Origin of the sequence: Gracilimonas sp. (assembly GCF_031581265.1) — a bacterium.
GTDB lineage: Bacteria > Bacteroidota > Rhodothermia > Balneolales > Balneolaceae > Gracilimonas.
This window is the reverse complement of record NZ_JAVLBQ010000002.1, coordinates 1-57671: the sequence shown is the minus strand read 5'-3', so window position 1 is coordinate 57671 and position 57671 is coordinate 1. Positions and strand designations below refer to the sequence as shown.

Annotated in this window: 61 protein-coding genes, 1 tRNA gene and 1 other RNA gene (1 of these 63 running past the window's edge); 21 read left to right on the top strand and 42 right to left on the bottom strand. The window is 41.1% G+C overall.

Going from position 1 to position 57671, the window contains the following annotated elements; all coding sequences use genetic code 11:
• Nucleotides 1–322, bottom strand: partial view of an amidohydrolase family protein gene (locus tag RI561_RS01310; RefSeq protein ID WP_395078407.1) — the beginning only. Its footprint begins 1013 nt before the window's first position; only the first 322 of its 1335 coding nucleotides appear in the window; its start codon is at nucleotides 320–322; its stop codon lies off the left edge, out of view.
• 202 nt (nucleotides 323–524) lie between these two features.
• Here RI561_RS01310 and RI561_RS01305 point away from each other — a divergent pair, with 202 nt between their 5' ends.
• Nucleotides 525–2204, top strand: a complete 1680-nt coding sequence (locus RI561_RS01305) for an amidohydrolase (RefSeq protein WP_395078406.1) — start codon at nucleotides 525–527, stop codon at nucleotides 2202–2204.
• Nucleotides 2205–2206: 2 nt separating this feature from the next.
• On the opposite strand, the gene RI561_RS01300 is transcribed toward RI561_RS01305, so the two are convergent.
• The 7 genes from RI561_RS01300 to ruvB form a co-directional block, all read right to left on the bottom strand.
• Nucleotides 2207–2992, bottom strand: coding sequence for a DUF6962 family protein (locus RI561_RS01300; RefSeq protein WP_395078405.1), 786 nt, complete (start codon nucleotides 2990–2992; stop codon nucleotides 2207–2209).
• A gap of 10 nt (nucleotides 2993–3002) precedes the next feature.
• A complete protein-coding gene (locus RI561_RS01295; protein ID WP_395078404.1) occupies nucleotides 3003–3419 on the bottom strand; it encodes a PIN domain-containing protein in 417 nt (138 codons plus the stop codon).
• Nucleotides 3416–3661: a DUF6364 family protein gene (locus tag RI561_RS01290; RefSeq protein WP_395078403.1), complete on the bottom strand. Its 246-nt coding sequence runs from the start codon at nucleotides 3659–3661 to the stop codon at nucleotides 3416–3418. The genes RI561_RS01295 and RI561_RS01290 overlap by 4 nt, the downstream gene beginning before the upstream one ends.
• 106 nt (nucleotides 3662–3767) lie before the next feature.
• Entirely contained in the window at nucleotides 3768–4892 is a 1125-nt protein-coding gene (gene metK / locus RI561_RS01285; protein ID WP_395078402.1) for a methionine adenosyltransferase, read from the bottom strand.
• Nucleotides 4893–5074: 182 nt separating this feature from the next.
• Nucleotides 5075–5389 (bottom strand): type II toxin-antitoxin system RelE/ParE family toxin, encoded by a 315-nt coding sequence (locus RI561_RS01280; protein ID WP_395078401.1) that lies wholly within the window; start codon nucleotides 5387–5389, stop codon nucleotides 5075–5077.
• A complete protein-coding gene (locus tag RI561_RS01275) occupies nucleotides 5389–5607 on the bottom strand; it encodes a hypothetical protein (RefSeq protein WP_395078400.1) in 219 nt (72 codons plus the stop codon). The genes RI561_RS01280 and RI561_RS01275 overlap by 1 nt, the downstream gene beginning before the upstream one ends.
• A 34-nt stretch (nucleotides 5608–5641) precedes the next feature.
• A complete protein-coding gene (gene ruvB, locus RI561_RS01270; RefSeq protein WP_395078399.1) occupies nucleotides 5642–6658 on the bottom strand; it encodes a Holliday junction branch migration DNA helicase RuvB in 1017 nt (338 codons plus the stop codon).
• Nucleotides 6659–6749: 91 nt separating this feature from the next.
• Here ruvB and ppk1 point away from each other — a divergent pair, with 91 nt between their 5' ends.
• Nucleotides 6750–8990 (top strand): polyphosphate kinase 1, encoded by a 2241-nt coding sequence (gene ppk1, locus RI561_RS01265; protein WP_395078398.1) that lies wholly within the window; start codon nucleotides 6750–6752, stop codon nucleotides 8988–8990.
• Nucleotides 8991–9004: 14 nt separating this feature from the next.
• On the opposite strand, the gene RI561_RS01260 is transcribed toward ppk1, so the two are convergent.
• Both RI561_RS01260 and RI561_RS01255 read right to left on the bottom strand, forming a co-directional pair.
• Complete coding sequence (locus tag RI561_RS01260) at nucleotides 9005–9808, bottom strand: tol-pal system YbgF family protein (RefSeq protein WP_395078397.1); 804 nt, start codon at nucleotides 9806–9808, stop codon at nucleotides 9005–9007.
• Nucleotides 9809–9905: 97 nt separating this feature from the next.
• Nucleotides 9906–10451, bottom strand: coding sequence for an RNA polymerase sigma factor (locus RI561_RS01255; RefSeq protein WP_395078396.1), 546 nt, complete (start codon nucleotides 10449–10451; stop codon nucleotides 9906–9908).
• 96 nt (nucleotides 10452–10547) lie between these two features.
• Here RI561_RS01255 and RI561_RS01250 point away from each other — a divergent pair, with 96 nt between their 5' ends.
• Complete coding sequence (locus RI561_RS01250; protein WP_395078395.1) at nucleotides 10548–11288, top strand: segregation and condensation protein A; 741 nt, start codon at nucleotides 10548–10550, stop codon at nucleotides 11286–11288.
• 21 nt (nucleotides 11289–11309) lie between these two features.
• Nucleotides 11310–12935 carry a M28 family peptidase gene (locus RI561_RS01245; RefSeq protein ID WP_395078394.1) on the top strand — a complete coding sequence of 542 codons (1626 nt, stop codon included), beginning with the start codon at nucleotides 11310–11312 and terminating at the stop codon, nucleotides 12933–12935.
• A gap of 69 nt (nucleotides 12936–13004) precedes the next feature.
• Here the strand turns inward: RI561_RS01245 and RI561_RS01240 are convergent, their stop codons facing one another.
• The 3 genes from RI561_RS01240 to RI561_RS01230 all read right to left on the bottom strand — a co-directional run bounded on the left by RI561_RS01240 (nucleotide 13005) and on the right by RI561_RS01230 (nucleotide 17695).
• Nucleotides 13005–15920 carry a CHAT domain-containing protein gene (locus tag RI561_RS01240; RefSeq protein ID WP_395078393.1) on the bottom strand — a complete coding sequence of 972 codons (2916 nt, stop codon included), beginning with the start codon at nucleotides 15918–15920 and terminating at the stop codon, nucleotides 13005–13007.
• Between the two features lie 216 nt (nucleotides 15921–16136).
• Nucleotides 16137–17090 (bottom strand): signal recognition particle-docking protein FtsY, encoded by a 954-nt coding sequence (gene ftsY / locus RI561_RS01235; protein WP_395078392.1) that lies wholly within the window; start codon nucleotides 17088–17090, stop codon nucleotides 16137–16139.
• 11 nt (nucleotides 17091–17101) lie between these two features.
• Nucleotides 17102–17695 carry a CDP-alcohol phosphatidyltransferase family protein gene (locus RI561_RS01230; RefSeq protein WP_395078391.1) on the bottom strand — a complete coding sequence of 198 codons (594 nt, stop codon included), beginning with the start codon at nucleotides 17693–17695 and terminating at the stop codon, nucleotides 17102–17104.
• A gap of 64 nt (nucleotides 17696–17759) precedes the next feature.
• Here RI561_RS01230 and RI561_RS01225 point away from each other — a divergent pair, with 64 nt between their 5' ends.
• On the top strand, nucleotides 17760–18344 hold the full coding sequence (locus RI561_RS01225) for an NUDIX domain-containing protein (protein ID WP_395078390.1): 585 nt from the start codon (nucleotides 17760–17762) through the stop codon (nucleotides 18342–18344).
• Here RI561_RS01225 and RI561_RS01220 read toward each other — a convergent pair.
• From RI561_RS01220 to RI561_RS01170, 11 genes are all read right to left on the bottom strand, one after another.
• On the bottom strand, nucleotides 18326–18790 hold the full coding sequence (locus RI561_RS01220) for a hypothetical protein (RefSeq protein WP_395078389.1): 465 nt from the start codon (nucleotides 18788–18790) through the stop codon (nucleotides 18326–18328). The two genes, RI561_RS01225 and RI561_RS01220, sit on opposite strands and share 19 nt — an antisense overlap.
• A gap of 16 nt (nucleotides 18791–18806) precedes the next feature.
• A complete protein-coding gene (locus tag RI561_RS01215) occupies nucleotides 18807–21896 on the bottom strand; it encodes an efflux RND transporter permease subunit (RefSeq protein ID WP_395078388.1) in 3090 nt (1029 codons plus the stop codon).
• 18 nt (nucleotides 21897–21914) lie between these two features.
• Nucleotides 21915–22043: a hypothetical protein gene (locus tag RI561_RS01210; RefSeq protein ID WP_395078387.1), complete on the bottom strand. Its 129-nt coding sequence runs from the start codon at nucleotides 22041–22043 to the stop codon at nucleotides 21915–21917.
• 100 nt (nucleotides 22044–22143) lie between these two features.
• On the bottom strand, nucleotides 22144–23157 hold the full coding sequence (locus tag RI561_RS01205) for an efflux RND transporter periplasmic adaptor subunit (protein ID WP_395078386.1): 1014 nt from the start codon (nucleotides 23155–23157) through the stop codon (nucleotides 22144–22146).
• 15 nt (nucleotides 23158–23172) lie between these two features.
• Nucleotides 23173–24144: a TolC family protein gene (locus RI561_RS01200; RefSeq protein ID WP_395078537.1), complete on the bottom strand. Its 972-nt coding sequence runs from the start codon at nucleotides 24142–24144 to the stop codon at nucleotides 23173–23175.
• 8 nt (nucleotides 24145–24152) lie between these two features.
• Nucleotides 24153–24416 carry a hypothetical protein gene (locus RI561_RS01195; protein WP_395078385.1) on the bottom strand — a complete coding sequence of 88 codons (264 nt, stop codon included), beginning with the start codon at nucleotides 24414–24416 and terminating at the stop codon, nucleotides 24153–24155.
• Nucleotides 24417–24481: 65 nt separating this feature from the next.
• Nucleotides 24482–25801, bottom strand: a complete 1320-nt coding sequence (locus RI561_RS01190) for a sensor histidine kinase (protein WP_395078384.1) — start codon at nucleotides 25799–25801, stop codon at nucleotides 24482–24484.
• Nucleotides 25791–26474: a response regulator transcription factor gene (locus RI561_RS01185; RefSeq protein ID WP_395078383.1), complete on the bottom strand. Its 684-nt coding sequence runs from the start codon at nucleotides 26472–26474 to the stop codon at nucleotides 25791–25793. The genes RI561_RS01190 and RI561_RS01185 overlap by 11 nt, the downstream gene beginning before the upstream one ends.
• 62 nt (nucleotides 26475–26536) lie before the next feature.
• Nucleotides 26537–26821 carry a hypothetical protein gene (locus RI561_RS01180; RefSeq protein WP_395078382.1) on the bottom strand — a complete coding sequence of 95 codons (285 nt, stop codon included), beginning with the start codon at nucleotides 26819–26821 and terminating at the stop codon, nucleotides 26537–26539.
• Complete coding sequence (locus tag RI561_RS01175) at nucleotides 26814–27230, bottom strand: helix-turn-helix domain-containing protein (protein ID WP_395078381.1); 417 nt, start codon at nucleotides 27228–27230, stop codon at nucleotides 26814–26816. Before RI561_RS01175 ends, RI561_RS01180 begins: the two co-directional genes overlap by 8 nt.
• A 221-nt stretch (nucleotides 27231–27451) precedes the next feature.
• Entirely contained in the window at nucleotides 27452–27673 is a 222-nt protein-coding gene (locus tag RI561_RS01170; protein WP_395078380.1) for a hypothetical protein, read from the bottom strand.
• A gap of 150 nt (nucleotides 27674–27823) precedes the next feature.
• On the opposite strand from RI561_RS01170, the gene RI561_RS01165 reads away from it, so the two are divergent.
• The 11 genes from RI561_RS01165 (at nucleotide 27824) to RI561_RS01115 (ending at nucleotide 38412) form a co-directional block, all read left to right on the top strand.
• Complete coding sequence (locus RI561_RS01165) at nucleotides 27824–28282, top strand: thioredoxin family protein (protein ID WP_395078379.1); 459 nt, start codon at nucleotides 27824–27826, stop codon at nucleotides 28280–28282.
• A gap of 30 nt (nucleotides 28283–28312) precedes the next feature.
• Nucleotides 28313–29455 (top strand): PQQ-dependent sugar dehydrogenase, encoded by a 1143-nt coding sequence (locus RI561_RS01160; RefSeq protein WP_395078378.1) that lies wholly within the window; start codon nucleotides 28313–28315, stop codon nucleotides 29453–29455.
• Between the two features lie 138 nt (nucleotides 29456–29593).
• On the top strand, nucleotides 29594–31999 hold the full coding sequence (locus RI561_RS01155; protein ID WP_395078377.1) for a DNA internalization-related competence protein ComEC/Rec2: 2406 nt from the start codon (nucleotides 29594–29596) through the stop codon (nucleotides 31997–31999).
• A 133-nt stretch (nucleotides 32000–32132) separates the two neighbouring features.
• Nucleotides 32133–32339: an exodeoxyribonuclease VII small subunit gene (gene xseB / locus RI561_RS01150; protein WP_395078376.1), complete on the top strand. Its 207-nt coding sequence runs from the start codon at nucleotides 32133–32135 to the stop codon at nucleotides 32337–32339.
• Nucleotides 32340–32348: 9 nt separating this feature from the next.
• A complete protein-coding gene (gene dxs, locus RI561_RS01145; protein ID WP_395078375.1) occupies nucleotides 32349–34277 on the top strand; it encodes a 1-deoxy-D-xylulose-5-phosphate synthase in 1929 nt (642 codons plus the stop codon).
• Nucleotides 34274–34924 carry a hypothetical protein gene (locus RI561_RS01140; protein ID WP_395078374.1) on the top strand — a complete coding sequence of 217 codons (651 nt, stop codon included), beginning with the start codon at nucleotides 34274–34276 and terminating at the stop codon, nucleotides 34922–34924. Before dxs ends, RI561_RS01140 begins: the two co-directional genes overlap by 4 nt.
• A 15-nt stretch (nucleotides 34925–34939) precedes the next feature.
• Nucleotides 34940–35941 (top strand): tRNA preQ1(34) S-adenosylmethionine ribosyltransferase-isomerase QueA, encoded by a 1002-nt coding sequence (gene queA / locus RI561_RS01135; protein ID WP_395078373.1) that lies wholly within the window; start codon nucleotides 34940–34942, stop codon nucleotides 35939–35941.
• Between the two features lie 134 nt (nucleotides 35942–36075).
• Nucleotides 36076–36149 (top strand) — tRNA-Arg (locus RI561_RS01130).
• A 294-nt stretch (nucleotides 36150–36443) separates the two neighbouring features.
• Entirely contained in the window at nucleotides 36444–37580 is a 1137-nt protein-coding gene (locus RI561_RS01125; protein ID WP_395078372.1) for a Fic family protein, read from the top strand.
• 322 nt (nucleotides 37581–37902) lie between these two features.
• Complete coding sequence (locus RI561_RS01120; protein ID WP_395078371.1) at nucleotides 37903–38163, top strand: GIY-YIG nuclease family protein; 261 nt, start codon at nucleotides 37903–37905, stop codon at nucleotides 38161–38163.
• A gap of 33 nt (nucleotides 38164–38196) precedes the next feature.
• Nucleotides 38197–38412 (top strand): hypothetical protein, encoded by a 216-nt coding sequence (locus tag RI561_RS01115; protein WP_395078370.1) that lies wholly within the window; start codon nucleotides 38197–38199, stop codon nucleotides 38410–38412.
• Nucleotides 38413–38429: 17 nt separating this feature from the next.
• On the opposite strand, the gene RI561_RS01110 is transcribed toward RI561_RS01115, so the two are convergent.
• Nucleotides 38430–38840 carry a DoxX family protein gene (locus RI561_RS01110; RefSeq protein ID WP_395078369.1) on the bottom strand — a complete coding sequence of 137 codons (411 nt, stop codon included), beginning with the start codon at nucleotides 38838–38840 and terminating at the stop codon, nucleotides 38430–38432.
• Nucleotides 38841–39020: 180 nt separating this feature from the next.
• Between RI561_RS01110 and RI561_RS01105 the strand changes: the two genes are divergently transcribed.
• Entirely contained in the window at nucleotides 39021–39560 is a 540-nt protein-coding gene (locus RI561_RS01105) for a YceI family protein (RefSeq protein ID WP_395078368.1), read from the top strand.
• 56 nt (nucleotides 39561–39616) lie between these two features.
• Here RI561_RS01105 and RI561_RS01100 read toward each other — a convergent pair whose 3' ends face one another.
• From RI561_RS01100 to RI561_RS01090, 3 genes are read right to left on the bottom strand one after another with little or no spacing between them, the layout of a single operon-like run.
• Nucleotides 39617–40294: a LytR/AlgR family response regulator transcription factor gene (locus RI561_RS01100; RefSeq protein WP_395078367.1), complete on the bottom strand. Its 678-nt coding sequence runs from the start codon at nucleotides 40292–40294 to the stop codon at nucleotides 39617–39619.
• Nucleotides 40291–41319, bottom strand: a complete 1029-nt coding sequence (locus RI561_RS01095; protein WP_395078366.1) for a sensor histidine kinase — start codon at nucleotides 41317–41319, stop codon at nucleotides 40291–40293. Before RI561_RS01095 ends, RI561_RS01100 begins: the two co-directional genes overlap by 4 nt.
• A complete protein-coding gene (locus RI561_RS01090; protein ID WP_395078365.1) occupies nucleotides 41312–41893 on the bottom strand; it encodes a hypothetical protein in 582 nt (193 codons plus the stop codon). Before RI561_RS01090 ends, RI561_RS01095 begins: the two co-directional genes overlap by 8 nt.
• 311 nt (nucleotides 41894–42204) lie before the next feature.
• On the opposite strand from RI561_RS01090, the gene RI561_RS01085 reads away from it, so the two are divergent.
• Complete coding sequence (locus tag RI561_RS01085) at nucleotides 42205–43221, top strand: isoaspartyl peptidase/L-asparaginase family protein (RefSeq protein ID WP_395078364.1); 1017 nt, start codon at nucleotides 42205–42207, stop codon at nucleotides 43219–43221.
• Nucleotides 43222–43316: 95 nt separating this feature from the next.
• On the opposite strand, the gene RI561_RS01080 is transcribed toward RI561_RS01085, so the two are convergent.
• The 6 genes from RI561_RS01080 to RI561_RS01055 all read right to left on the bottom strand — a co-directional run bounded on the left by RI561_RS01080 (nucleotide 43317) and on the right by RI561_RS01055 (nucleotide 47248).
• Complete coding sequence (locus tag RI561_RS01080) at nucleotides 43317–44096, bottom strand: hypothetical protein (protein WP_395078363.1); 780 nt, start codon at nucleotides 44094–44096, stop codon at nucleotides 43317–43319.
• Nucleotides 44097–44196: 100 nt separating this feature from the next.
• On the bottom strand, nucleotides 44197–45033 hold the full coding sequence (locus RI561_RS01075) for a purine-nucleoside phosphorylase (RefSeq protein ID WP_395078362.1): 837 nt from the start codon (nucleotides 45031–45033) through the stop codon (nucleotides 44197–44199).
• Between the two features lie 83 nt (nucleotides 45034–45116).
• A complete protein-coding gene (locus RI561_RS01070; RefSeq protein ID WP_395078361.1) occupies nucleotides 45117–45767 on the bottom strand; it encodes a DivIVA domain-containing protein in 651 nt (216 codons plus the stop codon).
• A 44-nt stretch (nucleotides 45768–45811) separates the two neighbouring features.
• Nucleotides 45812–46165, bottom strand: coding sequence for a hypothetical protein (locus RI561_RS01065; RefSeq protein WP_395078360.1), 354 nt, complete (start codon nucleotides 46163–46165; stop codon nucleotides 45812–45814).
• 12 nt (nucleotides 46166–46177) lie between these two features.
• Nucleotides 46178–46489: a hypothetical protein gene (locus RI561_RS01060; protein WP_395078359.1), complete on the bottom strand. Its 312-nt coding sequence runs from the start codon at nucleotides 46487–46489 to the stop codon at nucleotides 46178–46180.
• A 54-nt stretch (nucleotides 46490–46543) separates the two neighbouring features.
• Nucleotides 46544–47248, bottom strand: coding sequence for a YggS family pyridoxal phosphate-dependent enzyme (locus tag RI561_RS01055; protein WP_395078358.1), 705 nt, complete (start codon nucleotides 47246–47248; stop codon nucleotides 46544–46546).
• A 194-nt stretch (nucleotides 47249–47442) separates the two neighbouring features.
• Here RI561_RS01055 and RI561_RS01050 point away from each other — a divergent pair, with 194 nt between their 5' ends.
• From RI561_RS01050 to rnpB, 3 genes are all read left to right on the top strand, one after another.
• On the top strand, nucleotides 47443–48504 hold the full coding sequence (locus RI561_RS01050) for a Nif3-like dinuclear metal center hexameric protein (RefSeq protein WP_395078357.1): 1062 nt from the start codon (nucleotides 47443–47445) through the stop codon (nucleotides 48502–48504).
• Between the two features lie 10 nt (nucleotides 48505–48514).
• A complete protein-coding gene (locus RI561_RS01045; protein WP_395078356.1) occupies nucleotides 48515–49249 on the top strand; it encodes a zinc ribbon domain-containing protein in 735 nt (244 codons plus the stop codon).
• Between the two features lie 122 nt (nucleotides 49250–49371).
• Nucleotides 49372–49980: RNase P RNA component class A (gene rnpB, locus RI561_RS01040), an RNA gene on the top strand.
• A 164-nt stretch (nucleotides 49981–50144) separates the two neighbouring features.
• Here rnpB and RI561_RS01035 read toward each other — a convergent pair.
• The 8 genes from RI561_RS01035 to RI561_RS01000 form a co-directional block, all read right to left on the bottom strand.
• Nucleotides 50145–52901 (bottom strand): hypothetical protein, encoded by a 2757-nt coding sequence (locus tag RI561_RS01035; RefSeq protein WP_395078355.1) that lies wholly within the window; start codon nucleotides 52899–52901, stop codon nucleotides 50145–50147.
• A gap of 278 nt (nucleotides 52902–53179) precedes the next feature.
• Nucleotides 53180–53329, bottom strand: coding sequence for a hypothetical protein (locus RI561_RS01030; protein ID WP_395078354.1), 150 nt, complete (start codon nucleotides 53327–53329; stop codon nucleotides 53180–53182).
• Between the two features lie 75 nt (nucleotides 53330–53404).
• A complete protein-coding gene (locus tag RI561_RS01025) occupies nucleotides 53405–54037 on the bottom strand; it encodes a M23 family metallopeptidase (protein WP_395078353.1) in 633 nt (210 codons plus the stop codon).
• A gap of 20 nt (nucleotides 54038–54057) precedes the next feature.
• Complete coding sequence (locus RI561_RS01020) at nucleotides 54058–54726, bottom strand: hypothetical protein (RefSeq protein ID WP_395078352.1); 669 nt, start codon at nucleotides 54724–54726, stop codon at nucleotides 54058–54060.
• Between the two features lie 146 nt (nucleotides 54727–54872).
• Nucleotides 54873–55205, bottom strand: a complete 333-nt coding sequence (locus tag RI561_RS01015; protein WP_395078351.1) for a type II toxin-antitoxin system PemK/MazF family toxin — start codon at nucleotides 55203–55205, stop codon at nucleotides 54873–54875.
• Nucleotides 55199–55456 carry an AbrB/MazE/SpoVT family DNA-binding domain-containing protein gene (locus tag RI561_RS01010; protein ID WP_395078350.1) on the bottom strand — a complete coding sequence of 86 codons (258 nt, stop codon included), beginning with the start codon at nucleotides 55454–55456 and terminating at the stop codon, nucleotides 55199–55201. The genes RI561_RS01015 and RI561_RS01010 overlap by 7 nt, the downstream gene beginning before the upstream one ends.
• 258 nt (nucleotides 55457–55714) lie before the next feature.
• Complete coding sequence (locus tag RI561_RS01005) at nucleotides 55715–56026, bottom strand: hypothetical protein (protein ID WP_395078349.1); 312 nt, start codon at nucleotides 56024–56026, stop codon at nucleotides 55715–55717.
• Between the two features lie 216 nt (nucleotides 56027–56242).
• Entirely contained in the window at nucleotides 56243–57127 is an 885-nt protein-coding gene (locus RI561_RS01000) for a hypothetical protein (RefSeq protein WP_395078348.1), read from the bottom strand.
• Nucleotides 57128–57671: the final 544 nt, after the last annotated feature.

The following is a 57671-nucleotide window of genomic DNA, read 5'->3' as shown; positions in this document are numbered from 1 at the left end:
CATATTCTTCATCAAAATAATCCGGGGCGTTGGGGCCGGGATTGGTTGGGGGAACATGTCCGTGCATTTCGGCGAGGCCGGGCATCAGGTATTTACCGGTTCCGTCAATAGTAGTGGCATTGGAGGACACCGTTACTTCACCGGCAGGGCCAACCTCCACAATGCGATCTCCTTCAATAACTACGGTTTGATTATGCAGAATTTGTTGGCTGTCCATGGGCAATACATGAACATTAGTGAAAACCGTTTGAGGTTGACTTGGCTGAGCTGAACAAGCAGCCATAAATAGAACTGTGAGAAATAAATATGCAATGTTTTTCATAGTCAGAATGATGATAAAGTTCATGACTAATTAAGCAGAAAAAACCGACAAACTAAAGAAGTTTATTCGGCGGTGTGATAAAGCTATAAGAGCTTGAACAACATCCGCTAATACAGTATTCTCTTTTACCAATTCGAACCAATTTAAAATTATGCGAATTCAACTTCCGATACTCATATTTTTCATTATCTCACCATTAATAATGAGTTGTAATTCCGGCAACGAGGCCGATTTAATTTTAATCAATGGAACCGTCTGGACAGTAGATGATCAGCAGCCTGAAGCAGAAGCGGTGGCAATCGTTGATAATGAAATTGCGGCGGTCGGTTCAACAGAAGAAATCAGTCAGTGGGAAGGCTCAGGCACCCAGGTGGTAGATCTTGAAGGGACGTTTGTAGTTCCGGGCTTCAACGACAATCACGTTCATTTTGCAAATGCGGCCCGGTTTTTAGAATTCAACATCATGAGAACTTCTTCGCAAGAAGAATTTGTGGAAAGAGTGGAAGATGTAGTAGGCCGACTTGAAGATGGCGAGTGGATTTTAGGTGGATTATGGGGCGCTTATGATGATTGGGAATTTGGAAGTCCCGGTGGTGGAACCGGACAGCGGTTCACCCCGGATATGTCTCGGGTTGAAGAAATCACTCAAAACAATCCCGTTTTTATACAGCGGTTTGACCGGTCTGAGTATGCGATAAACCGAAAAGCAATGGAAGAAGCCGGTTTAGATCCTGATAACCCACAGGCAGAGGGACTGGAGTTTGAAAGAGATGGCAACGGAAATCCCACCGGAATTGTAACCGGAGAGGTGTATTCTTTTTTCAGTGAATTTATTCCTTCCGATTTTTCCTATGAGCGTCGTGTTCAGCAAACCAAAAATGCGCTGGCCGAAATGAGGAAGTACGGAGTTACGAATGTCAGCGATATGTCAGATGATACACAGGTTGAAATTTATAAAGATTTAAAGGAGCGGGGAGAGCTGACGGCTCGAATTCATTACCGGTATCACCTGGAAAGATGGGAAGAACTTGCTGAGCAAGGCATGGAAATTGGATCGGGAGATGCATGGATTCGATTTGGTTCCCTGAAAGGACATATTGACGGAATCATGGGGAACAGTTCGGCCCGCTTTTATGAACCATATGATCACAACCCGGATGAACGAGGAAGCTGGCGCCGATTGATGGTAGATGAGGACGGTAACTATGCCCCGGATAAATTTTACAGCTACATGCAAGGCGCCGATGAAGCAGGCTTACAGCTCACGGTTCATGCCATTGGAGATGAAGCCAATCACCTGCTGTTAAATATGCTGGAAGATTTAATTGAAGAAAACGGCGAAAAAGACCGGCGCTTCCGGTTGGTGCATGCACAAGTTATGCAGGATGAAGATATAGCCAGAATGGGTGATTTGGATGTAATAGCGGAGGTACAACCAATCCATGCCAGTGATGATATGCGCTGGATGGAAGAAAGAATTGGAAAAGATCGATCGGAAGGAGCCTATGCTTTCAAAAGCATTAAGGACAGTGGAGCCATGTTGAGTTTTGGGACGGATTGGCCGGGAACCGCTGCTGCAGAATATCATATTAGTCCCATGTATGGATTGTACGCAGCTGTAACACGAAAAACGATGACCGGTGAACCGGAGGGCGGATGGTTTCCTGAAGAACGAATCTCTATGGAAGAAGCCATAAAAGCCTATACCTTAAATACAGCTTATGCTAATTTCGAGGATGACATCAAGGGAAGCATTACGGTTGGGAAACTTGCAGATATCACCGTATTAGACCAAAATTTATTTGAAGTAGATCCCATGAACCTGCCAGATGTTAATGTGCTTTATACTATTGTGGATGGTGAAATTGTATATAAGAGGTAGAACTAATGTAAACGTTCTCCCCTGAAGTTCTTTTTCAACCCATTAAGTGAATCCCGAACGGCATCACCAAAGCTACCTTTATCTTCTTTGATATCCTCCGGCTTTAGCACCTCCAACTTGCGAGCACCGCGATAAAAGAAATACATGCTGATGGCCATCACGGTATGGGCCAGATCAAGGTGGTTGAACCAGGTATGAAGTCCGATTTCACTGGTATAGAAGAAAGCAGCTAAGGTTGCAAATAGCACCGATAAGAAAAAGATACGACTACCTTCATTTCGGGTTCGCCAGTACACCAGGAAGTGCAAAGGAAGTACGACAAGTCCCAGGCCATAGGCTGAGTGAACCTGTATAAAAAAGAAATTCAGAGTGTAAAAAGTGATCACTGCAAAAGTGAGTAGTTCCACCACATTTGCTACTTCCAGAAATTTTCCAAACTTGTCGTTAATAACCGGCTTGGCATGCATGATAGAAGCTCGCTCTACCGCCATCACCGCAAGCATACTGATGAGCCAACCGGGGAGTTTCCATTCCAGTCCTACCGCATATTGAAAAGCGTGCCCCAAAACACCCCCTAAAAAAGTAGCCAGCGCCATAATACCAAAATACCAGCGCATATATTGATGCACTTTCCCCCTTTTGTTTAGCTTCATCAATTTGAAAAGAGCGAATAAGCAAACGCCCGTGATCCAAAGATCGGTGAAGGTAACCATCGGTTCCATGATGGGGATATCGAATATCTCTATCGTGGGCTGGCCGGAATCAGATTGAAAGCGCTCGTTATCCAATGAGTAAGGTTTAAAGTTCTTGAAGGGCAGATATTAATTCTTCCGGAGTATAAACCGAAATCGTCGCATTTTTAAAATCTTTTTTGTTACGAGTTAGAATACCATCCAGACTTGAGTGATAAGCAGCCTGAAAAAGTACGGCGTCTTCATAGTCATTAAAATTTGTTTCAATAGCTGTTTCGAGGACCGTCCTGTTGACGGGACATACATTGAAAATTTTAAACAAAGACTTAGTTATTTGATTAGCTCTCTTTTTGTTTAGTTCCTTTTGCAAAAGGTAATATAAGGTGGTGACTGTAGTAGCTCCTAACCATCCGTTAAGTATTCTTTTTTCTGCTAAGTCAAGTAGGTGAACAGAGTTTTCAAAGAATGTTTCTCTTTCCAGGAACACATCCAATATAATATTGGTGTCAAATAATATATTCACTGTAGATATTTTTCCTCCAGATAAGTTTTATAATCTTCTTTTTTAGAGGAACCTTCTTTCAACACTCCTATTAGTGAAGAAGTAATAGGGGAAAAACCAGCTTTTTTGTCGGTCTTTTGAGCATCAATTGCTTTAAAATAGTCTGCTACTAATTGAGAAACGGAGGTATTCTTCGATTTAGCATACTCTTTTGCTTCTTCAATAAGGTTATCTTCCAGCCTGAGTGTTAGTTTCTTTTTCATGACGTATCAATTTTAAGATTAAATACGTCAATTCAACGAAAAAAAGCAATTCAGATTGTTTATAAAGACTTAAGCTTTTTTCAAGTTCTGTGGAAGTAGGAATGAATTACCCCAATTTATCCACATAATCCAGTTTCTCCCATGGAAACTCTTCTCGCCCAAAGTGCCCATAAGCGGCCGTTTGTTGATAGATAGGAGATTTTAAGTTGAACCGTTCAATAATTCCCTTTGGAGTACAATCAAAAGTTTTGGCAATTTTATCGGCCAGTTCTACATCACTCATTTTTCCGGTGCCATACGTATTTACGTTGATGGAAACCGGCTCGGGAACACCGATAGCATAGGCAAGCTGAACAAGGCATTCATCGGCTAAATCTGCGGCAAGCACATTTTTAGCGATATGTCGAGAAGCATAAGCCGCGCTTCGATCTACTTTAGAAGGATCTTTCCCGGAAAAAGCCCCGCCGCCGTGAGCTCCAAATCCACCATAGGTATCTACGATGATTTTACGTCCGGTAAGACCCGTATCGCCATGGGGACCACCTATTACAAACTTTCCGGTTGGGTTAACATGATATATGGTTTCATCATCAAGTAATTCAGCAGGAAGTACCTTTTCAACCAAATGCTTTTTGATATCTGTCTTTATCTGTTCCTGTTCAACGCCCTCATCATGTTGGGTGGAAAGTACAATGGTATGAATTCGTTTGGGCTGTCCCTTGTCATCATATTCAATAGTAACCTGACTTTTACTGTCGGGAGCGAGGTATGGCATCAGGTCAGTAACTTTGCGAATACGTGCTAATTCCCTTAACAGATCATGAGAATACTGAAGGGGCATGGGCATAAACTCTGGAGTTTGACGGGTAGCATACCCAAACATCATTCCCTGGTCACCGGCGCCATCTTTATCCACCCCCATAGCAATATCGGGACTTTGAGTATGGATGGTTGTTAGCACGCCGCAGCTTTCAGAATCGAAGCGGTAGGAAGCTTTGGTGTAGCCAATTTCACGGATTACATTACGCACAATTTCCTGAACATCTACATAAGCATCGGTCGTGACCTCCCCGGAAACTACGGCAAGCCCTGTTGTTACAAGTGTCTCTACGGCTACGCGGGATTCGGGATCGTCAGACAGGAGGGAATCTAAAATAGCATCTGAAATTTGGTCCGCAACTTTATCCGGGTGTCCTTCGGAAACTGATTCTGAGGTAAATAAATTTTTCATGTAAATAATATAATCTTGAAATAAGGTACTTTTGGTTAGGGAATTGAATTACCAACAAGAGATGATAATCACAAAGGGCGCAAAGTTAAAAAGATTTGATGAGAAAAAAGCTAAAGATTATACACATAAAAAATATGGGGGATAAGATTACAGAAGTAATACCTACCTAAACAAAAATTTGTCTAAGATTTAAAATGATCTCGAATTTCTTTAATAATTCGGTCAGGTTTTTGTCGAGTATCGACTAAAGTAATTATTTCAACTTCATTTTGCCTGATTCTGTAATAAAATGAAGACTGTGAAGTGACTACACACTTTATAACCCCGTCAAATTCATCAATTTTTGGATTACTGGATGGAAAATTTGAAACCTGAATGGTTTTATTTACAAACTGCTCTAAATAATTATCCCGTATTTTTTTGCCCCACTCCTCTTCTAAATATGTTAAGAGTTTCTCCAGTTTATATTCTGCGAGAGGAGATAAATAAACCTTCATTATGAAACTTTTTTAAGAAAATCTTGAATTGAAATCCGTTCTCCACGATTTAATTGTTTAAGTCCCAGTTCTATTTCTTCTTTTTCTGTTGAACTTAGCTTCTGTTTGAATTCATTTTCTTCTGAAACAATTAAGTCATGAATCTTTTTTACCAATTCAGGATTATTCAATTCTAACACCAGTTTGGCAAGTTCAATTTTAGTGGTTTGAATATCCATAGTAACTTTTAATTAAATTGAAGTAGAATAGAATTTACGAATTAAACAAATCCTGTTCCATCTTGCCATCATCGATATCTAAATACTGGTAAGCTTTTTTGGTGCAGATTCGTCCTTTTGGGGTTCGCTGCATAAAGCCCTCTTTGATCAAAAAAGGCTCATATACTTCTTCGATCGTTCCTTTGTCTTCGCCTACAGCCACACCTAAGGTACTCAATCCAACGGGTCCGCCGCTGTAGTTTTCAATGATGGCTTTGAGGATACGAATGTCCATTTCGTCCAGTCCGTTTTGGTCTACATCGAGGGCGTTGAGTGCTTTGTCGGCAATATTTTCATCGATGGTATCCACGTTATCAACCTGGGCGAAATCGCGGGTGCGGCGCAGCAGTTTGTTGACAATTCTGGGCGTGCCCCGGCTTCTTCTGGCAATTTCATGCGCTCCGGCTTCTGTGATTCCCATGCCCATAATATCTGCTGTTCTGAGAGCAATACGTTGCAGGAGTTCTACATCGTAATAATCCAGTCTCATATCAATGCCGAATCGGGCGCGAAGGGGAGCGGTCAATAATCCTTTTCTTGTAGTAGCTCCAACCAGGGTAAAGTGATTCAGTTCAATCTGAATACTGCGTGCATTGGGACCGGAGTCGATAACAATATCCAGCTTATAATCTTCCATCGCTGAATAGAGATACTCCTCAATCACAGGATTGAGCCGGTGAATTTCATCAATGAAAAGAACATCCCCTTCTTCAAGGTTGGTAAGCATTCCGGCAAGGTCTCCGGGTTTTTCAAGAACCGGTCCTGTGGTAGGACGAATTTTCACGCCCATTTCATTCGCAATAATGTAAGACAACGTCGTTTTACCTAAGCCGGGCGGTCCGGATAAAATCACATGGTCAAGGGCATCACCCCGCTGACGTGCAGCTTTTATAAAAACGGAGAGATTGGAAATGGTCTTTTTTTGGCCAATAAATTCTTGCAGCGAACCGGGACGAACCGTTTGTTCAAAAGCGTCTTCTTTTTCTTCGGGATTTAAAAGCGGGTTATTCACGTTATGAGCTTAGATAATTGTTTACGCTAAGTTAATGTAATTATACTTAGTTTTAGTACTAATTGTGATATGATAATCAAGAATGAGTGAAATGAAAAAATCATCGCTTTCACCGGATGAGGTAACCTTTGACCCCTCGATGGAACAAAAAAACAAGTTTGTCAAAAAGATGGCAAACCCCAAGAAAAATGAAATCCTGAAGCAGAAAGGGATGCACAAAGATCTGCGCGAAAGTAATCTAAAAATTTTCGGGAGAGATTATTTCTTTAATTACGAACTGAGCTGGCTAAAATTCAACGAAAGGGTGTTGGCAGAGGCTCACAATGACAGTAATAAATTATTGGAACGGGTTAAGTTTTTGTCCATAGTTTGTTCGAATTTGGATGAGTTTTTTCAGAAAAGAGTAGGCGGTCTTAAACGACAGTTATTGGCCGAGGTAAAAGAACTTTCCGTGGACGGGATGACTCCATCAGATCAGCTGAAGGCTGTTCGGGGTGAAGTTCATAACATGATAGAGTCATACAGAAGTTGCTTTTTTGATGACCTGCTTCCAAAGCTTTCTAAAAAAGGAATAGAGATAAAAGCGTATCAAGATCTGACGGATTATCAGAAAAGCGTAAGCGATCGATATTTTCAAAAACAGGTGTATCCAATTGTAACGCCCCTGGCTGTGGATGAGTCGCACCCGTTTCCTTTCATATCAAATAAAAGCCTCTCTTTTGCTATAGAACTTATCAACCCAAGGACTAAAGAAAAGTCGTTTGCGCGGCTTAAAATCCCGACCAATCGAAACCGGTTTGTTCAGGTACACCGAAAGGGAAACAAGGTGATTTTAATTACCATGGAAGATTTGATCCGTGAAAAGATGGATCAGTTTTTTCCGGGAATGAAGGTGATTTCTGCACATATGTTTCGGGTAACAAGAAACGCTTCTGTTGACCGGAATGAAGAAGAAGCAGAGGATTTAATGGAGACGATTGAGGATGAATTGAGGGAACGGAAATTTGCTGAAATCGTTCGCCTTGAGCTGGATAAAAAAATGCCCAAACACCTGAAAAAATATCTGATCAGGCATTTAAATATAAGCTGGCAAGATGTATATGAGATGAAAGGGACTATTGGTCTTGCAGATTTAATGGAAATAGCGAAGTTGAAGGGATTTAACCGGCTTAAAGAAAGAAACTGGACCCCGGTGCTTCATCCCGCACTCAAACACAATCCCGAAGAAGAGATCCCCAGCATATTTGAGGTTATTAAAAAGGGAGATTTTATGGTGCACCATCCCTATCATAGTTTTGAGCTTTCAACGCAACGGTTTATTGAAGAGGCAGCACGAGATCCCAAAGTGTTGGCGATTAAGCAAACGTTGTATAGAACCTCCAAAGATTCCCCGCTCATGCATTCATTAATGAATGCTGCTGAAGAAGGAAAGCAGGTAGCTGTACTGGTGGAGATTAAAGCCCGCTTCGATGAGGAGCGAAATATAAACTGGGCACAAAAACTTGAAAACTATGGCGTGCATGTGGCCTACGGGATTCCCGGGCTTAAAATTCATACTAAAATGACGATGGTGGTACGAGAGGAAAGCGACGGACTCCGAACCTATTGTCATATAGGTACCGGGAATTATCATCCGGATACGGCCCAGTTGTACGAAGATTTGGCTTTATTCACCTGCGAAGAAAAGCTGTGTTCGGATGTTACTGATGTTTTCAATCTTTTGACAGGTTATGCCCCGGATCAAACATTTGAGAAGCTATTGGTGGCTCCGAACCACATGCGCAAACAAATGAATCGGCTTATTGATTTTGAGATAAACGAGGCCAAAGAGGGTAGGCCTGCCCGGATCATTGCAAAAATGAACAGCCTGGAAGATCCGCTTATTATACAGCGGTTGTATCAAGCCTCCAGTGAGGGTGTTAAAATTGATTTAATTGTACGGGGTGTTTGTCGCTTGATTCCGGGTAAAAAAGAGATGAGTGAAAATATTAGGGTTCACTCTGTCATAGGTCGATATTTGGAACATTCGCGCATTTATTATTTTAACCATAAGGGAGAACACAAGTATTTCATCGGCTCTGCAGACTGGATGCACCGTAACTTAGACGCTCGTGTGGAGGCTATTGCTCCAATCGAAAATGAGAAGCTCAAAAAATACTTACAGTTTGTACTCAATATTTATTTCAACGATAACAAACAGCGCTGGCTGCTTCAGGAAGACGGTAGTTATGAGCGAGCCCAGAAAGAAAAAGGAAGTTCAAAGTTAAGTGCCCACGATTATTTAATGAACCACATGCGAGATTCAGCGGAACCCATACCTAAAGCTAATTAATTTATCGGGATGGATCATTCTAATTCAGGTGTGTCGAATTCCTCATAATCACTGGTGCCAAGATCGTCACTAAGTTTTTTGAGTAATCGGAAAGCAGGGTTTCTGAAAGTGCCATTTAACTGATAGGCTTCAAAAATAGCGTTTTGGGCAGCCTCAAGTTCCCCAACATTGATTAATGCATTCCCCAAATACCAGTACGCTTTTTCAGTGATCATACGACTCTCCTCAGCCCGATTGGCAGCTTCTCTGAATGCTGAAATAGCCCCTTCATAATCAGATTCATTATACAAGATGATGCCTTTGTTCAAGAAAGCTTTAGAACCGTATGGCTCCTGATCGTACTTGTTAATGATCTCGTCAAATAACTGAAGGGCTCGTTCTTCATCTCTAGAAATAACGGCTTCAAAGCCAAGGTTAAGGAGGGAGTCGGCGGTAGTAATTTCCATGTCTTTGTTACGAATGCCGTCAGCGGTTTCAATTTCTGCGGGATTGATCTGCCCGACCACAAATTGTTTCATATTTGTTGGGGTATCAACCCGAAATAATTGAACCAATGCCACGATTATAATGGCTGCAGCGGCAGCGGCATGCCAGGTCCACTTAGGCAAGCGGCTGATTGAAGGTTCGTTTATATTATTTATGTTAAGGGCTTCCTGCTCAATTACTGCTTTTACATTTACTTCCAGTTCAAGCAAATCAAGCAGTTCAGGGTTTTTGGCAAACTCATTCCATAACTCCTGTATTTCATCTTCCCCGAGATTACCTTTGATATAGGCATCTATTTTTTGTCGTAGTTGTAATTCTCTTGCGTTATCCATTTTAACAAAGTTTGTATTATTCAAAAATCAGAATGTATTTCTAATACATTCTGAATTCCTCATATAGTAAGAGCGATCTCAAAGCAATTCCTTACAGTTAAATTTGAAATTTTTTTTCGAGGCACTCTTTCAGCACATTTATAATCCGATGTTTCTTGGTCCAAGCGTTGCCAACAGAAATCCCAAAATGATCTGCTACAACGGCAGTTTCGTAGCCGGGATTTTCAAACCAAAATGAAATATATTTTTTATAATCGCTCTTTAAGGCCTCTATACACTGTTTTAGGAGGCTCATTTTCTCCTTATCGACCAATCTGTTTAGCTGGTCAGGCTTGTTGAATTCATGCTCCGGAAGCTCCTCATAGTTAACTTCACGCTCCTTGGAAAGGACCTTGAAGTACTCATGTTTTGAAGTGGTAAAAAGGTAATTTATGATGGCATCTGGGTTGTTTAATTCATCATTTTTGATTTTTTCTATTGCGATCATGAGCGTATTTTGTGCGCAATCCTGGGCATCTTCAAAGGGAGCATCAATACGAACGGTTAAAAATTTGATAAGAACAGCGGTGATAATTTTAACCAGTCTGTTAATTTCAGCCTTGTCATCTTCCAGTACAGCATCAACAAACTTCGAATAATCCATGTGTTATATATGCTTAGTTAAATCAAACCTTAAAATAACATTCGCTGGCAAAAAGAAAATTAAGAAATTTAGTATATAACAGTGTAGTTTTAGTGTATGTATCGAGTACAATTAAATAATTTTGAAGGTCCGCTCGACCTGCTTCTATTCTTCATTAAAAGGGATGAGTTGGACATTTACGATATTCCCATCTCTTACATCACCAAACAGTTTCTGGAATACATACACTTGCTGGAAGAATTGGATTTGGATGTAGCAAGTGAATTCATATATATGGCCAGCATGTTGATGTCCATCAAAGCGCGTATGATGATTCCACGTGAAGATTCTGATGATGAAGAGTTGGATGAATCAGATCCCCGTTATGAATTGGTGCAAAAGCTGCTGGAGTATAAGCGATATAAAGAGATGTCAGAAAAAATGGCTGACATGGATGAAGAAACCCGGAAAAAATATATGCGGGGTTACCCGGAAGCGGATGTAGTTGAAAAACAAGCCACCGGGGAAGCGCTCAAAGATGTAACGATGTTCGATTTAATAGCGGCCTTCAAAAAGGTACTGCAAGATATTGAGCGCAAAAATATCGTCCATCACGTTGAGAAAGTTAGTACTACCGTAGAAGAACAGGCTGAATTTGTGCTGAACCGCCTGCAAGAAAATGGCCGGCAAACTTTTATGGAAATATGCTCCACGCTCAAAAATAAAATTTATGTAGTAGTGACATTTCTGGCCGTTTTGGAAATGATAAGAGAGCAGCAAATCGATCTTTTCTTACAGGACGATCCCACAAAATTTTACTTAGATCTTAAACCGGTAGATGAAATTATCGGTGCTTAACAACTAAACATTTCAACAAACATGAAAAAAATCACTTTTATTCTCACTGCATTGCTAATTACCTCTTGCAGTGTGTTCAACAAAACTGCCAACAATACAAACCCCGATATTTATTCTTTTGCGGAGGAAATTACAATAGATGGGCTGTATGCTGATTTAGCGGTATTAGCCCACGACTCACTCCAAGGCCGGGAGACAGGAACAATCGGGGAAGAAAAAGCAGCTCGATTTTTAGCAAAGAGATATGCTGAGATGGGACTTACTGCCCCCGGTGATGATAACTCCTATTTCCAACACTATGAATTGCTGCAATCATCAGTTGAACAAATTGAATATAAACTTACTGATGATAATAATGACGTAGTTGATGAGTCAACTCACAGTGCGAATGAGTTTTCCAATTTTGTTACTTTATTTGGAGGAAGTGATCATTTATCAGGTCCGGTAGTATTTGCCGGAGCGGGAATGATGAATGAGGAAGAAGGGGTTAATCACTTCCCTGAAAACCCGGAAGGGAAATGGTTGATGGTTTTATATGATCAGCAAACTACCAATATGCAGTATTTGCAAATGATGCTCTCTTCAGGAAATGCATTGGGGGCCATCCTAATTATGGGAACCGATGTGGATGCTTACCAACAAGAAGTGGAAAACAGGAAACAAACCTTTGGCCGAGGCGGCGGATTGTCACTAAAGTATTTGCAGGGTGGAAGTCAGGGCGCATCTCCGGCTTTTAACAGGGTAAATCCAGAGCTTGGAGCAACGATGTTAGGGGTAAGCAATCTTGAGGAATTAGCGGAGATTCAGGAGCGAATTTCATCCAACCCGGTTTCATTTGAATCAAGAGAAATTGAATATAACCTGGAGCATGTTCCCACAGTAAATGAAGAAACGGTTAATACCAAAAATGTGGTAGCCTTTATTGAAGGAAGCGACCCAACCATGAGGGATGAAGTAGTCGTATTGAGCTCCCACTACGATCATGTTGGAATTGGGCAGCCCGATTCAACCGGAGATCGTATCTACAACGGAGCCGATGATGACGGAAGCGGAACCGTAGCCGCTTTGCAAACAGCACAAGCTATGATGTCAGCCAAAGAAGCCGGAGTTGGGCCAAAAAGAAGTGTGCTTTTCTTGAATGTATCGGGTGAAGAGAAAGGATTGTTGGGGTCTCGTTATTATTCAGACCATCCTCTTTACTCCATTGAAAATACAGTAGCTAACATCAACATGGATATGATTGGGCGGGTTGATGAAGAGCATATAAATGATAGCAGCTACGTCTACATCATCGGTGGAGAAATTATTTCATCCGGCTTAGACAGCTTAACACGAGTTGCCAATGATATGGGGCCAAACCTCACCCTAAGTAAGCGCTATAATGATTTGGACGACCCCAACCAGTTTTACCGACGCAGTGACCACTGGAACTTCGGAAGGTTGGGTGTGCCCTTTGTGTTCTTTTTCAACGGTACCCATGAAGATTATCATCGACCCCAAGATCATATTGAAAAGATAACCTTTGAGCCTTTACTTAAAAGGACACATCTGATTTATAATCTAACATCTATTTTAGCCAATTCGCCTGAAAGACCAATCGTTGATAACCAAGAGTTTATCGAGAAAACGCAAGTTCAGCCGAGATAGAAAGAAAATATTTCCCAGGCTTATAAAAAAGCATAAGCCCGTGAAGTTCTGAAGACTTTACGGGCTTTTTTATTTTCCAATTAATATAAAAGGAGCCCAGTGAACAGGATGGCTGTAGTAGGGGTGATTAATCATGGCCAATTTGGTATCACGCAAAGCTTCCGTCTTATAATCAAAAACGGGATATTGATACATTCCAAACCAGTCTAAAGTTTTCTCCCAGTATCCGTAATTTTCTTCCTGAAGAGAAAGTAAGTTGCGGTAAAAAGTTGACATAAATTCGGAAGTACTGCGGTCAAAAATACTCCATAAGCTAACTACCACAGAAGAGGCTCCTGCGGAGAGAAAAGAACGTTGCAGGCCAAGCAACCCTTCACCCGAAACAACTTTGCCCATTCCGGTGTTGCAGGCGCTTAGAGTTACTAAATCAGCATTTAGGCTAAGGTCTGAGATTTCGCGGCTATTTAAGTGGCCATCTTCACCAAACAATGATTCAACATCCGCTTTTTTTGATAATATAATGCCACTTTGTGAAGGGGTAATTTCATCAACGGTAGCGTGTGTGGCAAAATGAATAAACCGAAAATCGCTAAGGTTATGGGATTTAAAAGTAGCTTCGGTAACATCCTCATTTTTCAGAATTTTGGAAGAAGAAAAATTAACTGCTATTGAATCTACTTCCAGCAAGGTAGAGGGCAATGAAGCTAAAGCTGTTTGAGAGCGGGCTGTGTTTGTAAGACCATCTCCGGATTCAAAGCCCGACCCGGCAAGTGCCAATAATTCAGTATTCGAAGTACGATGAGGATCACTTATATATTCATAAATTGAGGCTGAAGGAAGGTATTTTATATTATAATCCTCAATTAAATAGCGGCCATTTTTTGAAAGTGCTTCGAAAGGCAGAAATGAAGTGGCTCCTTCATTAACAACTACGAGGTTTGAAATTTGCTCGTTGGGGAAGTTCGGTAAAAGGCTTTGATACAGTTGATGGCCCAATCCATGTATTTCAGGAATAGGACTGCCGGAGGTTATGAGCTCTCGAAATAACTTTATTTTTTCGGTAAAGAAATCAATTGCCGGTGTATTTTGAACAGAATCTAAAACAGTTCCTTTGATGGAATCTTGAGTTACCAAAACCCGAACTAATTTTTCATCAGTGAAAGCGTATTCTAAAATAGCTGTTTCCGAATCCAACAGAGCCTGTGCTTGCTCAGCTGATATTGGAGAAGGGTAGGTGAATTTATGAAGTCCTGGCGAATTTGAATGCAGTTCGTTGATAAAGGTCTGGTATTCAAACTCGAGATCTTTAAGTTCATTTCTAATGTCCGTACGCTCTGCGGTAGATTCTGACTTACTAAGTTTATTGTAAAGCAGATCAATTTGCTTCGCCTTTTCTTGTTTTCTAATGAGGGTGGACTCATCAAGCTGATTGTACTTTCTTTCCTGTTTTTGGGCTAACTCATCCATTAAAACACGAGCTTTTGCTGCTTCGATGAGCTCAAAAGCTTTTACTGCATCATTTTTTTGGGTGATATACCAAGAGGCAACTTCATTATAAAACCGGGCATGGTCTCGAAAAAATCCGGAGCGAAATGTGAGTCCTGCAACGTTGGTGCGAATTGAATCAATAAGGGTGAAGGCTTTTTCAGCAAATACAAAAGCACTGTCTGAGCCGACTTTTTGATAAGCTTTGGCTAAGTTACGTGCCGCGGTTATTTGCCCGGAAATACTTTGTGAATTTGAAAGATTATAGGCGCTTCTATAGTAGTTCAAACTTGCATGTACATTCCCTTTCATTAATTCAATTTGGCCCTTTAAATATCGAGAGCTTACCAGGTACTTTTGAAGCTCATGTTCCTGGCTAACAGCATCTAACTTGGAAAGGTAGGATTGAGCGGCCTCCAGGTTTCCTTTCATGATTTCCAATTCGGTAAGCTTAAGGAAGGCGTTCCCCAAAACACGAGGTGCTTCGGCACTTACAAGGTATTTGAGGGCTTCTTTATAAAAAGACTCTGCATTGTCCAGATCATCCTGCTCAGTGGCTGTATCAGCTATGTAAAGAAGGTTTTCAGCAATAGAAACCGGTCGGTTAATTTTTCTGTTTATTTCAAGAGCTTCACCATAGTAAGCAAGTGCATTATTAAAATTACCTGAGTTCTGATAGAGACTTCCGATATTTACCAATGTTTGGGTAATATCGTAAGGGTTATCCAACATTCGGGATAACTTTAACGATTTCTGATAGTATATGATAGAGCTATCCCGTATCCCTCGTTTCTCAAAATTCCAAGCCATGTTATGGTATCCGACGTCAAGCATGTTTGGATTACCAATATTTTCCCGGTACGCCAGGCTTTTACGGATATACGGCTCAGCCTGTTCGTACAATCCAAGATCCATCAGCGTAAGGAAAATAGCATTATATACATAAGCGAGTTGAGAATCATTGTCATTCAGTGCTTGGTAGAACTCAAGAGCTTTTTGCTGATGCTGTAAAGCCTTTTCATACTCCCCGGTTTCTTGGTACGTGTAGGAAATATTGTTATTAAGGCGACCAAGAAGAAGGGTGTCTTGAACCTTTTCTGCCAGAGGTAATCCTTGGAAATAATACCGGCGGGCTAACAGCGGTTTCTGAGAACTTCGATACGCCCATCCCAGATTATTTTTTATCCTGATTTGTAGTTCAAGAGGTAACTGCTCAAAAGTGGAGTTGTTCAATTCTAAAAATAACTCAAGCCCTCTTTTAACCTCCCCTTTTGAAATCAAAGCTTCTCCATATTCAATGGATGCCTCGACCCATTTAGACGTATTTTTTTCTTGCTCATACAACTCCATCGCTTGCTGATAATATGAGACTGCTGTTTCATATTCAGCTTGTGAAGAGTAGGAATGTCCTATAGATAACAAGGAGTCAGCATCCTGAGCTTCCACACCTATGGCAAAGCTTAGAAATAAGGATAATATCAACGTAAAAAATAAACGCATAGACAATGGTAGCTCTAAAATGTTGATTATCTAAAGAAATATTGTTATTTGATAAATCAAAATTAAAATAAATCAAAAAAATGGAATACAAAGAACTAACAATTACTATGAATGCAACACCAGTTGGAGATGATAATGACGGAGATGACGACAAAAAAGGTGGCGACGGTGGCCCTGACCCTGATTAAGGTTTATGGGATATAATAATCACTTTTATTATTCTCCAAATAAAGCATTTACAAAATCTGCCCGGTCAAATACCTGAAGGTCTTCAATCTGTTCGCCTAACCCGATGTATTTGACGGGCACATTCAATTCATGAGAGACTCCAATTACAATACCTCCTTTGGCGGTTCCATCTAATTTGGTGAGAGCTAATCCGGTAATATCTACGGTTTCCGTAAAAGCACGGGCCTGTTGCAAGGCATTTTGTCCGGTAGAAGCATCTAATACGAGAATAACTTCGTGAGGGGCACCTTCAACAACTTTACCCATTACTCGTTTTATTTTTGCAAGCTCTTCCATTAAAGCTTTTTTATTGTGAAGACGACCGGCTGTGTCTATTAAAGCAACATCGGCGCCACGGGCTTTGGCGGCTGCAACGGTGTCGTAAGCAACGGAGGCCGGGTCAGCATTTTGCCCCTGCTGAATGATGGAAGCATCAGCTCGTTCACTCCAAATTTTAAGCTGATTAACAGCTGCTGCACGGAAGGTATCGGCTGCCCCAAGAATTACTTGCTTACCCGCTTTTTTATAGAGATGAGCCAGTTTTCCAATGGTCGTGGTTTTCCCTACACCATTCACTCCAACCACTAAAATAATGTGCGGTTTTACGGGAAATTCAGCTTCAAATTCTGCAGGTTTATCTGGGGCGTTGTCTTCCAGGAGATCAACAATTTCTTCGCGGAGCATTTTTTGAAGTTCATCCTGCGAGACATATTTATCTTTAGCTACCCGTTGTTCAATTTTTTTGATGATCTCAATGGTAGTATTCACTCCTACATCAGAAGTAATCAGGATCTCCTCCAGGTCATCGAGGATGGCATCATCCACTTTATCTTTCCCGACAAAAGCTTTCCCGATTTTATTCAGCAGTCCGTCGCGACTTTTTTCAACACCTTCATCCAGCTTTTCTTTCTTTTTAAGTCCTAATTTTTCAAGAAATCCCATAAATAAATTTATTAGTTAAATTCTGCTCCGCGCATAATTAAGCGGTAGCGGTTAAAATAATCGATCCAAGATATCGCCATTAAAGTTACCGAACAGGCCATCAAAAACATATGAACATTGTGTACATCCGGGAAAAAGAAAACAGCGATCCAGTAAAGTGCCAAAACATTCACCGATATTTTACCCGACATAATGGCCATAGCCACTTTATCGTACTTTTTCTTAATAAAATAAGACCCGCCCATAATGCTGATATCACGTGCCATCGCAAATAACAAAAACCATAGCGGAATCCATCCAATCCAAACGGTGTATATGAAAAGAACCAGCGCACAAAGTTTATCAGCGATCGGGTCTACCATTTTCCCAACTTCCGAAATGGTATTGGTTTTTCGGGCAATAAATCCATCCAGATAATCTGAAATCACTCCATAAACAATGAGTGCGTACATAAATGGAGTAACCTGAAAATTATTTTGGTAGTGAAGATATACAATGGGAAAGGCGACCATAATCCGGGAAAAAGACATCATATTAGACCAGGTAAACACACGTCCGGTTACCCTAACTTTTTTTCCGTCTATATTTTTGATGGTTGGCGCCAAATCGGTTTTTTTATTTACGATATTGAGAGCTCAAATTTACAGTCATTAATGCTCTAAAACCAATATGAAGGATCACAAATTACTGGTAGAAAATAAGCTAAGTTCCAAGGAAGTATTCAAGGGCAAATTACTGCACGTTTTTTATGATGAAGTAAAGCTGCCTGATGGTTCGGAATCTTCGAGGGAGTGGATTAAACACCCCGGTGCCTGTGCGGTGGTTCCGGTTTTTGAAAATGGGGATTTGATGATGTTGCGCCAGTTTCGGTATCCCATGAGCCAGATTTTTTGGGAAGTCCCGGCCGGTAAAATTGATTCCGGAGAACCTGAAGACCAGACAGCATTGCGCGAATTACAGGAGGAAGCCGGAGTTAAAACCGAAGATTATGCGTACGTGGGCCACTTCTATCCCGGTATTGGTTATTCGGACGAAGTCATTCACATTTATGTGGCCTGGAATTTAGAATCGGTTCCTCAGAAAGTAGATGAAGATGAATTTGTAACACGGGAACGAATTCCGTTCTCGGAGGCTGTTGAAATGGTTCACTCAGGTGAAATTAACGATGGAAAGACTGTTATTTGTCTATTAAGGGCTTGGGAGTGGTGGGCGAAAAACTCACCTTTTAAATTAAATCAATCATCAATCGATTGAACGTGCTCGGCATAAGCCTCTTGGTGCATGATCTCACCACCTTCATAAGCTACATACATAAGGATTCCTGCAGTAATCAAAGCCATGATCAGAATCACAATGTGTAAACCTGTTTCGAATCTGAGGTTCAATTTTTTAGATGCCAAAGCACCAATACTTAGAAAGCCCATCACGATGGCAAACCACATGGAAATTTCTGCGGCTTCTTCATGATCGTGAATGGTGTCGTGTGAAACGGTGGCTATCTCTTCTACAATGTCTTCAGCTGATTCACCGGTTTCAACAGCTACATAGCTTCCAACAGCGCCTAAAATAAATAGGACAAAAGCGATATTTCGAACTGAGGCATTACTTTTATACATGCCCCAGATCAGGATGAAGATCCCGATCACAGTTGTAAAGATTGGAATATGGTTAACGATGAGATGTAAATGTGCGGGATTCATAAGATTCTCCAATTGATTAGAATTCCTGAGTTTTATCCTTCAATTCTTTCCCTTTTTCCATCCAGTGATAGATAGTAGGAAGTACCAGCAGTGTAAGTAAGGTAGAGGTAACAAGTCCGCCGATCACAACAGAAGCAAGTGGACGTTGTACTTCTGAGCCGGGCCCTACATTAAAGGCCATCGGTAGGAAGCCAAGACTGGCAACAAGAGCCGTCATCAGTACCGGGCGGAGACGATCAGCCGAACCTTGTATCACAGCATCCTTCAGTCCTTTCCCTTGCATGCGAAGATCATTAAGGTGGGATATGAGCACAATACCATTCAATACCGCTACTCCGAATAGAGCTACAAATCCGATACTTGCGGAAACAGATAAGTACAAGCCCCGCATCCATAGAATGAAGATCCCTCCGGATAGGGCAATTGGAAGGTTGAGGAAGATCAGCATGGTGAACCGGAATTTGCCAAACATCATATACAACAACCCAATTATGATAAGAAGAGAGATAGGTACAACAATATACAGGTGATTCATAGCTCGCTGCTGGTCTTCAAAAGCACCGCCGTACTGAAGGAAATATCCGGCAGGAACATCGATCTGGCTTTCAATGGCTTGCTGTAGGTTTGCAACATAGGTGCCGGTATCTATATCCCGAATATTAATACCAAGTATAGCCCGTCTCCATCCATTTTCACGGGCAATTTCACGGGGACCTTCTTCAGCATAAATGTGTGCCACCTGCTTTAAAGGAATGTATCCTCCATTTGGCAATTGAAGAGGCACCTCCATAATGTCCTGAAAAGTGCTTCGTAGATTTTCAGGTAAACGAACTACAATATCAAATCGGCGTTGGCCTTCGAATATCTCTCCGGATATACTACCGCCGATCCCGGTTTCTATTACTCGCTGAACATCATTAACGTTCAATCCAAAAGAAGCTACAGCTTCGCGGTCGATCTCTATATTGAAATAAGGTTGTCCACTGCTCTGTTCAAGATAATGATTATCAGTTCCTTCAATTTCATTCAGGATAGATGAAATATCACGACCAACGCGATCCAGAACTTCAAGTTCTTCACCGAAAATTTTAACGGCAATATCTGATTTTACGCCACTCGTCAGTTCATCAACGCGCATGGCAATCGGTTGGGTAAAGTTATAAGACAGTCCCGGTTCAGTCTCAAGGTAAGGTCTGATGAGATCTGCGATATCTTCTTTCGAAAGCCCTTCACGCCATTGATCACGAGGTTTAAGGATCACCCAGACATCCGTTTGGTGCACGCCCATCCAATCATTGGCAAGATCAGACCGACCAGTTTTAGGAACGACTGTTTTTATTTCCGGAATGTTCTCTGTGAGCTTACCTGCAAACCAGTTAGCATTTTCTACTGATTCTTCGAGTGTCACAGACGGCATGCGAACCTGTTCTACTAATATAGATCCCTCATCCAGTTCAGGCAAAAACTCAGTTCCTAAAAAAGGAAGAAGAGTCAGCGATGAAAGGAAGATCACAATTGCAGAGCCAATGGTAATGACTTTTTTATTAAGACTAATCTCGAGGAATTTTTTGTACCGGGGACGGAGCCAGTTGATTACGTAATTTTTTCGAAGCTTAACCCCATTTTTAAAGACAATGGCAGACATAGCAGGAATATAAACCAGTGCCAAGATCAGTGAACCGAATACAGCTGTGGCAACAGTGATAGCCATTGGCCTGAATAGAATACCTTCCATTCCGGAAAAAGTCATCACCGGAACATATACCATGAGAATGATCAATACCCCAAAAAAAATGGGGCGGGCTACTTCATGGGCGGCCTCCCTGATAATCATAAGTTTAGATTTCTCTGATTTATTTTCATTAAGACGGTGAACCACGTTTTCTACCATCACCACAGATCCATCTACAACCATACCGAAGTCAATGGCACCAAGGCTCATCAAGTTAGCTGCAAGCCCAATCTGGCCCATACCTATAAAGGCGAATAGCATGGAAAGTGGGATCACCGAGGCTACTATGATGGCTCCGGTGATCTCACCCAATAGAAGCAACAATACGGCAATAACAAAGAAACCACCTTCTATAAGGTTAGTGATAATAGTATCGGTCGTACGATCCACTAAATCAGATTGATCATAAAATTTCTCGATAACGACTCCTTCCGGGAGGCTCTTGTTTACTTCGTCAATCTTTATATCAATATCTTCGATCACCTCACGTCCGTTTCCGCCACGCAGCATCATAACAATACCGGTTACTATCTCACCATCACCATCCTGAGTAACAGCACCCTGCCTGAGTTGTCTGCCTAAAGTTACTTCCGCAATGTCTTTCACATATATAGGTCGGTCTTCCAATTCTTTAACGATAATGTCCTCAATATTCTTAGCAGAACTGATCTGACCAAACCCCCGAATAATGTATTGTTCACGGTTATGTTCAAGATAATTTCCACCTGAAACACTGTTGTTATTTTCTATGGCATCGGCCAGGTCTTTCAGGCCTATTCCAAAATTACGAAGCCTATCGGGGTCAACTTGTACCTCATATTGTTTTACAAAGCCACCAAAAGAATTGATCTCGGTAACACCTTGAACTGTTTTGAGTTGAGGAGCGATCAACCAATCCTGGATAGTACGAAGTTCAGTTAGGGTATGATTTTGTCCACGCACTACATATTGAACGATCTCACCTAAGGCCGTTGAAATTGGTCCAAGTTGAGGTGAGGAAACACCATCGGGTAATTCTCCGGCTATACTTTGAACTCTTTGACTAACCAATTGACGGGCGAAGTATATATCAGTGTCTTCCTCAAATTCTATAGTTACAGCCGACAATCCAAATTGTGAGATAGACCGAACTTCCTTGATATCCGGTAATCCATTCATGGCGGTTTCGATGGGGTAACTTACCAGTCTTTCAACATCATAAGGAGAATAGCGACCGGCTTTGGTGATCACCAAAACCTGCACGGGTGTTACATCGGGTTGAGAGTTAATAGGAATGTCCTGAAGTGAGAAAATGCCACCTACGGCCATCAGAACAACCAGTGACATGGCAACAAATTTTTGGCGAAGACTGAAATCAATGATATTGTTTAGCATAGTTCTGCGTGTAAAATGTTAGTCTGCAAATTGCTCAAACCGCTCGAGGGCCTTCAGGCTAAATACCTGTGTAGTGGCTACTTTTTCTCCCGGTTCGAGTCCGCCACTTAGGATGGCATGTTCATCAGTAATACGTGCAATACTCACGACCCGTTTTTCATATTCAAGTTCCGAAAGTTGAACAAATACCGCAGCGTCAGCCTGTTCATACTGTACCGCTGATATTGGAATACTGATAGTGGATTCTTCAGGCTGAGCCTGATAGCTGAGCCTGATAGGTAAGTCTTACACTTTGACCAACCAGAGGCCAGTTGTTTTCTGTTGAAACGATAGAATTTAAAACCACTGACCGGTTATTTTGATCCAAGGCAGGGTTTATCGTTGTAACTGTGGCACTGATGGAATGCGCTGATACACCTTGCCGATTGCCCCTTTCAGTCACGGTGAGTGAGGTTCCCGGATTTATGAAATAGGCATCTTCAGGTGCAATAAATCCACGAACCAAAACTTCTGTATTGTCGATGATATCAAGTAGTCGCTGATAGGCTGTTACCGATTCACCCATCTCAATGAGGTGTTCGTTCAGAGTTCCATCAATAGATGCATAGATTGTTAAGCGTGCATTGGGGTCGGAGGCAAAGGGATCCCAGCGTTTGGTTTGACTTTCAGTGATTCCCACCGCTTTTAGGCGAGCCAATGCAGCACTTTGACGGGTTTGAGCCAGTCTAAGGTCGGCTTGTGCCCGTTCTAAATTTCTTAGTGGGCTGATCTTATCCTCAGTCAAAACCTGAAGGCGTTCAACCTGTTGCTGCTGATAGGTTATCTCAGCCGTTGCTTCCAAAAAGTCGGCAACCAGGTTTGCAAATTCCAGGCTTTCCAGTTCTAAAAGTGGATCTCCCTTAGAAACTCGTTCACCCTCATGCGCGTAGATGTTTGATACCCGCCCATCAATGGGGGCGCTAACCACAGAGATCCTATCAGGGGCAGGAAAAACTTCTCCCGGTGCCTCAATTGAAAATGATATTGGATTTGAAGTAGCCGTGTATGTTTGAATATTCAAGTTGTCAGCTTGCTCCTGAGTCAGTTTAACACTTTGTGCCGTCTTTTCTGATCTGATTGACGGCGGTGTCCCGGTCTCATCAGTGGCAGGTATATCTGAATTTCCTGAGCATCCAGCGAATAAAAATACTGCAGATACAAAAAATGAAACTGCAGATCTCAAGGGGGTAGGCTTTGTATATGTTGAGGGTTGTGCTTTCATTGCAATGATCTTGTTTTAGTTAAAAATGATGTCAGTTTGCAGATAACGCTCCAGTTCAATAACTGATAAATAATAGTCTCTTAGAGTTTGGTAATAGGTTTGCTGCGTTCTCAGATAGGTTCTCTGAGCTTCTAATAAGGTTAGCAGGTCCAGCTCGCCCATACTGTATCCTTTCTGTGTCATTTGAACGAGCTCCAATGAATTCCTTTGGATATTTTCCCGGAAACGTTCGATGTTATTTCGGGCAGATTCGTAGCTGTGCCATGTTTGTTCGGCTTGTTTTTTGATAAGTAGTAACTGATCCTCATACTTCCATTCTGTAGCATTTTGAATGGCGTTGGCTTGTTGAACTTTTGGTGATTGCCGAGCCGCGAACCACAGAGGGATACTTACCCCAACCTCAAAACCATAAAAGTCATAATTGTTACCAAAGTCCTGCCGGTAATAACTTAGATTCAGGTCTGGTAAGTAGGTGCTTTTTGCCAATTTTTTGCCATAGATGGAAGCATCTATTTCTCGTTCAAGTTGTTGTAATTTGGGGTGACCTTGAAGCTTTTCCATGACCAGATCCTGATTGATATTGACGATCATATAGCTGAGGGTGTCTGTAAAACCGATGTCGTAGGTTTGTTGCTCCGGATCAAGTCCAATGGTCTGAAACAGATCATATCTGGCATTCATGATCTCTTTGAATATGGTTTCCTGATTATTGCGCGCCTCCTGAAGCTGAAGATCAGCCTGCATGGCATCAATTTCCGAGGACTCTCCCATGTCGGCTCGGGCCTGGGCAGCTTCTCTTAAATCCTCAAAAAGCTGAACCCTTTCACCGGCCAGGTTGCCGGACTGAAGAGCATAAGCGAGTTGGGTATAGGCTGATTTAACATCTGCTTTAACCTGGTTTTTAAGATCCTTAAGGTTGAGCTCAAGTGACTGTGTCGTAGACCGTTCTTGCTTTACCCTGTATAGGCCTGTAAGTGGAAATTCTATACTTTGTTTTACAGACCATCTTTGTTCAGAAAAACCACCCCCGCAATGCCCTCTCTCATGTAACTAATTTCAGGGTCAGAAATCCCAAAACTTAGGACCTCCTGTTTTTGTTGTGCTCTGATCTGATATTGAAGGCGTTTAATCTGAGGGTTTTGGCGGTAGGCGATCTCAAGTGCTTCTTTTACGCTAAGGGTCGAAAGGTCTGTTGTATCAGTTAAAGTAGGCGTGACTTGAAATAAGGTAAGAACCACAAGTAATACAGATTGGGACATGATGATCTGCTTAGAGTATTGAATTTCTACTCAAGCTAAAAACAGAATCTGTAGAGAAAATGGATTTAAAAAATAAGAGTGAAAGTTACTCCCCGATCAGCGTTATTTTTTGCAAAATAGCCCAAATTGTGCAGCTCACAGATGCTCTTCACAATAGACAGGCCAAGCCCGGGACTACTGTTATTGTGATCTGATATATTTTCGCCTTTTTTGAATCGGTCAAATATTTTTTGGATCAGATCTTCTGGGATGCCCGGTCCTTCATCACTCACAGAAAGGATGGTTCGACCACTGTCATTTGTCTTTAAATAGATTCGAACACTTCCTCCATTAGGAGAAAATTTTATAGCGTTCTGAATAATATTATATAAAGCAGAATGAATCAGTTCTTTGTTACCGGAAAGTCGAATATTTTGATTTAAATCTTTATCCACTTGCAAATCCTTAATCTGAATAAAATCCTTAAGCTCACTGAGTACCTGGTTCGTTACTTGAGCAACATCGATCTCGTTATCCATCTCAAATTGTCTATTTTCAACCCTACTGATAAGTAACAAAGCATTACTTAGCCGGGTTAACCTTACAGCTGTTTGCTGAATTTCATGGAGTCTTTCAATGCTGTTAGGAGCAAGGTTATCAGCATCAGAGATCATTTTTTCAGCTTTCTGCCGGATAATGGAAAGCGGAGTAAGCAGTTCGTGAGAGGCATTTTGAATGAACTTTCTTTGGTCATCAAAAGATGACTTGATCTGAGTCAGCATGGTATTCAGGGCAGTATTCAATACCCTTATCTCATAGGTGTTGGGTTCAGGAAAAGGTTCACCTACCTGGGAGGGTGAAGAAATGTGCTCCAACCTGTCGACTGTATCATAGAAGGGGGCGAGCACCTTGCCAAAAACGAATTGATTGACAATATATAAGAGAACCACCCAGATGAAAAGTGCTGCAAGTACACTGAGTATTACCGTCATGCTGATCTTATCCCATGCAGCCACTTCCTCATAGATCTCAAGCAAGTAAATATCATTCCCAACAGATAGGGTGGTGGTTAATTTGCGGTACGATTCAGCCAAAGTAGAAACATCAGGATTTCGAACAGTGTCAACAGTTGAGATATTATTCAACCCTATAGAAATACTCTGATCAAAATTATGTATCTCAACCCATTCGTAGGATCCAAGCCCACCGAGTTTTCTAATCTCATCAAGACTCTCAGGGTCTTTCTGTAGTTGTTGTTGGATATCAAATTTGTGTTGTAGAAGGTGAAAATCCAATTCGTCATATATAGTAGTATTAACCACATAATAGGTCCCAAGACTGGTCACTATCAGCATGAACAGGGAAAGCAATGCGTTGCTGATCAGGATTTTACTATTAAGCTTCATGAGCCGCCAACTTGTATCCAACGCCATATACTGTCTCGATGAGGTCGGGAGCGTTAGAGTTTGCGAGCTTCTTCCGAATGTTCTTCATGTGAGAATTGATGAAGTCGAGTGAAAAACGGTCATCAACCTTGTTCCCCCAAATGTGTTCTGATAGGGCAATTCTGGTGACGACTTTGTTCTTGTTCAGAAACAAGTAACGCAGCATTTTATATTCAGTATCTGTCAGGCCAATCGGCTTTTTGTCATAATAAACCTGCATATGATCAAGGTGAAGTGAAATCTTCCCGATAGTGATTTCATTATCATTAATCTTGAATTTTCGACGCAAAACAGCATGAATGCGGGCTCTTAACTCAGCCATGGCGAAAGGTTTGGAGAGGTAATCATCACTTCCAAGTTCCAGTCCCTTTATGCGATCGTCAATTTCACCGCGGGCAGTTAAAATGATCACTGTCGTATCTTTATCATAGCTTTTGATCTGCTTCAAAAGATCCAATCCATCGCCCCCGGGAAGACTCAGATCTAATAATACGAGATCATAGATCTCACCAATCAGCAATGTTTCCGCCTTCGGGAAATCGACTGCAGTATCCACGGTAAACTGCTCCTCCAACAACTGTTCCTTCAGTTCCTTGTTGAGGAGCTGTTCGTCTTCAACAACTAAAGCACGCATACAATCAGGGTAAATTAGAAAGTGCTTCTAAAATAATGCTGAAAAATGTAGAGAAGATGAATTTAGGTCATCCCCTCATCCTTAGCCAACTCGTACATACTCTCATGCAAGTTTTCGTTATCCAGTTCCCCACGCATGCACAGTTCAGTGACTTCCACTCCATTTAACATCAGGATGCAGCCCATGTCATTCAGAATAGAATCAAATTTTCGGGGATCGGCTTTGCTGAGTCTGTCCACATCTATTCCATCCGGACTGATTTTTTTGTTTACCAATACATAAAATTTGTCGTCCGGTTGGTCGCCGAAGGAAAACTCCTCCAGTCCGGTGTCTTTCAGTTTAAGCATGTTCGTCTAAAAAGTCTCTGGCTTTAATAATTTCGGTTATCTCGTCGGTTTCACGATCAACGATACGCACCTGGAACAAACTGATGATAGCCTGCTCGTTCAGGGTGGTAATTACTTCTTCAATGGTTTCGCATTCTTCGGTTTCACTCACCAGGTCGTTGATGCCCTGCACAATATACCGGTACTTTTTACTGCTTTTCTTCTTTTTTTGGGTGGAACCGGAATCGGGCTGAGGTTCATCAAAATACTCGCGTATGGCTTCTTCCGTTACGTACCAGCTCACTCCCAATTTACGACCACGAATACGTCCTTCACGGAGGTAGGTTCGGAGCGTCATTTTCGAAATTCCAAGCTGTTCGTGCAGATCATCTACCGAATACAGGGTTAAATCTCCAATAGTCTTAGGCATTACGTCTCTAAATTGAATGATGAAAATTTGTTATTAACACACCTTAAACTAAGAATAATTTCACATTACTTTCTATTAGTTATACAAAAGAAATTAGATTTGGTCAGCATACCCTTTCCGCCGTATATTGAGGGCAGTTACTCAAAATTCAAAGCAGCTGACCCAAAAGGTCGGCCTTTTTTATGCCCTTCAGTTACTGTTTTTCAGGATGAGTAAAGCTATCAATCCTCTTCTTTTTTATCCTCATCTTCTTCGGCATTTTTGTAGGCCTGGGTAATACGCTGATTCATCAGTCGCCGGTAGTTATTGAATTCATATTCACTTACTGTGAATTCGGAGTGATATTCACCATCAAAGCATTCCACTTTTAACCTGTTGGGTTTTTCAGTTTCGGTGATGGTAACCTGAACGCTTCCGAGTTTATATGATGCTACTTCTTTCATCTGTAATTTTAAACAACAATTCACTTTTCGGTAAGTTAAGTAAATCTTTTTTTAGCTATAGAACTTTAACCGCTTTTAAATTCGTTCGTTACCAACCTGTTACTAACTTTTCGTATTTTAGAAGCCATAATTTTAAACGCGCGTATTGTAATGAAGAAAAAAGTCATAATTATTGGAGTGATTGCATCCTTTTTAGGGATTTTCCTATACTATTCACTTTCCAATGTTCAACCCACTGTGAATGATAATTCACCGGATTGGGTGCCTATTCATGAGGCGCAGCAGATGGCTGCTTCCTCCCAAAAACAAATCTTTGTAGATGTATTTGAAATAGGCTGCAAATATTGTCGTGCCATGGATCGCGAAGTTTTCCCGGACTCTACCGTCCGACAAGTAATGGACGCCAATTATATTCCGGTTCGACTGGATGGAAATTCCGAGGAACCCATCACTTTCAACGGCAAGCAAGTAAGTTCCAAAGAATTTGCCCAAAGTAAAGGGGCTTATGTGTTTCCCACATCATTGATCTTAGATGCGGAAGGAAACGTTATCAAGAAAAAAACAGGCTATATGGGCGTAGATGAATTCAGACAGTTTTTATATCAATAGAACATAAATAACAGGGACTAAACTATGAGAATGAAGAAAATGGTTACAAATATGGGATTATTGCTTTCCGCTGTGTTGATTGTGGTTGGTTGCAATGGAAAAGCAGGAGAAACAGAACCACAAGAACCTGCCGGTGATTTAACGGTGGAAGCGGAAAAAGTAGTTTCAGGCATCCAAATTGGATGGGGAATAGCTTTTCTGCCCGATGGAGATATGTTGATCACTGAAAAATCAGGAAAATTATACAAAGCAAGTGGCGGTGAAATAGTGGCTGAAATAACTGAGGGAATTCCGTCTGATCTTCAGGTAAACGGACAGGGTGGTTTTTTAGATATTGAACTTCACCCCAACTACGAAGAAAACGGATGGATTTACTTTTCCTATGCTTCCAGTGAAGGAGAGGGAGAAGGTAGTAATACGGCAATTGTAAGAGCGAAATTGGAAGGTGAAGCCTTAGTTGATAACGAATTGCTGTATAAGGCCGAACCAAATTCAACAAGAGGACAGCATTACGGCTCACGAATAGTTTTTGATGAGAATGGATATATGTTCTTCTCCATCGGCGATCGTGGAAACAGAGATGTTCTTCCTCAAGATATTAACATAGACGGAGGAAAAATTTATCGACTGAATGATGACGGAAGCATTCCCGAGGATAATCCATTTGTAGGAGAGGATGGGTTGGACGCTATGTACTCTTACGGACACAGAAACCCTCAAGGCATGGCTTTGAATCCTAACACCGGAGTGGTTTGGGCTAATGAACACGGACCTCGTGGAGGAGATGAAGTCAACATTATTGAACCCGGCAACAACTATGGATGGCCGGTGATCAGTTATGGTATCAATTACAGTGGAACCGAATTTGCTGAAGATACTGCCATGGCCGGAATGGAACAGCCCGTTTTATACTGGGATCCTTCTATTGCCCCTGCCGGTATGACTTTCGTAACCAGTGACAAATATCCCGGCTGGGAAGGCGACCTTTTAGTTGCCTCACTGAAGTTTTCCTACATCGCCCATCTTGATGTGGAAGGAAATGATATTGTTAGTGAAACCAGATTAGTTGAAGGAGTAGGACGGATTCGTGCCATAGAAGAAGGACCGGACGGCTACATCTATTTTACTGCTGAAGGGGATGGTGTATATAGGTTAGTGCCTACTGAAAGTTAATTTTTTTCAAGAAAAGGATTAAAAGCAAACCCTCTAAGTATTTAGAATCCTTGGAGGGTTTTTTATATCTGTGAGAGATAAAATTCCCCACCTTTAAATTTTTTTGTAAGGAATTGGTTTTAAATCGCTCTTATAAGTATGGAGCGTCGTTCAGAATACCGATTCCCGTTTAGCAGATATCCGGCAGTTAGAATTGCACTTTTGCTGATAGCTGGGATCTTGCTATATCAATATCTTGAGCTTTCTGTATATACAAACATAATTTTATTTGGCTCGCTGACTGGAATTTATTTACTCACTGAATGGTGGAATAATCGGCATATAAGTATAGTTTGGCCAAATATAGCTTCCCTGTTGTTTATGCTCATTATTGTTGGCTTCGGAATGTTTAGAACGTCTATACAAGCTGAAAGTGATGATTCCGAAACGATACAACTATTACAAATTTCAGATTGGGAAGAGGTTCAGGTTTCGGGCAACGTTCAATCTATGTCGAGGACCTCGGCAGGCAAAATAAGGTGGGATCTTAAGGTGGAAGAAACGAAGGTTGGGGATGTAAAAACTGATCAAGCCTACAAATCAAGAATCCTCGCAGATGAATTAAATCAACAGCCAACCCTCGGTGATGAGGTTGAAATTACAGGTATTCTCATCCCCATTTCAGAAAAAAGAAATCCGGAAGATTTTGATTATAAAGGGTACCTCAAAACACAAGGTATATCAGTACAAATAAAGGCGAATACACTGCTGAAAGTTACCTCAAATACCGAAGTACTGGAATGGATCTGGTGGAGGGAAAAAGCATTGGATTTAGTGGATAAAAATTTTAATGAAACAACAGCACCTATTGCCAAGGCTCTGCTGGTAGGATATAAACAGGATTTAAGTTCAGAATCGAAAACAGCTTTCGCCCGTGCAGGTTTGTCGCATATTATGGCGGTCTCAGGATTACATGTTGGTTTTATAGTAGCTCCATTCTGGATTATCATTCCATATTTCTGGACCAAAAAATATGGAAGTCAAATTGGATTGGCGTTGCTTATAATTTTGCTGATTTATTATGCGGGAATCACAGGGTTTTCACCATCGGTGATGCGGGCCTCAGTTATGGCCGTTTTTCTGAGTTACGGTAAACTTTTTCATCGCATTAATGACTCTATCAATCTGACAGCCGCTGCCGCCATAGTATTGCTTATAGTTGACCCGGCTCAGTTATTTGAAATAGGATTTCAGTTATCATTTGCAGCAGTCTTGATTATTTTGTTAATGTTGCCGGTTATCCAGAATAAGCTTCCGTATTGGGTGCGAGTTCGTTGGTATGGAAAGCCCCTGATGGTAGTTATTGTTTCCCTTGTTGTTCAGTTTGGATTGTATCCTCTGCAAGTATTCTATTTTGGTGAAATTTCTTTAGTCAGTCCTCTGGCCAATGCGCTATTCGTTCCCTTGCTTGGTGTAGTTGTCCCCCTTTCTTTAATCGCGCTTTTAGCAACAAGTTTGACCTCGACTGTTGGCTTTATTGTAAACTATCCATCCTTGAAATTTTTAAGTTGGATGAATGATTTTGTGACCTCAGCTTCAGGATGGGATTGGGCCTGGATGAACGCGTCACTGGACTCAGGATTTATATTTGTATTCTGGCTTTTTCTGATTTTTGCTATATCAGCCTGGCACATTCCTGCAATGAGGTGGAAATTAAGCATTGGGATTATGGCTTCATTATGCGTGCTTTTGTCTTTGAATGTGATAGAGAAGGTGCAGCCGGGTAAACTCACGGTAACCTATTTCGATGTAGGCCAGGGTGACGCGGCGTTAATGAAAACGCCCCAGGGAAAACATATTCTTATTGATGTCGGGGTTTGGTCGCCCGGGTACAATAGCGGGAATTCAGTGATACTTCCTCATTTAAAATCCAAAGGAATTAATAAATTGGATGCTGTTATTTTGAGTCACCCCCATGCTGATCATATTGGTGGTATCATCGATTTAATGGAAGGAGTTGAAGTTGAAGTTATTTATAATTCCGGGTACAACTACGATTCCAACCTGTATAAAAATTACCTCCGTAAGGCTTCTGAAAAAGCAATACCTGTTCAGCCTTTAACTGCCGGTGATTCGCTATTAATTGATCCAACCATGTTGATGGTAGTTTTAGGACCAGATGGGAAAATTCATAATTCTGATCCCAATGAACATTCTGTTGTTCTTCACGCTATTTATGGTGAATCAGAGTTTTTGTTTACCGGTGATGCCGGAGAACATCAGGAGCAGCGCATACTTCAACAATACGGAAATTTACTGGATACAGACGTACTAAAAGTGGGCCACCACGGAAGCCGGACAAGCTCCAGTCTTTCTTTTCTACAAGAAGTAACTCCGGAATTAGCAATTATATCTCTTGCTGAAAGCAACCGTTTTCGGCATCCACACCGAGAGGCATTAAACAGGCTGGGGCAGACGGAAGCAGATTTATTATTCACCAGCAGAGAAAAGGCGATCGTCTTGGAATCAGATGGAATTAAAATCAATAGAGTACATTGGTATTGAATAGGACAGAATTTAAAAAGAGCGTATCCGGATAAGAATAATCAGAGACTCTTCATAGTGTGTATTTTCGCATAAAAACCGGTATTATTCAGGGCTAAAAAGTATTTAGAATCAAAAGCCCCAAAAATTTTTAATGGCAAAAAAGGAACGACTCAGCTTTGAAGAAGCTTTAAAGAAATTGGAATCGATAGTGGAACAACTTGAAGAAGAAGAGATTACATTAGAGGATTCCGTAAAACTATACGAAGAAGGCGTTAAAATGTCTAAGTTTTGTACTGAGATACTTGAGCAAGCTGAGCTTCGTATTGACCAAGTAAACGAGGCAAACACGCAGCAATAACCAATATATATGGAGAGTAGCAAGCCAAAACCGGGAGCACTGCTTGGCAGTATAGATTCTCCTGCTGACCTTAAAAAGCTTAAACCCGAGCAGCTTCAGGATGTATGTGATGAACTCCGTCAATTTATTATTGATATGGTTTCTGTACATGGGGGACATTTTGGGGCCAGTTTGGGAGTGGTTGAGCTGACTACTGCCCTCCATTATGTATATGATACTCCAAAAGATTTGTTGGTTTGGGATGTTGGTCACCAGGCCTATGGCCATAAAATATTAACTGGTCGTCGGGGGAAATTTCATACAAACAGGCAATATGGCGGGCTCTCAGGGTTCCCAAAACGCTCTGAAAGTGAATACGATACTTTTGGTGTAGGCCATTCCAGTACCTCAATTTCAGCTGCCTTAGGTATGGCTGTAGCCAGAGATTTGGATAAATCAGATAAGAAAGTAGTTGCAGTAATTGGTGATGGAGCCATGACAGCCGGACTTGCTTTCGAGGCCATGAACAATGCCGGTGCAATGAACAGCGATATTTTAGTGATCTTGAACGACAACAATATGTCTATTGATCCTAATGTAGGCGCACTCAAAGAATATTTAGCGGACATCACCACCAGTAAGACTTTTAATAAAATGCGGGATGAAATGTACGATATGCTGGGACACTTCAAATCAGCCGGGGAAAAGATGCGCAAGATTGCATCTCGCCTTGAAAAAGCTATGATGGCAGCTTTAACTCCGGGATCGTTATTCAGGTCACTTGGTTTTAAATATTATGGACCAACGGACGGACATGATGTAGACGGTTTGAGGAGAATGTTGGAAGATCTCAAAGAGGTTAAAGGCCCTAAATTACTCCATATCGTCACAGTAAAAGGAAAAGGGTTTGCCCCGGCCGAACGGGAACAAACAAAATGGCATGCATCAAGCAGTCCTTTTGATAAAATTACAGGGAAATCGTTGGTGGAACCTAAACCTGCTATCCCTAAGCCGGCTCCGAAATACCAGGATGTATTTGGGGAAGCATTGGTAGAATTAGCAGCAAAAGATGAAAATATTGTAAGCATGACGCCCGCCATGCCCAGCGGATCCAGTTTGTGGCCAATGATGAATACCTTTCCTGAGCGATCATTCGATGTGGGTATAGCTGAGCAGCACGCGGTTACGTTTGCCGCCGGTTTGGCTTCCGAAGGAAAGAAACCATTTTGTGCAATCTATTCTTCTTTCTTACAAAGAGGATATGATCAATTAGTTCATGATGTAGCCATTCAAAAACTACCGGTCGTATTTTGTATAGATCGTGCCGGATTGGTAGGTGCTGATGGCCCAACGCACCATGGAGCATATGATACTTCTTACATGCGGGCTGTACCAAACATGGTTATCTCATCTCCTTTGAATGAACAGGATTTAAGAGATATGATGTTCACGGCATCAAATTTTAGTGAAGGAGCCTGGGCTATTCGCTACCCCCGGGGCCGGGCAACGGGAATGGAGATTAGGGAAGAATTTCACCCCATTGAAATTGGCAAAGGCATAGAGCTAAGAAAAGGAGAAGATATGGCAGTATTGAGTTTTGGTCCTATTGGAAAGTATGCCACCGAAGCTGCCGAAATTCTATCTGACGAAGGTATTGAAATAGGTCACTTTGATATGCGATTTGCTAAACCCCTTGACACAGAGCTAATTGACGAAATCTGTCTGACCTACGATCATATCATAACGTTGGAAGACGGAGCAAAGCTTGGTGGATTTGGAAGTGCTGTTGCAGAATATATTGCTGAGAAATCAAATCGCCCCACACTTAAAATAATGGGCATTCCTGATCGTATAATAGAACACGGTACCCAAGAAGAACTGCATGAAGAAATTGGCATAGGAGTAACCGGACTAATTGAAATGGTTAAAGAAAAATTAAACAAAAAGGTAGGATTGTGAATAAAATTAAATTAGTTGCATTAGTACTTTTATTGATAGGGTTATCAGCCTGCTTGAAAGATTATTCAATTCCTAATTTTGAGGATATTGAAGGCGTGGTTTTATTAAATGAAGAACCGGTTGGTAATGCAAACATTCATGTACGTCATGTATTTGATCCCGGTGGACTTTTAATAAATAACTTAGAACAAATTTCTTTGGATATACAGGTGCAAACTTCAGGTGAATACGTTGGAAATTTATTTAGGTATGGAGAAAATGACCCTTTTTCTACGTTTTTAGATGGACGCCTTTCAAGGGGAGTGAATAAAATTTCAATTCCTGATTCCTTGTTAAGCAATGGTATTATTGGATATGAGGTCTCAGGTGATTTTGGCCCAATTTCAGCGGGGCTTTTAACAATGAGCAGACCCGATAGCTTGATACCATCTATGATCCCATTTACAACGACTGATGAGTCAGGAGCCTTTGTACTGGAGTCTATTAATTTGCCATTTAGAGAATCATTTTCGAGATCAAATGGAAGAAACCTTGTAATATCAGATAGTCTAGATATTATAGTTGCTAATGAAGAAGAAATCCTGAAAATTCTAAGAGTTAAGGTAGAACCAAAACAAGCTAATTTCTTTGAAATAAACTTAGACTAAGGTGTTGAACGGGAAATGAAATACACTCTTTCCGATTTTGATTATGATCTTCCTGAAAAATTAATAGCACAATCACCGGCCAATCCGAGAGATCACGCTCGCCTTTTGGTTTATGACCGTAGCAAAGGGACCATCCGGGATGATTACTTCTACAATCTCACAGATTATCTTCCCAATAACACAACATTGGTAGTCAACAATAGCAAAGTTGAAAAGTGCAGATTGCTTTTTGAGGACGGAAAAAAGGAATTATTTGTAACATCCGTAAGCAACAATAATACCATCGAAGCGATGGTGAGGCCCGGCAAAAAATTTAAGGAAGGCCGTGAAGTAAAATTAGCAGATGGGATTACAGCAAAAGTTCTGAGCATTGAAGAGGATGGTCTACGAAGGCTGACTTTGTCATGCGATTTAAATGATCCAAAATTAGCCCCTTACAAACACACCCCATTTCCTCCTTACATTGAACAAGACGAATCACTGGCAGATGAATACCAAACGGTATATGCCAAAGATTTAGGCAGTAAAGCAGCTCCAACGGCCGGACTTCACTTCACCGATGAATTACTTAAAAAACTTAAAGAAGAGGGAATCAAAAAAACCGAAGTTACCCTTCATGTTGGGTTGGGAACTTTTGCCCCGGTTAAGACGGAAAACATTCAGGAACACAACATGCATAGCGAGTGGTTTCAGCTTGGGTCTGATACCTGCCAGCAGCTAAATGCGGCCCAACATATAACTGCTGTCGGTACGACCAGTATTCGCGTGTTAGAAACAGCCTCAGATGAGAACAGACACTTTACCCCACAAAGCAGGGAAACCGATATCTTTATCACTCCCGGATATTCATTTAAATCCGTGGATGCACTCATTACCAATTTTCACCTTCCCAAAAGTACACTCCTCATGCTGGTTGCTGCACTGATGGGGTATGATGAAATGAAACGGGTCTATGAACATGCCATCCGAGAGGAGTATCGATTTTATTCATTTGGCGATGCCATGCTCATTCTTTAATCGCAAAAAATCAGCTCGCGGATTTAGATGTTTCTGAGCTCAACTCTTATTATATTTGATGCCCTTTTGAAATATTGAATCGAATGCATCAACATTCATTATTGAATGTTTTGTGTTTGATAATTTAAACACCTGCGCCCGTAGCTCAACTGGATAGAGCGTCTGACTTCGGATCAGAAGGTTGGGGGTTCGAATCCTCCCGGGCGTACTTTAAATAAAACAGCGACTTACAGAGTATTTAAAATTGCTCTTTGAGTCGCTTTTTTTGGTTCGGGGTAACAATGGGGTAACAGAATTGATTCCCGAATCTCTTGTCATGTCTCTTAGTGTCATTATTATCATCATTCTTAAGCATCCTTTTTTAGTCTCCGACATCCGAAAATTAACTTAAGGTTTCTGAATTTTACTTTATCCACATAAAAGTAAAATTATTCACATCTATAGTAGGAAAGTAAAAAAAGAGATCTTATATTTTATTTTAAACTCTAAAAGTAAATTAAAGATGAATATAGAAACTTACGACTGGGGCAGTAGACGTACAGGCAGAGATTATGAATATTACCTTCCCAATTCTATCAATCTTCCGTGGAAATGGGAGCAAGCATCGATAAATAAGTTACTGGAAGAAGCCTCCATGAAGCTTGGGGAGCTAAATTCCTTCGCAAGATTAGTTCCAAACATTGATTTATTCATCCTATTACATGTTACGACAGAGGCGGTAGTCTCAAGTAGAATAGAGGGTACTCAAACAAATCTCGATGAGGCTTTACTTGATGAAGAACATGTTGCTCCGGGAAGAAGAGATGACTGGCAAGAAGTCCAAAATTATACAAAAGCTTTGAATACAGCGATTGAGGAATTACAGAACCTGCCCATATCAACCAGGTTGATATGTGATACACATAGGATTTTAATGGACGGAGTTCGTGGAGAGAGAAAACAACCTGGAGAATTTAGAAATACTCAAAATTGGATTGGTGGGGCATCACTTAGAGATGCCATTTTTATTCCACCTGATCATCCACATGTAAATGATCTAATGAGTGACCTTGAAAAGTTCATTCATAATGATCAACTAAATGTTCCGGACTTAATTAAAATTGGAATGGTTCATTATCAATTTGAAACAATACATCCATTCCTGGACGGTAATGGGAGAATTGGCAGGCTACTTATTACACTTTATATGGTCAGTAATGGGATTCTTGATAAACCATTGCTTTATCTTTCTAAATTTTTCGAAAAGCACAAAGGGACCTACTATGACAACCTAATGAGAGTTCGTGAAAAGAATGACATGGCTCATTGGATTAAGTTCTTTTTAGTTGGAATTAGAGATACTGCAATTGACGCCTCAAACACCTTAAGTTCAATTCTATTGTTAAAAAATGAATTGGAAGTTCAGATAAAAGATAACTGGGGCCGAAGAACTGATTCTGCATTTACGTTACTCGAATACTTATTCAGACAACCTGTGGTTGAAATTAAAAAGGTCCAAAAGGTCTGTGATTTAAGCGCAAAAGCTGCGGGTGATCTTGTGAAAAGTTTTGAGGATGCTGGTATTTTAAAGGAGAGGACTGGACAGAGTAGGAATAGATCATACTCATTTTATCCTTACCTGAAGAAATTTAGAGAATAGTTTAATCTATAAAATGTAGCTGATACATAATTGGGTACATATTATAGTACATCCGCGCCCTTTCATTCCGGATTAAAGCCATTCTGATTCCAGTAAGACTTTACCCTTCATTTCAGAAAAACGCATGGCGTCCTTTAAAACATTTTTTGTCCAATCGCATATTCAAGTATCCTATTGATTACCAATTCTCCATCATGGGTTATCAGTTTATCTTTATTGAAAGGATCTTTAAGAATGGTTGCTATATCATAGAATATTTTTAACCTTTTCACCAATTGATGATATTTTAGATAATTAATCAGCCAAGAAGGAATCCAAGTTCATGAAAAATGAGTGGTTTGTTTATATGATTCGTTGCGAAAACGAAAGCCTTTATACCGGGTGTACCAATCATTTGATACGAAGGTGGAATGAGCATCTTGAGGGAAAAGGTGCGAAATATTTAAGTGCACATAAACCTGAGAAGGTAGTGTTTGTGGAAAATCATCCGGATCAATCCACTGCATGTAAAAGAGAGTATGAAATAAAGCAGTTTACCAGACAGGGAAAGGAAGCTTTGATCAAGGCTCAACACTCGCAATAACTATTTGGTTTGATAGAAGGGAGAGTTAATAAATTGGCAGAAAATGTCTATGAAAGAGAAATTTTTGATTTAGAGCGTAAATCAATCAGAGATAATGGAAATGGGTTGCCAAAAAATTTCAACCCTAAAGAAAGTGATTCTTTAGGGTTAAAACTGGTAGATATGCTGACTGAACAGTTACCTGGAAATTATGACTTTAATTCAGGAGAATACGGTACAGAGTTTAATCTCTTATTTAAAGTGGATTAAAACGTTAGATTGTATTTTTAAGTAAGCTTTTCGTCTAATGAGTATTTACCGGCTCCGGTAAAAAGGATAACAACAAACAGCAGTAGAAAAAGTAATCCCTTTTCTTTGGTGCCAAAAGGATCATCAGCATGAGCAACGAAAGCTACTACCGCCATATTTATCGCTAAAATAAAGGAAGCAATTCGGGTTCCCAGTCCCAGGGTTACCAAGATTCCACAAATTCCTTCGGCAATAGCGGCAAGAATAAGTGAAAGAACGGCCCCTAAGCCGATAGGATCAAGAAATGCAAAATCTCCATCAAGTACTTTCATCATTTTTGGCCAACCATGAGTTAAGATCAGCAATCCGGCGCCAACTCGTAAAACCAATAGACTGAAGTCATAATTTACTAATGCACTAATATCGGTAGAGAGTAATTTTTTAATCATAACGACAAATAAAATTGAGAGTTAGAAAATAATATGTAGCAAGAGAGCATAGAAGCTAACCAACCAATATGTTGAAACCAATTGGTTCTATAGGAACTATCTATTTCTTTAAAAAGTTTAAAGACCGTACATTTAGTTCAACATTAAACTATTTAATACTAATCTAAATATAAAATTATTATGGCAACTTGGAATATAGATCCTACTCACTCAGAAATTCAGTTTAAAGTAAGACATTTAGTTATATCAACAGTAACCGGATATTTCCGTTCCTTCAATGGAACCGTAAAATCTGATGGCGAAGGATTTGAAGGTGCTGACATCTCTTTTGAGGCAGATATCGACAGTATTGATACTAATAACAGTGATCGAGACACCCATTTAAAATCGGATGATTTTTTTAATGCAGAAAAGTTTCCAAAGATGAAATTTGAATCAACTTCCTTCAAAAATACCGGCGGTGACGATTATGAATTGACCGGAAACCTGACCATTAGAGACGTTACTAAAGAAGTTACATTGGAAGTAACGCATGGCGGAACCGTGGATGATCCTTATGGTCAAACCAAAGCAGGATTTGAAATCAACGGAACCATCAACCGTAAAGAATTCAATCTAAAATGGAATGCAGTTACGGAGGCTGGAAACGTTGTGGTAGGTGATAATGTTAAACTGCATATGAACGTACAGGTTGTGGAAAACGAACCCGTAGAAGCATAAAATTTATTTGTATTGTACCCCGATCAAAGGGCGACTGTTGATAGCAGTCGCCTTTTTTATGTAGTATACTTCTTTAAGAAATCATCTTTGTATGATTTGCCAACCGGGATTATGGTCTCACCTATTTTAACAGTATTCCCTTCTACATAGTCAATGTGCGAAAGTGAAATAAGGTATGAGCGATGTATACGTATAAACTGATGTTCCGGCAACTGCCCACAAAAATCTTTCATGGTTTGATAAAAGGTAATTTTATTATCGATGGTATGAACCGTGATATAATCTCCCTGACTTTCAGCAAATAATATTTCCTCAAAGGGCATTCTATATATTTTCCCATCCGCTTTTATGCTGATGGCTGACTCATGTTGAGCCGGGTCTGAAATTACCCTTTCTGCCTTTTCAACGGCTTTTAAAAAGCGCTCAAACGAAAAAGGTTTGAGCAGGTAATCAATTACATCCAGCTCATATCCATCCAGGGCATATTCGGAATAGGCGGTAGAAAGGATGACTTTTGGCGGATTGGTTAGCGTCTTAAGGAACTCAATCCCTGTAAGTCGTGGCATATTGATATCCAAAAAGATCAGGTCAATTTCATGCTCTTTTAAAAAACTGCGGGCCTCCAGTGCATTTTTGCATTCTCCGATAAGTGTAAGCTCACTTACATCATTGATATACGTGCGGAGAACGTCCCGGGCTGCCGGTTCATCATCTATAATCAGGCACCTCATCATTCCAGCTCCATGGTTAATTCGAGGGTGTACGTATTTTTATTTGTGGAAGTAGAAAGCGAATGCCGACCCGGATAAGCAAGTTCCAGTCTGCGTTTGGCATTTTGAAAACCCGTACCACTTGATTTTTCAGAATCAGACTGATTTTCATAGAAGGTGTTTTCAGATTTCAACTTCAAGGTATTTTGCTCAACGCTTAAATGGATGGAGATAAAAGAATCATCTGCACTAAGGTCGGCATGTTTAAAGGTGTTTTCAATAAAGTTGATAAGTAGTAAAGGCGCAATTTTTTGATTCGAGAGTTGTACTTCTAAATTAAATGCTGCTTTGTCCGGATCGTTTAACCGTTCTTTATGCAACAGGAAATAATTTTTTAGATAATCGATTTCTTCTTCTAAAGGCACAGAATCCATATCCATTTTATCGACTACATATCGCAACATGTCGGAGAGCTGGAGAATTAATTTTGGTGCTTTTTCGGATTTCTTTAAAGCTTCACTGTAAATGGTATTCAGCGAATTGAATAAAAAATGAGGATTTACCTGGGCACGGAGGGCTTTTAGCTCAGAGGCTTTCTTTTCTGATTGTAGTTCAGAAATCTTTTGTTGGGCTTTAAGTGAACTGAACCAACTTCTGGCAAATTCCATGGAAGAAGACAGGATCAGGTATAAGGTGACAATCCCAATAAACTCCAAGCCACTGTATAATCTTACCAGGTAATAATTAGGAAAAAGCCATCCCGCAAAAACATCAAAAGTTAATGTATACAGTGGAATGGTAGACCCATAGAGCCCTAATAAGGTTGTAATACCATACACCCAAAAACGAGACTTGGCGAGATAATTGGGAACCAAATGAAAAGAATGCATCGAAACGGCGTACACCAAAGGAACATGAAATAGGAAAGTGTAAATATAGTCGATGCTTTTATATTCGTCATCATAGCTGAAAACTTCTAAACCAATATAGAACGAGATGGCCCAAAAGAGCAGGTAGCTGACTATTTGTTGCTTCGTTTTTTTATTCATTTATGGGACTCATTTTTTCTAAAATAATAGGATCTTCATACGCATTCTCCTCATTTCCATATTTAGATACAAATTTATGGAGCTCATCCGAAGATGCGGTTATCAAGATTTCAGAGGAGTCATCAAATTCAGAATACATACGTTCATGTTTAATGCGCACCTGATTGTTCGAAATTAGGTCACGTATCCAAGAACTTGCAAAGGGTTCAATCACAAGACGGTCATTTTGTAACTGCACTTTAGAAAAGGTGTTCACATTCAGCCGATGAGAATTTGCGAAAGTGGAATTTACCTCCAAATCAACTTCAAACAATTTAAGGTTTAAATAATAAGTACCGTCAATTTCGCCCGTCATACCAATATAAATTTCAGGGTTGAAATTAGGTTCATCCGGTTTTTCACGTAGAATTAAGTACCCAGGGAAGCCCAGGGAATCAGTTTCACCGGGATCAAAGCTAACATCATCACTGGGATATGATTTTATAATTTGAGCAATAACTTCAGGAGTTTTATCGGAGGCAAAAGTCCACCGGGTATCTTTGGATTCATACACCCCTTCAATCCCCTCCATCATCTTGACGTTTTGGCTCGTGATTAAAGGGTGTGCAGATTTAAGAAAGCAACCACTGCTAATCAGAGCAACAATTGCTATAAGAACGAAAATTTTCAGATGATTATTCATAATGTTTTTATTTCTGGTTATTGAGTTGCACCAAAGAAAAGAACACCTGAACAATCCATAAAATATTTTCGATGAACGAACCAATTCACTCGGTGAATAACAAAGAAAAACTAAAAAACTGCTAAAAGCGGTAAATTTTAATCAATGAAACTTTAATATGGGGAAATTGAACAGTATAATCAGCTGAACCAAATTTAAAGACTATGAATAAACTAACTACGCTACTTACTTTATCATTTTTATTGGTATTGACTGCATGTCAGCCAAAACAGGAAACAGAAAACGCAGCAGAACCACCGACTAAAGAATGGTCCATCGCTCTTCATGGCGGTGCGGGCTATGTCTCCCCGGATATGCCAGAAGATCGAAAGCAAGCTTACATGGAATCACTGGAAGAAGCCTTAGCTATAGGCTCTGAAATTTTAGCCAACGGTGGCTCAGCCCTTGATGCGATTGAAAAAACCGTCAATTACATGGAAGACAACGAGCTCTATAATGCAGGGAAAGGAGCTGTTTTTACTTCTGAAGGCAGAAATGAATTAGACGCCGCCATCATGGACGGCTCAACCCTGAATGCCGGTGCAATAACGGGAGTAACAACAGTCAAAAATCCGATTACACTGGCTCGCCGTGTTATGACCGATTCGAAACACGTATTCTTTTCCGCTGATGGTGCAGAGACCTTTGCCGATGAAACCGATGTAGAACGCGTGGACCCAGAGTACTTTTATACGGAACGCAGGTATCAGTCTTTGCAAAGAGCCAAGGCAGAAGAACAGGAATCGAACCTGATTGAGACCAATGAAGAGAAGGAATGGAAATACGGTACAGTGGGAGCTGTAGCCAAAGATGTAAATGGTAATTTAGCCGCAGCTACCTCAACCGGTGGTATGACGAATAAAAAATATGGCCGTGTAGGAGATGTTCCCATTATCGGTTCCGGAACCTATGCCAATAATTTAGTTGCTGTATCAGCTACAGGTTGGGGAGAGAAAATTATGCTGAATGTGTCGGCTCACACCCTGGCAGCTCATATGGAATTTCAAGAAGCTACTTTGCAGCAATCTATGGATTATCTGGTGGATGAAGTGTTAGAACCCGGTGATGCAGGCTTCATAGCAGTAGACAAGTATGGTAATTTCTCGATGAAAACAAATACAGGCTCCATGTTCCGAGCAGCCACCGATTCTGAAGGAAATAAAGAAATAGGAATCTGGTAAATATCAGTTTTACAGTGTGAAAGTGTTACAGTGTTTACGAAATACTAACTACGTAAACACTGTAACACCTAAACACTCTCGCACCGTAACACGAACTACCCTAATCTAAACTGATCTCGCAGTTCCTGAATATAGATTCCGATGTCATTTCTCAGTTCAAACAATCGGGCGTGTATCTCTTGATATTGCTTTTTGGTGAAAAGGCCCTCTTTTTTAAATCCCTGTAGCAAACCGAGGGCACTATTCGCACTATTTAGTCCTTTTTTGGAATAGGCAATATTAGCGCCAATATATTCTTGTTCAAAGCCGAATGAATGACCACCGGCAATTTTAGCTCCAATTTTCAGCACTTCATCCACAAAGCTGTGTAAATCTTTGGAGTGTAATTTAGGGTGTACGGTTTCAAACCACTTTAAGATATCAACGGCGAGATCTTTGGTATCCAGGTAGATGTTAAGGCTCTCAAGTTCAGCATAGTCGGAGTAGATGTATTCGTCACTCAGGCTCTTCCATTCTTCGCCTTCGTCAAAGTCATCAAAATCATCGTCATCGTCCATGTTTAGGAATTCGTCATCAGAAAGACCAAATAAGAAATCCTCGTCATCCCAGTCATCATCTTCATCTTCCCAATCGTCTTCATCTTCGGGGAAGTAGGCTTCATCCATTAGTAGTTCTTCTTCAACGTACGCTTCAAAAGCGTCGTCTTCATTTTGGCTTTCTTGCAGAAGGGTGATCCACCGAGGGGTGTTACCTTTAGAATCTGAGGCTATGAATTTTCGAAGCTGCTCGCTCTTTCTTTCAACCTCATTCAGATGAGCTTCCCATTTGAATTCGTCCCAGTGTTCGTCATCGAATCCATCAAAATGCATGTGCATAAAAGGCAGGATATTGGTTGTTATTTATTATAGAAAAGGAATTACGAGTAGTAATGCAAGACCTTGTGGAAAAGTTACGCTTTTTGTGGATAATTAATCGTTAGAGTCTCTCTAAAACTCCGATTATTATCTGAGTCAATTTGGGCTCTGCCATGGCGGCGGCTTCCAATACATCTTCAATGACTACCGGCTCAAGTGCCTCCGGGAAGCATTCATCCGTGATCACAGAAATCCCTAATACATCCATTCCCATATGGACGGCTGTTATTACTTCCGGTACCGTACTCATCCCCACCACATCTGCTCCAAGCTGACGCATATATCGATACTCAGCTTTGGTTTCAAGCATAGGTCCGGTGACGGCTAAATACACCCCTTGATGCATTTTTATAGCATTTTCTAAAGCTACATTTTCAGCCAGTTCCAGCAGTCGCTCGGTGTAAGGTTCACTCATATCAGGGAAGCGCGGACCAAGTTCATCATCATTAGGACCGATAAGCGGATTATCTCCCTGGAAATTAATGTGATCTCTAATCAGCATGATATCTCCGCGACTGAAATTGGTATTCAATCCGCCGGAGGCATTACTTACGATCAGTGTTTGCGCGCCTATGGCCATAGCTACCCGAACCGTGAAAGCAATCTGTTGCATGGTATAGCCTTCATAATAATGGAATCGACCCTGCATGGCTACTACATCTTTTCCACCAAGTTTTCCAAAAATGAGTTTACCGGCATGGCTTTCTACGGTAGAGACTGGAAAATGGGGAATATCTTTGTAGCTGATTATATGATGGGTTTCAATGTCATCAGCAAGTTGACCTAAACTGGTTCCCAAGATAAACAGGTATTCAGGTTGAAAGGCGGTTTCTCCTTGTATAAAGGAAACTGCTTTGTCTCTTTTTGCTCTGAATTCTTCAACCGTGTCGTATTTCATGTAGAAATATTTTATAAAAAAGGATAATTGATATTCTCAAAGTTAAGAACTGGTCAACTTGAAAACATCAAATTTGGAAAAGGTTAATCAATTTCATCTAAGATATCATCCAGGCGATCACTTCCGGGAGGAAAGGCATGATCTTCGTCATCGTCTTCATCATTGTCCTTATTCTGCAAAGGAGTATCTTCAAGGTCTTCGTCAAAACTAAATTTCGGAGTGGTCCCGGTATTCTCAATAGCTTCGTCGAGGTTTTCTTCTTTGGGAAGACTAAAAACCCCCATCTCGTCATTACCGAATTTCTCAACCGATTTTTTGGCGTTATCTAAGTAAGAAGAAATACCGTTTATGATTTCTTCACGGCGATCGAGCAGTCGTAATATACTTTGCCTGATTTGCTGCCGGTTATGGTTAGCTTCTTTGATGATAGCATCGGCTTCCATCTCGGCTTTTTGGAGTGTGTTTTTGGCCTCTTGTTTAGCCCCGGAAATTTTCTGTTCGGTTGATTCTTTGGCTGTTTGAAGCGTTTCGTGAAGAGCGTCTTCAACGCGTTCATAGTGTTTAACGCGCTCAGTCAGTTTATCAATTTCCTGCTCTAATTCCCGGTTTTTATTAATCAGGTGTTCAAATTCGTTTGCGACTAAAGTAAGGAAAGCATCAACATCTCCGGTGTCATATCCACGGAGTGATTTTTCGAAAGATTGTTGTTTTATCTCAAGCGGTGTGAGTTTCATAAAAACCTGATTTTATCTTCTTAAAGGCCTATTAAAAGTAACATTTATTCATTTAACATGTTACGCAGATTTCCATCATTGTCTTTTTCTTTTTCGGATGATGAACGAACTTCTTGTTCTTCTATTTCAATATCGCCCATGGTTTCATGCGTTTCATCCAGTCGATACTGTTCTTCTTCAAGGTCAGATACAATAGCCTCAAGATTAGTTAATCTTCGTTCGGTGTTTTTCTTGAATTCCCCAAGAGCTCTAAAAAATTGAGGGTCAATATCGGTATTTCCGCTTTTCCTGTTAATCCACTGTCTGATCAAGCTGAAAATGTTCCAGAATAAAAAACCGGCAAACCCCAATCCGCCGATAATGGCAACAATCGCAATGATAAACTCTTCACCACTCATAATTTTTAACCTTTAATTTCGAGTTCTGTTCCTTCTGGAAGTATTATCGGAATTTTGTTCCTCAACTTCATCATCAATTTCAATATCACTCAATGGATTAGTAGTACTTTTTGCCGAGCTTTTCTTTGAATTGGAAACTTCAGCTTCCAGCTTTTCGACACGGGACTTCAAATTATGTACAATTTGACGAAGTTCGTGAACTTCCCGGGAGCCCGACATTCTTTTAGCTTCCATTTCAAGCTCCTTTTCTTTGTACGAATAGATAAGTCCACCTGCTACCGAAACAATAGCGATTATGGCATACCAAGGTAATCCAAAAAACATAATGCCCTCAATTAATTAGTTCTGATTTTTTGATTGAAAATCATACGCAAACCTTTAGTCATAGTTTCGCGCACCAAATATGGCACTGCCTATTCTCAGCATGGTTGCACCTTCTTCGATAGCAACCTTAAAGTCGTTGGTCATGCCCATAGAAAGATGCTCTAACTGTACACTGCCGGAGTTGTTTTCTTGGTGCTCATCAAAAAGCTTTTTTAACAACTTAAACTCTGAACGAACTTCTTCGGAATCATCCACGAAAGAAGCCATGCCCATCAATCCTTTTACCTTAACAAATTTATAATCCCGGGCCGACTCAAGTATTTTTTCAACATCTCCGGGTTTACAACCGCCTTTCTGTTTTTCATTGCTGATGTTGACCTGCACCAATGCATTCACAACACGATTGGCTTTTCCTGCTCTTTTATTGATTTCTTTTAAGTATTTGGCTTTTTCAACAGAGTGAATCCATTTAACGCGATCAGCAATGTATTTAATTTTATTAGTCTGAAGGTTCCCGATGAAATGCCAAACAATGTCGGGCTTGGCGATGCTTTCCATTTTATCTTCAAGTTCCCGCATTCGGTTTTCGCCAAAATGGAGCTGACCGGCAGTAACCGCAGAAAGGATATCCTCATTTGGCTTGGTTTTACTAACAGCCACCAAGGTGATATCCTTCGGGTCGCGCCCGACTTTTTCACAGGTTTTATTTATTTCTTGTTGAATGTCGGAAAGATTTGAAGCTATCTCTTGCTCATTCATAAAAAACAGACGTTTTTTCGGGTTTCACTTAATTAACCATAAGATAAGCTTTTATCATTCATGAATAAGCCTTATTTTTGGGAGCTCTAATGATATTGTAATTAATGGTTACTTATTGAGATTGATATTATTCAAATTCATAATTCCGCTTTCGACGATAATGTCGGATTCAAATAAACGAGGGGATAGATAGCATGTCAACCCGAATCCGGCAGATATCAACTTTCCTCGACCAGTGGGCGCCACCCAAAGTAAAAATGGATTACGATAATGTCGGATTACTTGTAGGAGACCCGGAAGCGAATGTAACCTCCGTTCTTACCTGCCTTGATGTAACCGACGCTGTTGTTGCCGAAGCTATTGAAAAAGGATGCCAGCTTATTGTAGCTCATCACCCACTTATTTTTAGCAAGATCGGAAGCATTAATCCCACCGACGAACAAGGCCGCATAATTTACAAGCTGATTAAAAATGATATTGGCTTACTGGTTGCTCACACGAACTTAGACGCCGCATTGGATGGCGTCTCTTTTGTTTTGGCAAACATTCTTGGCTTGGATAATTTGAGGTTTTTAGATAAGAACTACTCCATCAGCCGAAAAATCAGGATTATTACTTCTCATGCGGACAGTGAAGCCGTCCTAAAATTATTGAACTATCATTCTGCTGAAGAAGCACACTATTTTGATGTGAAAAGCCGGGAAGATGGACTCAAGTGTTTTGAAGCAACTATTGATCAACACAATGTATCGGTGCTGAAAAAAGCCCTTGAAAATGAGGGTATGCTGAAAGAAGGAAGTTTCCAGGTGATTGATCTGGCTTCAACATCACAAAATTTTGGAATGGGTGTGATCGGGGAATATCCGGAAGAAGGAATTGGTAAAAATGAATTTTTGCACCTGGTTTCCAAAGCATTAAATGTTAAGGCCGTTCGCTATTCAGGAGATGTTGATCGTATTAAGAAAGTGGCCGTTTGTGGCGGAGCCGGAGTATTTTTGAAGAACAAAGCGATTAGTGCCGGCGCTCAAGCCTTTGTAACGGCCGATATTAAATACCATGACTATTTCACCGAGAAGGATGATTTCCTGTTGCTCGATGTGGGTCATTATGAAAGTGAATTTCCTGTTGCCGAAGCTATTAAAAATGAATTATCAGAAGCATTTGAAGGTATTGAAATCTCGGTAACCCGAACTGAAACGAATCCGATGCAGGTCTATGTATCGGACACTAAACCTAAAACTATTCAACCAAGCTGAATCTCACTCCATGAAAGAAGTATTACAAAAATTAGCGAACCTGCAATACATTGACAGCCGCATTGACGAACTGAAACAACTCCGAGGTGATCTTCCTGAAGAAGTGCTTGATCTTGAAACAGACATTGCCCGTAAAGAAGCTCGCCTCAATAATCTTAAGGATGAAGATAAAAACCTAAAGGTTGAGTACGATAAACTGCAACTTGATCTTCAAACTGCTAAAGAAAAAATAGAGAAGTACGAAGATCAGCAGTTAAACGTGCGCAATAACCGCGAATATGACGCTCTCACTAAAGAAATAGAGGCGCAAAAACAGGTTATTGAAAATGCCGAGTCGCGACTCAAAGAAATTGAGAAGCGAAAAGAGGAAATTGGTCCTGATCTTGAAAAAGCTGAAAGTGAACTCGAAGAAGCAGAAAAACTTCATAAAGAGAAAAAGGATAACCTCGACAAAGTAATTAAGTCAACGGAAGATGAAGAAGAAGGACTTCTTAAAAAGCGCAGAGAAGTTGAAGAAGAAATTGATGATCGCTATATGAGAAGTTATAAGCGACTTCGTGAAGGACTGAACAACGGAATGGCTGTTGTTGCCATGGACCGTGGAGCTGCTCTTGGAATGGCTCTTCCCCCGCAGACACAGGTTGAAGTCCGCCGCAAAAACAAAATCATTATTGATGAGAACAGCGGTCGCATTGTATTAGATCAGTCATTTTTTGACAATGCCAAAGAACAACTATCTATCTGATAACTTGATCAGCACATTTTTGAAAAGGGAAGTCAATAAGGCTTCCCTTTTTTTGTTAAGGGATTTTATATCTAAAAATTAAGGGATATAAAACGATCGCTAAAAGCCTTATCTTTAGCATACAGGAAAGCCGGGTGATCGCCTGGCACATAACTTTTATTTGTTAAGATGATTCAAATCAGTGAAGACTCTTAACGGTTGTCATCCTGAGCGCTTAAAAAGTATAAACAAGGATTAAATATTTAACGCGAAGGATCTCAATGCTTGAATCAGATACAAGTATAAACTGATAAAGAAATAAAAATTATGTGCTGGGAGGAAAGTCCGGACACCAACAAGTACCGTGCTCCCCGATTCGGCTTAGCCGGCGAAGGGGAGGCTTCCCGTCAGGAATGGCGGGATGATAGACAGTGCAACAGAAAACAGACCGCTTCAGCGCGGAGCGCTGAGAAATTTCAAGTCACAAATTCCAATGACCAAATTTTATGTAATAATTAAACATTGGGATTTGATATTTGGTGCTTGGAGTTTTCAACGCTCCGCGTTGGAGTAAGGGTGAAAAGGTGAGGTAAGAGCTCACCGCCCCAAGGGTGACTGCGGGGGCACGGCAAACCTCGCGGGGTGCAAGTTCATGCAGATGGTATACGCCGCTTGTCGTGACGCCATCGGGTGGAATGCGCCAGATAAATGATCGCCCTCGACAGAATCCGGCTTACAGGCTTTCCTGTTTGAAATTATATCAAAGCCCTGCTCTTAATGAAGAGTGGGGTTTTGTTTTTTAGTGGTGGTGAGATATCTGAGGAGAGGCCGTCTTTGTTCTTATCCGGATTTGCAATAAAAAGCCCCCCTTCTAGCAAAAGAAGAGAGGCTTGAATGATTGGATATCAATCGAATATCAGTATCGGTTCCAGTCGTCGTACCAGTGGTCCTCGCGGATATCCGCTGTCTTGCTGGCAGATTGCCCATTAGAGGTCACCGTTATCGTAAAGATGCCGGTATCTACATTGCCGGTTACGTAATTGAGGTTTGAGGGACTCAGGTACTGCTGGACCTGTTCATCAGACCAGCCGAATTCGCGGAGGCGTTCTGCACGTTCGCGCATCTGCTCTTTTTCCTCTTCGGTGCGTTCGCGCTCCCAAAATTCCTGCTCCCATTCTACAGTGTTTAGTCCTGCTTCACCTTTACCTTCAAATTCATAGATCAAACGTCCGGCCTTATATACTCCAATCGTGACGGGGTCATTCTGCTCTTCGCGTAAGTAGTAGTTGATCACTACATCCTCGGAAGCAGGTTCGCCGTTGAAGTTAATAAAGCTTCCGGCGTTATCACCGTTGTCTACCCAACGGTAGGTTGGCTCAATGGGGAATAAGTGAAAGTCGCTGTTCATCATGTCATGGGACATCTCTTGCAGCCATGAGATATCGGTAATAAACATGCCACGTCCATGGGTACCTACAATCAGGTCGTTCTCCCGGGGATGGATTTTCAAATCATGCACCGGTTGGGTAGGCATATCGCCCTTCATGCGATTCCAGGAGTTGCCTCCGTCCAAAGAAGCGTACACATGCATGTCGGTTCCTACAAAAAGAAGATTGGGGTTAGTATGGTCTTCACGAATTACATTAACAGCCTCATTATCCGGCAGGCCGTTGGTGATTGCAGTCCACGATTCTCCCCAGTCGGTGGTTTTGTATACAAAAGGCCGGAAATCATCACGGCGAAGGCCGGTGTAGGTTACATAAGCTGTTCCTTCGTGATGCTGCGATGCGATGACTCGGCTGACCCAGTACTCAGGGTTGCCGGGAATGATGTCGTTCAGTTTGGTCCAGTTGTCACCGCCATCTCGGCTGAGTTGTACATTGCCATCATCGGTGCCTGCCCAGAGTTCACCTTCGCTGAGGGGAGACTCGTCGATGGTGGTGATAGTAGCATACTGTATGTTCCCGGTCCCCACGATTTTGGCAGAGTCAGCATTGCTGAGGTCGGGGCTCACCACTTCCCAGGTCTCCCCCCTGTAATTGGAACGAACCAACACGTTTCCGCCATGATAAATAACATCTGAGTTATGCGGAGATATCAGAATCGGTGACATCCAATTCCATCGTGTGTTCCTGTCAATGTTTCGATAGGCGATACTCGAAGTCTCTCCGGTCTTGAGGTCACGTCGGACGAGAGGGCCGAACTGTGATTCATTATAAAGGTACCGGCTGTTGCTGGGGTCGACCTCTTGGTACATCCCGTCACCGCCACCGACTCTTTTCCAGTCTTCCAGATGGATTGGGTTGCCGCTGCGCTTGGTATTGGGCCCCATAAGAGAGCCGTTGTCTTGCGTGCCGCCGTAAACGTTGTAGGGATAATCCATGTCAAAACCGATAGCATAGAACTGTGCCAAAGGCTTCTCATCGGGGTGATACCAGTTATCTCCGCCGTCATACGTGATTCCCATGCCGTGGTCGTATCCCAGAATCATATGCTTAGGGTTGTCGGGATCGATCCAGATGGCGTGGTTGTCGCCTCCAAAGAAAAACGGGCGGTCCCAAGTCTTGCCTCCGTCAGTGGTCTCCCACATACGAATGCCCAATACGTACACATGATCAGGGTCCTGCGGATCAACGCCCATTTGCTGGTAGTAGTAGGCTGGGCCGCCACCCACATTTTCTTCAGGGTCGTGCGTCAGATACCAAGATTCGCCCATGTCATCCGAGCGGTAAACCTGATCGCCGATGTTGTCACCTTCAACGGGTCGCCCCTCCAGCAGTGCCTGATGGCGTTCATCGTAGCTCATACCTTTTACATTGACGTTTTCAATGTTGGCGTAAATAATATTCGGGTTAGAGGGCGCAAAATCGATGCCGATCCGTCCAAGCATCCCCCCGGGCAGTCCTTTAGATAATTTTCTCCAGTTTTCACCTCCGTCTGTAGACTTATAAATTCCGCTGCCGGGACCGCCTTCATTGAAAGTCCATGGCCGGCGTACCTTGTCGTAAGTTGCCGCCAATAGGATATCAGGATTGTCGGGATTGATAGCGATATCAACAGCACCGATATTTTTACCAGCAACAACCACGTCTAAAACTTTATTCCAGCTTTCGCCTCCGTCGGTTGACTTATAAACACCTCGTTCGGGATTTTCGGAGTACAGATGTCCCAGCGCTGCAACCCAGACGATGTCCGGGTTTTCCGGATGCACCAAGATTCGGCCGATATGATGCGATTCCGGCAGCCCCATATTGGTCCATGTTTTACCCGCATCGGTGGATTTGTAAACACCGTCGCCGTAGTAGGTGCTTCGCGAGTTGTTTGCCTCTCCAGTACCTACCCATACAATATCAGGGTTGGTAGGAGCAACAGCTACGTCACCGATTGAAATCACGCTTTCATGGTCAAAAATAGGATTCCAGGTAAAGCCGTTGTCCACAGATTTCCACAGTCCGCCGGAACCGGTGGCGGCGTAGATAATGGTATGATCTTGTTTGGGTACGGCATAATCCACATATCGGCCACCTTGTCGGGTCGGTCCGATATCCCGGTAATTCACATCGTCTAACATAGCATCGAGCTGAGCCTGGGCATAGCCCTCTGTATTGATTCCAAGTAATATGGTAAGGGAAGCAAGCAAGAATATTTGCCACCCGCGGGTAATTCTATTCATAAATTCCTTATTTGTGTTAAATGGAAGAGAGATTAATTAAGAATAAAGGCATTCGGCAGACGGGAATCCAGAACCGAATTTCTTTTCTCAGGGTATTTTCAAGAATTTACGAATGGTTGGGGAGGGTAGTCTGGAATATAGTTAAGTCGGTTGCTTGGTCGTTCACTAATCAATTGAACTGCTAATAAGCAATGGACAGAAAGATCGATTTGAGTTTTCCATAGTTTAATCTCGTTTCTTTGATCAGGCTTTATCAGGTCAAAATAGAGTACAAAATCCTACAACCACTTTTGGCTAGTTTTAGAAGCCAGTAATCCATCTTTTCGCTCGGCATGAGTAGGATAAAAGGGAATAATTAGATGAGAGTGGGCCTGCCTGCCGGCAAAGGCAGGGTGATGGATGGACTTGGGCTTAAATGATTTTGCCATGCATAAACAGGTAATGCTGGTAGCGGTTTCCTTTTTCTTTTGTTGACAAAAGCACCATACCGCATCCCATTTTGTTTATTTTTTACCCCTGATTTTCCCCAAAGCTCGTAAATCAAACCGAATTTGTAGGGGGGTCTTGTCTCTCCATGCCCCTAAATGAATATGTGGTGCCGTTGAGACAGCATTATTCCCAATTAGGGCAACTTCTTGACCAGACTTGACAGATTGACCAGATTCTACATCCGGATTTCGTATATGCGCATAGACTACCTGAACACCATTTTCACAAGAAAATCTGATTTCTGAAGCGCCTTCTAATTCCGTTCTATCCGGAAATTTTCCGGGTTGATTTGTTAAATCGTTTATATTAACGGATGTCACAGTGCCATCGAAGGGGGCTAAAACGGGTACTTCCCAACCAAACCAATCCTCATTATTCAGTCCGTTATTTTTAAACAAACTTGGAATCCGATGTCCTTTTAATCTTGTGGTATCATTTCTAATGACCATGCAATCCCTACCATAAGCATCTCCCAAATTAGTAAGCTCACCTTCAGCATGTTCAGCACAAGTGAAGGTGGTGTTCATCACAGGATAAAGAACTACAGCTTCGATTTCTTCGCTTGCCTGAGCTAGTAGGTTATTTATTCCATAAGGTTGGAATAGAAAAAGAGTGCTTAGAAAAATTAACCATAAAGATCGTTTCATAAAGATTCATTTTGTATCGTTCATTCTCCGTTTGTCTCAACGATCAAACCCCTGTCGGGTGTAATGATCAGGTCATGCTTTGCCAGTATCATCCCAATTTCTTGAGTGTCTTCGAGCACTCGCATATTGTACCATTTGTAGCGCTGATCCACCTGCGAAAGTGGCTCGTCTGTGAGTCGCTGTATTTTCTTTTTAAGCAATTCCCGCGCTTTTTCTTCGCCTACCAGTTCAACCATTGCATCAAGCTCTATCCAGCCAACAATAAGGTGTAAAAATGTACTATAGTCAGAGACGGGTGCGTTCGGATAGAGTTGCTGAAGTTCCTTAATAATTTCCACCTCTTCTCCATTTTCCGGTGCTCGATACGGAACGGACTCACTGACAAACCAGTGTGCTTGTTCATGGACGAAGATGGACATTTGTTGTTCATCACTGTCAAGAAAATCGGTATTGAGCGTTAGAATGGGATGACTATACGGTTGTGCTCCTACTTCAATTTTGACTTCTTGGGTAAAGATCCAGGGATCGAGATCGTATGATGACAAAATCCGCCTTAGCTGTTGGCGTGCTTCCTCCTCTTTCTCTTTTACAAAAATAATCTCAGTCTCTGTACCACTACTTTGTGCTTGAACGGTAGCTGATTGCAAACTGACCAAGACAGCAATTGTGGCAAAGATGAACTTTCTCATAATCTGTATGTTTGGTTTAAGTGGCAAGCCCCGCTGCGAAATCCGCTTGAAACGGTTTGGCGGCTAAGCGGCGAGGCAAGTAAATCTGTTTAAGTCCCGAACCGCAAACTAGTCCGCTTGAGCCGCTGGTTAAGTGAGCGAACCTACTAAGCAAACATTTCTTGCAAGACACTAAGCATTTTCTCTTCGGCTGAACTGCTGATTGCGCCAAGTTTTTTGATCAAACGGCTTTTATCTACTGTACGAATTTGATCTAAAACAATCTGTCCTTTTTGGCCTTGAAATGTAGTCGTTATCCGCGTTGGATAATTTTTGATTGTGGAAGTCATCGGTGCGATAATGACGGTTCTGATATGTTTATTCATTTCATCGGGAGAAATGATGACACAGGGACGAGTTTTCCTGATTTCAGAACCTTTTGTCGGATCAAGCGAAATCAGATGAACATCAAACCTTTGGACCGGATTTATTTTTACCATGTCCACTCAGTTTCATCCCAATCGGATGATTTTTCAATTTCTTCTTGATCCAACAAGACATCATCACCTTGTTCAGCCATTTTTTCGAAGGACGCCTCCCAATCTTTTCGGATTGTTTCAGCAGAACGAAGAACAATTTCATTGTCTCTGAGAATCATCTCGATTTCTTCAGTAATTCCACTTTCTTCAATCAGGGGTTTTGGAATTCGAACCCCTTGGGAATTCCCAATACGAATTATTTTTGTTTTCATGGTTTCGATATTGTATGAATCAATTCTATAATATAATTACAATGTACTTACATTTCAACGAAAGGAGAGAAGCTTTATTGAGCCACTTAACGACATTGCGCATAACCGGCAGGCGCAAGCGTGTTGAATTAATGACAAAATGAAAGAGTAACTAATAACTGGAAGGGAGGCAAGGGAATGGCGAGGCCTGTCCGAGTTAATGCGCTGGTTATACCGCCTAGATTTATAGGCATGATTTTCGTTAGACTTGACAAAATATTATTTCGACTCCCAGTGTCTTATCGTTTTCCACCACGCTATTGTTAAGACCAAAGCTAAAAACTGTATTATAGGATTGTCAAATGGTAACATAATGTCAAAGATAGTTTCAACTACTCCAGCAATAAAACCAGTAGAAGCTATGCTTGCAAATATACTTAAAACTCCTGTTGTGGCAAGATTAATCCAAGTTTCGTTATTTTGTTTGTCAGGTTCTGTGTCTATTGAGTTGGTTTCGTTATAATTTTGCAAACTATTTCCAAGTTTAGAGGTATTCTCTGAAGTATTACTTTTATCTTTGTCTTTAAGCATCTTAAATAGAATTAGTTCATCAAGTCGATAAACTTATTCGAAAGATCTACGACGTTGTTACAAAATAAGCGGTATAAGCGCGGGTTATGCCAATGTTGTGGCGCGTTATATTTAAAGTTCAATCCAAAATATTGTTATCATTTAAACTGATTTCAACTTAACATTCCTTATAGAAATCTCTAAAAAGCTCATTTTAGATGAGCGAAATAGTAAACTTTATTCTCGGATAAAATCTCTCACCTTCTTAAAATATTGATGTTCCATCATTGATCTATGACCTCCTTCTTTAACTATTATGTATTGGACTTCATTCTTCAAAAGATAGTTAATTTCGTTTTCTGAAGGAGGCCCGATTGCTTCATCGTTTTCTCCCATCAAGAACATCGATCTTTGCAGCATTTCCTTTGTGTAATATTCCTGGTAATCCAAAGCAACAGAGAGTTGTAACAATTTTGCAACATGATAAACTTCTATAGAACCAAAACCTTCTTCTGGCTCAACATATACTAATTCATCATCTACATATTTAAAATCTTTTCCTGATTCATAGGCTTCTCTCGCTTTTTGTGGAAAACTGATTCGCACACCTGCCATAATATATTTATCAGCAGTTTCTTGTCCATTGATAAGATGATATTGGGCTAAAAGTCCGCCATATGAATGACCAAGAATTACAACGAAGTGTTGATTTTCATAAAGAGCTTCAAGAGCTTCGTCAATAATCCTAATCGTACTATCAATTTCTGCTTTAGCTTGTTGGGATGTTAAGTTAGTCGTTGCACCAAAGACGGATTGGTTTACTACTTGTGATTGTTTTAGTCCAACGACACTATAGTTAGTAAAAGCATCCTCTACGCCCACACTCAATAGTTGGCTTTTGGATATAGAATTTCTAGGCCCACCTTGTAAAAAAACAACTACAGTATCCTTTAATTCTTCAGGAATTTCAACGGGTGAAAATATTGATGAGGGGACAAGATATTCATATCCATTTTCATCAATAGTAGTTGGTTTATAGGGCTGCTCTACTATCTTAACTCTACTACATGAGTATGAGGTAATTAAAAGTATTAGTAAAGTAAGAAAAGTTAAACGATTCATAGTTACTACAAATTTATCCTTTGGTGATGACAAATGTCTTGGAGTATATTGAAACTAGTTACCATATATCTTGTTGTTCAATTGTTTCCATTCTGTTAATCCGTAATGCGCCACAACATTGGCATAACGACCCAGCGTTTAAACGGCGCGGGGATTATAATTTAGTTGAAGTAGCAAAATTAATTCCTTAGAAACAAGTTTGATCGAACTTCGACCGCGTCCGCTTTGAAACGCATTGTTAGGGCGAGACAGCTATACCAACCACACAACGTGCAAAACCACCGCTGACCTACAAGCTAAAAATGCCGGAAATAAGCGACAGGCGCACGGGAAAAAGCCTGCGAAGGATGGAAGAGGAGGCAAAGCGCCACACTTTTAAAAGCCAAAAAATTTAGAATCGAACACGTGGCGCCCCGACGCTTGGGAAAACTTTAGAAGAGGCAACCCACACCAACGACCTGAACCGGCTACCTGACCCAAAAATTACCACCGGCTGGAAGCCCACATATTTTGACAGAAAGTAATGCGCCTGACGCGCCCTAAC

Coding starts and splice junctions, on each gene's coding strand:
- RI561_RS01305 (WP_395078406.1), top strand. CDS start 525: ATGAGTTGTAATTCCGGCAACGAGGCCGATTTAATTTTAATCAATGGA.
- RI561_RS01290 (WP_395078403.1), bottom strand. CDS start 3,661: ATGAAAAAGAAACTAACACTCAGGCTGGAAGATAACCTTATTGAAGAA.
- metK (WP_395078402.1), bottom strand. CDS start 4,892: ATGAAAAATTTATTTACCTCAGAATCAGTTTCCGAAGGACACCCGGAT.
- RI561_RS01280 (WP_395078401.1), bottom strand. CDS start 5,389: ATGAAGGTTTATTTATCTCCTCTCGCAGAATATAAACTGGAGAAACTC.
- RI561_RS01275 (WP_395078400.1), bottom strand. CDS start 5,607: ATGGATATTCAAACCACTAAAATTGAACTTGCCAAACTGGTGTTAGAA.
- ppk1 (WP_395078398.1), top strand. CDS start 6,750: ATGAAAAAATCATCGCTTTCACCGGATGAGGTAACCTTTGACCCCTCG.
- RI561_RS01260 (WP_395078397.1), bottom strand. CDS start 9,808: ATGGATAACGCAAGAGAATTACAACTACGACAAAAAATAGATGCCTAT.
- RI561_RS01255 (WP_395078396.1), bottom strand. CDS start 10,451: ATGGATTATTCGAAGTTTGTTGATGCTGTACTGGAAGATGACAAGGCT.
- RI561_RS01250 (WP_395078395.1), top strand. CDS start 10,548: ATGTATCGAGTACAATTAAATAATTTTGAAGGTCCGCTCGACCTGCTT.
- RI561_RS01245 (WP_395078394.1), top strand. CDS start 11,310: ATGAAAAAAATCACTTTTATTCTCACTGCATTGCTAATTACCTCTTGC.
- RI561_RS01240 (WP_395078393.1), bottom strand. CDS start 15,920: ATGCGTTTATTTTTTACGTTGATATTATCCTTATTTCTAAGCTTTGCC.
- ftsY (WP_395078392.1), bottom strand. CDS start 17,090: ATGGGATTTCTTGAAAAATTAGGACTTAAAAAGAAAGAAAAGCTGGAT.
- RI561_RS01225 (WP_395078390.1), top strand. CDS start 17,760: ATGAAGGATCACAAATTACTGGTAGAAAATAAGCTAAGTTCCAAGGAA.
- RI561_RS01220 (WP_395078389.1), bottom strand. CDS start 18,790: ATGAATCCCGCACATTTACATCTCATCGTTAACCATATTCCAATCTTT.
- RI561_RS01215 (WP_395078388.1), bottom strand. CDS start 21,896: ATGCTAAACAATATCATTGATTTCAGTCTTCGCCAAAAATTTGTTGCC.
- RI561_RS01205 (WP_395078386.1), bottom strand. CDS start 23,157: ATGAAAGCACAACCCTCAACATATACAAAGCCTACCCCCTTGAGATCT.
- RI561_RS01195 (WP_395078385.1), bottom strand. CDS start 24,416: ATGTCCCAATCTGTATTACTTGTGGTTCTTACCTTATTTCAAGTCACG.
- RI561_RS01190 (WP_395078384.1), bottom strand. CDS start 25,801: ATGAAGCTTAATAGTAAAATCCTGATCAGCAACGCATTGCTTTCCCTG.
- RI561_RS01185 (WP_395078383.1), bottom strand. CDS start 26,474: ATGCGTGCTTTAGTTGTTGAAGACGAACAGCTCCTCAACAAGGAACTG.
- RI561_RS01180 (WP_395078382.1), bottom strand. CDS start 26,821: ATGCTTAAACTGAAAGACACCGGACTGGAGGAGTTTTCCTTCGGCGAC.
- RI561_RS01175 (WP_395078381.1), bottom strand. CDS start 27,230: ATGCCTAAGACTATTGGAGATTTAACCCTGTATTCGGTAGATGATCTG.
- RI561_RS01170 (WP_395078380.1), bottom strand. CDS start 27,673: ATGAAAGAAGTAGCATCATATAAACTCGGAAGCGTTCAGGTTACCATC.
- RI561_RS01165 (WP_395078379.1), top strand. CDS start 27,824: ATGAAGAAAAAAGTCATAATTATTGGAGTGATTGCATCCTTTTTAGGG.
- RI561_RS01160 (WP_395078378.1), top strand. CDS start 28,313: ATGAAGAAAATGGTTACAAATATGGGATTATTGCTTTCCGCTGTGTTG.
- RI561_RS01155 (WP_395078377.1), top strand. CDS start 29,594: ATGGAGCGTCGTTCAGAATACCGATTCCCGTTTAGCAGATATCCGGCA.
- xseB (WP_395078376.1), top strand. CDS start 32,133: ATGGCAAAAAAGGAACGACTCAGCTTTGAAGAAGCTTTAAAGAAATTG.
- dxs (WP_395078375.1), top strand. CDS start 32,349: ATGGAGAGTAGCAAGCCAAAACCGGGAGCACTGCTTGGCAGTATAGAT.
- queA (WP_395078373.1), top strand. CDS start 34,940: ATGAAATACACTCTTTCCGATTTTGATTATGATCTTCCTGAAAAATTA.
- RI561_RS01125 (WP_395078372.1), top strand. CDS start 36,444: ATGAATATAGAAACTTACGACTGGGGCAGTAGACGTACAGGCAGAGAT.
- RI561_RS01120 (WP_395078371.1), top strand. CDS start 37,903: ATGAAAAATGAGTGGTTTGTTTATATGATTCGTTGCGAAAACGAAAGC.
- RI561_RS01110 (WP_395078369.1), bottom strand. CDS start 38,840: ATGATTAAAAAATTACTCTCTACCGATATTAGTGCATTAGTAAATTAT.
- RI561_RS01105 (WP_395078368.1), top strand. CDS start 39,021: ATGGCAACTTGGAATATAGATCCTACTCACTCAGAAATTCAGTTTAAA.
- RI561_RS01100 (WP_395078367.1), bottom strand. CDS start 40,294: ATGATGAGGTGCCTGATTATAGATGATGAACCGGCAGCCCGGGACGTT.
- RI561_RS01095 (WP_395078366.1), bottom strand. CDS start 41,319: ATGAATAAAAAAACGAAGCAACAAATAGTCAGCTACCTGCTCTTTTGG.
- RI561_RS01090 (WP_395078365.1), bottom strand. CDS start 41,893: ATGATGGAGGGGATTGAAGGGGTGTATGAATCCAAAGATACCCGGTGG.
- RI561_RS01085 (WP_395078364.1), top strand. CDS start 42,205: ATGAATAAACTAACTACGCTACTTACTTTATCATTTTTATTGGTATTG.
- RI561_RS01080 (WP_395078363.1), bottom strand. CDS start 44,096: ATGCACATGCATTTTGATGGATTCGATGACGAACACTGGGACGAATTC.
- RI561_RS01075 (WP_395078362.1), bottom strand. CDS start 45,033: ATGAAATACGACACGGTTGAAGAATTCAGAGCAAAAAGAGACAAAGCA.
- RI561_RS01070 (WP_395078361.1), bottom strand. CDS start 45,767: ATGAAACTCACACCGCTTGAGATAAAACAACAATCTTTCGAAAAATCA.
- RI561_RS01065 (WP_395078360.1), bottom strand. CDS start 46,165: ATGAGTGGTGAAGAGTTTATCATTGCGATTGTTGCCATTATCGGCGGA.
- RI561_RS01060 (WP_395078359.1), bottom strand. CDS start 46,489: ATGTTTTTTGGATTACCTTGGTATGCCATAATCGCTATTGTTTCGGTA.
- RI561_RS01055 (WP_395078358.1), bottom strand. CDS start 47,248: ATGAATGAGCAAGAGATAGCTTCAAATCTTTCCGACATTCAACAAGAA.
- RI561_RS01050 (WP_395078357.1), top strand. CDS start 47,443: ATGTCAACCCGAATCCGGCAGATATCAACTTTCCTCGACCAGTGGGCG.
- RI561_RS01045 (WP_395078356.1), top strand. CDS start 48,515: ATGAAAGAAGTATTACAAAAATTAGCGAACCTGCAATACATTGACAGC.
- RI561_RS01035 (WP_395078355.1), bottom strand. CDS start 52,901: ATGAATAGAATTACCCGCGGGTGGCAAATATTCTTGCTTGCTTCCCTT.
- RI561_RS01030 (WP_395078354.1), bottom strand. CDS start 53,329: ATGGCAAAATCATTTAAGCCCAAGTCCATCCATCACCCTGCCTTTGCC.
- RI561_RS01025 (WP_395078353.1), bottom strand. CDS start 54,037: ATGAAACGATCTTTATGGTTAATTTTTCTAAGCACTCTTTTTCTATTC.
- RI561_RS01020 (WP_395078352.1), bottom strand. CDS start 54,726: ATGAGAAAGTTCATCTTTGCCACAATTGCTGTCTTGGTCAGTTTGCAA.
- RI561_RS01015 (WP_395078351.1), bottom strand. CDS start 55,205: ATGGTAAAAATAAATCCGGTCCAAAGGTTTGATGTTCATCTGATTTCG.
- RI561_RS01010 (WP_395078350.1), bottom strand. CDS start 55,456: ATGAAAACAAAAATAATTCGTATTGGGAATTCCCAAGGGGTTCGAATT.
- RI561_RS01005 (WP_395078349.1), bottom strand. CDS start 56,026: ATGCTTAAAGACAAAGATAAAAGTAATACTTCAGAGAATACCTCTAAA.
- RI561_RS01000 (WP_395078348.1), bottom strand. CDS start 57,127: ATGAATCGTTTAACTTTTCTTACTTTACTAATACTTTTAATTACCTCA.